Origin of the sequence: Dactylosporangium darangshiense (assembly GCF_039537565.1) — a bacterium.
Classification (GTDB): domain Bacteria; phylum Actinomycetota; class Actinomycetes; order Mycobacteriales; family Micromonosporaceae; genus Dactylosporangium; species Dactylosporangium darangshiense.
Map to the genome: position 1 here is coordinate 227,559 of NZ_BAABAT010000012.1, position 44,771 is coordinate 272,329.

A 44,771-nucleotide genomic window follows, 5' to 3' on the forward strand; every position below is an offset into this window, starting at 1 on the left:
CGTCACGGTGGTGGCATCGTCGATCGCGACCACGTACCGGTCGCCGTCGCGCGTCACCGGCCGATCCGCCAGCTTCGCCGCGCTGTCGTCGAGCTTCTTGCGCAGCCGGGCCGGCAGCGCGTCGACCGCGGCCACGAGTACCGGGGTCTCGATCGGCGGCAAGGAGTCGCTCACGCCGTCACCCCCGCCTCCGCGAGGCGCCGCCCGAGCACCGGCCCACGCCCCGCCGCTCCCGCCACGTCCGGTTCCCCCGCCGCCGCGCGGCGCCGCCCGAGCACAGCCGTGCCAACGCGTCCTGTTCCGCTCATGGCCGCACCTTCTCCGCGACCCACCGGCGCGCGGCGCCGCCCGAGCACGGCCGTGCGACGCCGTCCTGCTCCGCTGATGACCGCACCTTCTCCTCGACCCACTGGCGCGCGGCGCCGCCCGAGCGCGGCCGTGCCAACCCGTCCTCTTCGGCTCATGACCGCACCTTCTCCGCGACCCACCGGGCCAGCTCCAGCGGGCTCAGCGCGGCGACCGGCATCCCGGCCGCCACGAGCTGCGAGGCGATCGACACCGAGTACCGCGGCCGGCCCGCGTCGTCCAGGCTCGCGCATCCGAGCACGGTCACGCCCGACTCGACGAGCGCGCGGGTCTCGGCGAGGAGGCCGCCCAGTGGGTACCCCTCCTCGAAATCGCTGACGAGCACCACCAGGGTCCGCGACGGTACCGTGACCAGGCTCCGCGCGTGCCGAAGCCCCTTGGCGATGTGGGTGCCGCCGCCGACCTGCACCTCCAGCAGGAGCGTCAACGGGTCGCTGACCCGGTCGGTCAGGTCGACGACCTCCGTGGAGAACGCCACGAAGTGTGTCGTCAGCGCCGGTACCCCGGCCAGGATCGCGCCGGTCAGCGCCGACCAGATCACCGACGCCTCCATCGACCCGGACACGTCCACGACCAGCACCAGCCGCCAGTCGACGCCACGGCGCGCCCGGGTGCGGAACACCGGCCGCTCCGGGATCACCTGCACCCGCCCGTCCGCATCGCGCCGCGTGCTCGCCAGGTTGGCCCGCAGCGTCCGCGGCAGGTCCAGCGGCCCGCCCGGCCGGTACGTCGGCCGCGGCGTGGTGATCCCCGCCAGCGCCGGCCGCAGCCGGGTCGCCAGCCGCCGCGTGAGCTCGTCGACAATGCGGGCCACGAGCGGCCGCAGCCGGGCGACGGTGCTCTCGGGCATCCCGCCGGCCAGCGACAGTACGGTCTGCAGCAGCTCCACCGACGGGTTGACCCTGTCCGGGTCGAGCAGCATCACGGCGTCGCGCCGCCCGGCCTCGGCGGCCCGGGCCAGCACCTCCTCGCGGATCCCGGTCCCGAACAGCGCGGTCAGCTCCTCGGCCCACTCCCGCACCCCCGGGAACGGCGCCTCCCGCCCGGCCCGCCCACCGGCATCGGCGGCGGACCCTTCACCGCTCCCGGCCCCGTACAGTTCGTCGAGCGCCGTCGCGAACCGCCGCGCCGCCCCGCCGAGCTGCCGATCCTGCCGCCCGAGCAACAGCCGCCACCGATCGAGCACGGCGAGCGCCCGCGGCGACGGATCCGACATATCCGACTCGTCGGCAGTGGCCGCGCTCGGGTCGGTGGTGGCCGGGTCGAGCTCGGTGTCGGTCGTGTCCGGCCCCGAGAGGCTCACGTCGGGGTCGGCGGTGGCCGCAGGCGGGTCGGCCGCTGCTGCGGGGAGCAGGCCCAGGGCCTCGGCGGCGGCGCGGCCCGCGCGGTCGGCGAGCAGGTGGTGCAGCAGCGCCGCCGGATCGGTGTCGTTGAGGTCGCGGGACACGCCGTCGCCCAGGCGGTCCTCGACCACCGCGAGCAGGCGGTCCCGGCCCGCCGGGCTCACCGCCTGGAAGCCGCCGCGCAGGGCCGGCAGGCGCGACAGGAACGCGGCGTCGGACATCGAGGCGACGCGGTCCAGCAGGCCGTCCAGGGCATCGGGGCCAGACTGCAGCAGGGGTTCTGCGGCGGCGAGCAGGCCGCGCAGGTGGCCCAGCAGGCGGCGGCGGGACTCGTCGGAGCCGGCGGCGTCGATCCAGGATGCGACGCGGGTGCCGAGCACGGCGGGCGTCGACAGGCCGAGCAGGACCTGGACGGCGCCGGCGGCGGCGGCCATCGTCGGGGTGCCGGTCGCGGTCAGGCGGTCCAGGGCGTCGGCCAGGCGCAGGCCCACGCCGGCGGCGTCGGCCCGGCGGCCGAGCGCCACCAGCGCGTGCACGTCGGCGACGTCCTCGGAGCCGGCCAGGCCGTCGACCTGACGTACCGCGGCGGCCTCCAAAGCCTCGGCCAGCACCGGCAGGTCGGCCAGGGCGGCGGCTTCGGGGGCCGGCAGGCCGGGCACGTGGCCGTTGCCGAGGCGGTCGAGCAGGGCCAGGGCCCGCATGAGCTCCTCGAGCGTCGCGCTGGCCGGCACCTCGGCGGCAAGCTCCGCCAGGCGCTCGGCGGCGAGGCCCGGCAGGCCGCACTCGGCCGCGGCGGCGAGGCCGGCGATGATCTGCGCGGCGGTGGGCCCCTCGGCGCCCTCGTCCGCCCGGCGCCGCTCGCGCAGCGCGCCCTCGGCGGCCTGGGCCAGCGTCACGCCGCGTACGCCGGCGACGTCCAGCATCGCCTCCGTGCCGGGCGTCCACTCGATGCTCCAGCGCGTGGTCAGCGCGTCGACGCCCGCGGTGCCCTCGACAGCGGTGTGCTCGGCATACGGGATGCGGCACGCCGCGAGCCGGCGCAACGCGACGTCGCGGCGGCGGTCCAGGTCGGAGCGCAGCGGGTCGAGGCGCAGGTCCTTGGTTGCTTCGCCGGGCCCGGGCAGGCGCAGGCGCGCCAGCTCGGCCTCCGCGGCGGGGCGCAGCCCGGAGCGCGGCGCGCCGGGCGCGAGGGCGCCGCGGACGTCGCCGACGAGGACCGTCTCCATGGCCGCGGCGACGACGCGGCCGCGGCCGAGCACCTCGCCGTGGGCCAGGACGCTCTGCAGCGACTCGATCAGCTCGCCGCGGCCGGGCGCCGGTAGCCCTCGCAGCCGCGCGAGGTCGGTGGCGAGCCGGAACACCTCGCGCGCCTCGGCGGGGCCGGCCGGGTGGCCGCCGGCCCGGACCCGTGCGCACACCTCGACGACGCTGGCCAGCGCCGCCGCCTCGACCGCCTCGGGCCGCCCGCCGGCGGCGACGACCGCCTGCTGCCATCGCGGGTCGCGGATCCCGGCCGGGTAGCCGGAGCGGGCGTCGAGCAGCCCGAAGCTGTAGGGGACGAGCGAGGTCACGACGCCGCCCGCCTCGTCGCGTGCCGGTTCGGTGGACGAAGGAGAGCTGACAGCCGGGGTGGGTGAGGAGGAGGTGGCAGCCGGATCAAGGGGAGGGGCGAGCAGCGCGGCGGCGTGGAAGGAGCCGACCACGGCGGCGGCGCGGCGGGGGCCGGCCTCGGCCAGGCAGCGGCGCATCCAGGCCTCGCGGGCCAGGTCGAGCGCCGGGACGCCGGTCGCCTGGGCGGTGTCGCGGCGCATGGCCCAGCCGACGAGCAGCGCCGCCCGCCGGACCGCCTCGGCGGTAGCGCCCGGGGCGCGGGTCTCGACGACCCGGTCCCACATGTCCTCGTCGGGGCGGCCGGTTGCGGAGCGCTTGAGGGCGTCGCCGAGGAAGGAGACGGGGGCGCCGTCGTTGTCGCCCGCCGGGGTGGGGGTGGCCGCGGGCGTGCGCCAGGCTCGGGCCGACAGCGGGAGGTCGCACGGCACGACCTCGACGCCGTTGCGGGCCGCCCAGCGCACCGCGACCAGCTCCGGCGAGAAGTCGGCGAACGGGTAGAACGCGGGCGCGCCGTCGCCGCCCACCACGCCGGCGAGGGCGACCGGGGCCTTCGTGGCCGGGTCGGCCAGCCACGGCAGCCAGGAGGCGAACTCGGCGGGGAGCTCGAGCAGCAGTACCTCGGGCCGGAAGCCGTCCAGCAGCTCCTCGACAACCGCGGACAGCGCGGGGGAGTGATGGCGAACCCCGATGAGGAACGGCGTCGTGCTGCCGGCGAGGCCGGCGAGCGCGGCGTCCGGGCCGGAGGCCGCCAGCGCGGCATCCGTCCCGGCGAAGGCGAGCTCGGTGTCGGCCTCGGACACCGCGAGCGCGGCACCAGAGCCGGCCGAATTGAGCGCGGTGGCCCGTCCCACGGAACGCAGACCGGGCACCGCGGGCGCGGCATCCGGCGGCGCGGGGGCCGGGGTGGAGGGGGCGAGCGCGGCGTCCAGAGCGGACGCCGCGCCCACGACGTCAGGACTGGAGGACATCGCGCAGCTCCCACAGGCGGCGCCACAGCCGGGCGCCGTCCTCGGCGCGGCGGCGCACGGCGCCGTCCCAGTAGCCGAGCAGCTTCGCGCCGTCGGTCGGGTCGTCCTTGCAGACCACGCCCTGCAGGTGGGCGGGGAGCAGGGACAGGACGTCGCGGTCGCCGGGGAAGTAGGCGGCGGCCAGGGCCAGAGACGTGGCCACCGCGACGGCCTCGGCGGTGCTCATCACCGTGGAGGGGCGCTCCACCTCCCAGCCCTCGACCGAGCGCCCCGAGCGCAGGTCGCGGAAGGCGGTGACCAGGGCCTCGAGGACGGCCTCGTCGACCTCGAACGGGGTCTCGACCCGCACCAGGGCGGCGCGGGCCTGGCGGCCGACGAGCGCGGTCTCGGCGGCCAGGTCGGGGATCGGGCCGACGGTCTCGAAGTTGAAGCGGCGCTTGAGGGCGGCGGACATCTCCGACACGCCGCGGTCGCGCAGGTTGGCGGTGGCGATGAGGGTGAAGCCGGGCGCGGCGTGGACGGTCGCGCCCGCCGTGCCGGCCAGCTCCGGCACGGCGATGCGGCGGTCGGAGAGGATCGACACCATCGCGTCCTGCACCTCGGGCAGGCAGCGGGTGATCTCCTCGATGCGGGCGACCTGGCCGGCCCGCATCGCGGTGAGCACCGGTGAGGGCACGAGGGCCTCGGGGCTGGGGCCGTGCGCGAGCAGCAGCGCGTAGTTCCAGCCGTAGCGCAGCTGGTCCTCGGTCGTGCCCGCGGTGCCCTGCACGACCAGCTCGCTGGTGCCGCACACGGCGGCGGACAGCAGCTCCGACAGCATCGACTTGGCCGTGCCGGGCTCGCCGATGAGCAGCAGGCCGCGCTCGCCGGCGAGGGTCACGACGCACCGCTCCACGAGAGCCCGGTCGCCGACGAACTTGCGCGCGATCTCGAGCTTCGCCGGCACGCCGTCGGGGCGGGCGCCCTTGGGCAGCGACAGCGTCTCGCCGTCGCTGCCGACGATGAACGTGACCACGGCCCGCGGGGTGAGCCGCCAGCCGGGCGGGCGCGCCCCGCCGTCGAACGCGGCGAGGAACGCCAGCTCCGTCGCGTGGGCGTGCTCGGCGGGGTCGACCTGCCGCGGGCTGGTGACGGTGGCGGTCATCGGCGGCCTCTCGTGGTGAGCTCTTCGAATCGGGGGTGGTCGCCGGCGACGATGCGGTCCCAGGCGAGGTGGAACAGCCGCGGCGCGGGCGCGGCCGGGACGACGGCGCCGAGCTCGCAGCCGTCCTCGCCGGCGCCGATGAGCAGGGCCAGCTTCCACCGCTCCTGCGGCGGCAGCGGCGCCTTCCAGGCCAGCCACCCGCCGGGCAGGAACAGCGAGCGCCCGGCGCGGGGCCGCTTCGCCTCGACGACGAGGTCGGTGGCGGCCAGCTCGGCCCGCGCAGCCTTGAGCCGGGCCGGTTTCCACCCGGTCCAGGCCGCCACGTTGCGGTCGGTCGGGTCGGGCAGTGCCAGCAGCTGCAGGTAGACGGTGGCCGCGTCGGCGCCGAGGCCGTGCCGCTCGGACACCTGGGCGACCAGGTCGGGCGCGGAGCGCGACGGGTCGTGCGGCGAGTCGCACGCCGCCGGCTCCAGCCAGGTGTCGAGCTGGTCGCCGGCGACGGCGCGCAGCGCGACCATCGGCCGGGCGTGGCTGTCGATCGCGTCGAGCAGCGCGTCGACGCGCCGGTCGCCGAGGCCGTCGAGCCGGGCCGGGCGGACACTGACGCGCCGCCAGTAGCCGGTGGCGTTCGCGACGAACGGGCCGGCCTCGATCCGCTCGCCATCGGGCTTCGTCGTCAGGCCGAGGGCGCCGAGCGCCTTGTTGAAGTTCGTCTCGTCGGTGCCGCCCAGGGGCAGCTCGAACGCGGGCGACTTGATGAGCCGCCGGACGAGCTCGAGCAGGCGCGGCAGGTTGTGCCGCATCGGGTCGTCCGCGCCGAGCCGCCGCGCCAGCCACGGCACGCCGCGCGCGACGGTGACGAGCAGGTCGTCGCCGTTGATCCCGGCGCCGGGCTCGCGCAGCCAGCGGCAGGTCTCGATGTTGGCCAGCCCGTGCAGGAACTCCGACGCGGTCATGCCGGTCGCGACGTCGGCGCGGCGGCAGTCGGTGATCAGGTCGTCGCCGACGGGGGTGCGGGCGCCGACGCGCTCGGCCCGCCAGGCGCCGAACCGGGCCGCGTCGGGCCCGTCGGTCCACAGCAGCGCCGGGTCGGCCGGCAGCAGGGCAGCGTGCGCGCCGGTGCCGGGGCCCATCGCCCCGCGCCGGTTGAGGTGCTGCTGTGCCGTCTCGATCGCGTAGTCGGTGACCGACTCGCCGGCCGGCGTCCAGTCGGCGGGCCGGTGTGCCTTCCACTGCCGTTCGTCGGTCGCGCCGGACAGCAGCACGGTGGCCTCGGCGAGGCTGATGCCGGCGCCGGCGGAGACGGCGCGGACCGTGTCGGGGCGCAGCAGGACGGCCGGGCCGCCGTGCGCGTGGCCCGCGGCGACGAACCGGGTCACGGCGGCGGCGTCGATGCCGCGCCCGTCGAACAGCTTCTCGCTCGTCACGGCGTGGCCGGGCACCGGGCCGAAGCGGCCGCCCGCGGCGAACTCGATCCCGGTGACCGAGCCGTCGCCGGAGTCCACCCGGAAGGGCAGCAGCCACCGTCCCTCGCCCGTGGCCACCGGCTGACCGGCGGTCATCTGCGCCCGGCTGGTGTCGGAGTTCAGCGACAGGCGCCGGGCGGCGCCGTCGAGCAGGCCGGAGGCGGCGAGCACCTCGAGCACGTCGAACAGCGCGGCCCGGTGCTCGGCCGGCGTCACCGGTGCCGCGGCGCGGACCAGCAGCGAGGGCACGACGCCGAGCGCGTCATACCAGTCCAGGTCGGCGCCGGCCACCCACGGCTCGAGCGGCGTGCGGGGCTCGCGGCCGGTGAGCGCGGCGCCGGCGTCGAGGAAGACCTTCGCCCACTCCCGTCCGTGGTCGTAGCAACCCGGGATGAGGCCCTCGAGCACGTCGTCGAGGAACTCGTCGGTCGGCAGGTGCGCGTCGGGGTCGTCGACGGCGGTCACGGCCTGCGCGGCCACGGCCTCGGTGAGGGTGGTGAGGCCGGTCAGGCGCAGCGCGGCCCGGGCGGCGTGCTTGACCACGCCGGCGACGCCGGCGACGAGGTCGGCGTCGCCGATCTGCGGCAGCGCCTCGCGCACGGCGTCGCGGACCGGCGCGTCGTCGAAGACGAGCCTGCGCCCGTCGGCGGTGGCCATGGCCGACACCTTCGCGAGCAGGCGGCCGGCGAGGTCGTCGCCGAGCGCGCGCATCGCGGCCGAGCCGGCCTCGTCGCGGGGGCGCATCTGGTGCCAGTACTGCGGAGGCGGCAGCAGCTTCGTCCCCTCCGCGAACGGGTCGTCCTCGCCGACCGGGCTGACCAGCGACGCGAAGCGCAGCCCCGCGGCGGTGTGCAGGTGAATGGCGACCCGCCGCCAGTTGTGCTCGAGCACGACGCCGTGCACCTCGTCGGAGCCCGGGAAGCGGATCGCACCGCAGAGCTGGCCCATCCGGCCGCGGCGGACCGGGTCGGGCTCGTGCAGCGCGAACGAGCGGCCGTCGACCCCCTCGCCGGCCTGCCCGTCGGCGATCTGGCGCACGCGCCAGCCGACGAGGCCGTCGCGGTGGCCCAGCGGGCTGTGCGCCATGCGGGCGGTGGCGGGGCGCAGGCGGCAGCCGTGTGCGATCAGCGGCTGGCCGTCGACGGCGCCGTCCTCGTAGAACGCCGGCATCGACACCCGGCCCCGCTGCCCGGTCGCCGGGTCGAACTCCTGCCAGCGCGTGCTGTAGTCGGGCAGCTGGACCTGCACCCAGTAGTGCAGGCCGTCGGTGGCCACGGCGCCGACGTCCTGCGCGCCGCGGTCGCCGGCGAACAGGGGCCGGCCGCCGGCGCTGCGCCCGCCGCCGGGCAGGGCGACGGACGTGTCGCCGGGGTCGGAGAGCCCGTCCTCGCCGGCGATCGCGAACACGTCGTCCGGCGCGCCGCTCCAGTAGCCGACCCGGTCGCCGTCGCGGTTCCACACCACGAGCAGCTGCCCGTCGACGTAGCGCAGCGTCGTGCGCCACGAGTAGCGCCGCTCCTGCGGCGGGATGCGCAGCATGTGCTCGAGCTCGACGCCGTCGTCGCCGACGACCACGACCCGCTCGCCGCGCCACAGCACCAGCTGCGGCCACTGGGACAGCAGCTGCAGGTCCTCCTCCAGCGGGAGCCGGTCGTCGCCCTTGACGGCGGCGGTGCCGGCCTCCAGGGCGGGCCAGCCGAACTCGTCGATGACGCCGGCCCGCAGCGTCGCGCCGAGCACCGGGGCGAGGTCGATCGCGGTGATCCGGGCGATCGCCTCCGGGTTGACGGCGAGCCCCTCCGGGCAGGCGACGAGCGTGAGCCGGTCGATCTCGGCGCCGACAGTGGTCAGGCCCTGCTCGGCGAGGCGGTCGGCGAGCCGGTCGAGCCACCAGTGCAGCGCGGTGCGCAGGCCGGGGACGGCCACGGCGCGGGACACCCGCTCGGGCGCGACGGCCGCCTGCTCGGACCGATACCAGGTCTTGAGGTAGGACTCGGTGCTGTCGGCGATGAGCGGCAGCAGCCGCTCGTGCGCGGCCACGGCGGCGAGGTCGCGGCGCCCGTCGCCGGAGTCGTTCATCCAGTCGCCGACGTCGCAGCGGGCGTTGTCGTCGACCTCCGCCAGGGGCACGCCGAGGGCCAGGACGAGATCGACGAGGTCCAGGTCCATGCGGTGGTGGCTGGGTGCCAGGTCGGCGGGCACGGCGTCGGCGCGCAGCCGATCCGCCATCCGCTCGACCAGCGCGTAGAACTGGGCGTCGCGCGGGCGCCGCCAGCCGCCGCGGCTGCGGTCGGCGCGGGCCAGCCAGCCGGCCGGGCCGTCCGGCGCCTCCGCGCCCTCCTCGACCGCGCCCGCCGGGCCGGTCAGCGCGGCCGTCGCGCCGCTGTCGGCGAGGATGTCCAGCCAGGTGCCGAACGGGCAGTCCTTCGGGAACATGCCGAGCAGCTGGCCGCGCACCCGCGGGTCGCGCTTCGCGATGCGGATCAGGGCCGGGCGGTAGGCCTTCCAGAAGCCGCCGGGCGCCCGCAGGATCGACGGTGCGGCCAGGAGCTCGGCCAGCAGCCGGTCCTCCTCCTCGACGCCCAGCCCGGCGGCCTTCGCCAGCCGGCCGAGGTCGACGTGCATCTGCGCATAGGGCGGCATGCCGCCGAGGGTGCGCTCCAGGCACAGCCGCCGGAACCGCTCGTAGGCGACCGCGGGCGTGCACCGCCCGGCGAGGTCGCGGGAGTGCTGCGCGAGGGCCTTGGCGGTCAGGGCGCCGGCGAGCGCGAACTCGAGGAACACCGCGTGCTGGCGGTCCTCGTCGATGGCGAGGGCGTAGGCCCGCTCGGCGTCGCGGGCCTTGCCGAACATGCTCGCCGCGTAGGTCTGGCTGTCGGCGGCCAGGAACGCCCGGGCCGCCTCCTCGTAGAACGTGGGCAGGAAGTGCGGCACCGAGCGGGCGAGGCGGTCGCCGAGCTCGTTGAACCCGTCGCGGGCCGGCCCGATGCGGGACTTGGCCACCCGGACCAGCCGCTCGATGTCCTTGACCAGCGCCAGGGCGTGGTGGCCATTGGCGGGGTCGTGCACCAGGGCCCAGGCCGGGAAGCCCAGCGCCTGCTGGCGCACCACGCCGACCTCGGCGACCGTCTCCGGCGGCGCGAAGCCGAGGAACTCCATGGTGAGGTCCTCGGCCTGGCCCAGCGTGGCCGGCACGAGCCGGACCACCCGCCGGTCGCCGAGCACCGGGTGCACGTAGGCCCGGGTGGTGAGGGTGTCGATGGTGTCCTTGGCGGCGTCAACGCCGACGGGCAGCACAGCGCCGGCGTCCAGCCACGCCTCGGTCCGCTCGGTCATGCCGTCATCTCCGCTTCGCTCCGGCAGCGGCATGACCTGAACCAGTGCCCATGATGATCGGCCACTCCGCTTCGCTCCGTAGCGCTCATGCCTCCTCCTCCGTGCTCTCCTCGACGATGCGGCCGGCGTAGAGCGCCGCGGCCATGCGCATGCCCTCGGACCAGGCGACCGGGCCGACCTCGGCCAGCGGGATCGACTTGCCGTCCGGGTGGACGAAGACCAGGTCGCCGGTCTCGGCCTCCGAGTAGGGGTCGTCGGCGCCGACCCAGCTGCGCGCCTCCAGCCCGCGGCCGTCCTCGAAGACCCGGCAGACCGCGTAGCCGCCGCGCACCGGATAGCCCAGCGACGCGGCCCGCGCCATCAGGTGCCGCAGCTCGCCGAACCGGCCGCCGGCGTAGTCGCGCACGCTGCTCGCGCCCGGCTCCAGGTCGTCGGGGCGGGTCCAGGTCTGGCGGAACAGCTGGTCGACGGACTGGGTGACGCCCAGGTCGGCGGCGAACTCGCGCAGGTCGGCGAGGTCGGGCAGGCGCACCGGGTGTGGCACCGCGATCCGCTCGGCCGGCAGCCGCACCGTCTCGCCGTCGAGGTTGACCACGCCGATGCCCTCGGCGGTCGCGTCGCGCAGGAACCCGGCCTCATCGGGGTCGAACCCGCCCTCGTCGTCGAGGACCGCGACCACGAGGTCGGTCAGCGCCGCCCGCCAGGTCTCGTCGGCCCACACCCGGGCCAGCAGCGGCGCCGGAACCGGCAGCGATCGGATCATCCAGAGGTCGACCTGCTCGCGGACCTCGCTCTCGTGCCGCGCGAGCCACTCCGTCAGCTGCCGAAGCCCGGTCACCACCGGGTCGTCGCGCAGTGCCGGGGGCAACGACTTGAGCACCTTGCCCTTCTGGTTACGGGCTGCTATCCGCCCGTCCTCCAGAGTCACCTCATAGCCACCGGCCGCCGCCAGCCACGCCATGCGATACGCCTCCCGCCGAGTCGCGGTTCATCGGATGCCGGGCACACTAGCGAGAGGGTGCGACATTTTTCCGCGGGGCTGGCAAGGTTGGGTACATGTGCAGGAACATTCGCGTGCTGAACAACTTCGAGCCCCCCGCGACCGAGGACGAGATCGAGGCCGCCGCCCTGCAGTACGTGCGCAAGGTCGCGGGCATGACCCGCCCGGCCGCGGCCAACCAGGAGGCGTTCGACGCCGCCGTGCAGGCCGTGGCCGAGGCGACGAGGGTCCTGCTCGACAGCCTCGTGACCCGCACGCCGCCGCGCGACCGCGAGGTCGAGGCGGCCCGGGCCCGGGCCCGCGCGGCCGAACGCTACGGCACACGCAGCGCCACATAACAGCAAAGAACCTGACTGCCGGCTGGCGGACCGCGGCGCCGAGTACAGACTGGGCACATGGCGCTGCTCGAACGCGACTCCGCGCTCGCGTCCCTGGCCGAGTACGCCCAGCAGGCGCGCGCCGGCGAGGGCCGCCTGGTGCTCGTCGGCGGCGAGGCTGGGGTCGGCAAGTCCACGCTCGTCGAGACGTTCGCGCAGCGGCTGACCGGCGCGCGCTGGGCCTGGGGCATGTGCGACGGCCTGTTCACGCCCCGCCCGCTGGGCCCGCTGTTCGACATCGCCGACGAGCTCGGCGGCGAGCTGCTGGAGCTCTCCCGCGCCCGCGCGCCCCGCGACGAGCTCTTCGGCGCCGTGCTGCGCGCCCTCGACACGGTCGACGTGGTCGTCATCGAGGACCTGCACTGGGCCGACGAGGCGACGATCGACCTGGTGCGGTTCCTGGCCCGGCGGCTGCGCAACGTCCGGACCCTGCTGCTGGTGACGTACCGCGACGACAGCCTTGCACCTGGTGACCCGCTGCGGGTCGCCCTCGGCGAGATCGGCACGCAGCGTTCCACCCGCCGCATCGGCCTGGCCCCGCTGTCGGAGCAGGCGGTGCGGGTCCTCGCCGAGCGCCACGGCGTCGAGCCCGGTGAGCTGTTCCGGCTCACCGGCGGCAACCCGTACCTCGTCAGCGAGCTCATCCAGGCCGGCACCGACGGCGTGCCCGTGTCCGCCCGCGACGCGGTGCTGGCCCGGGCGGCGCGCCTGGACCCGCCGTCCCGCGCGGTGCTGGAGACCGCGGCCCTCATCGGCTCCCGCGTCGACCCGCGGTTGCTGGCCGACGCCGCCGGCGGGCCGCCGCAGGCGCTGGACGAGCTGGCCGCCTCCGGCCTGCTCGTCGGCGACGGCACCGGCCTGCGCTTCCGCCACGAGCTCGCCCGCCTGGCGATCGAGCAGGCGGTCCCCGTGCACCGGGTCGCGCCCACGCACGCCGCCATCCTCGCCGCACTGCAGCGCCGCGCCGCCCGCGACGGCGAGGAGGACGACGCGAGCCTCGCCTACCACGCCGAAGGTGCCGGCGACCGGGCGGCGGCGCTGCACCACGCGGTGCGTGCGGCGCGGCGGGCCGCCGAGCTCAAGTCGCACCGGGAGGCGGCGGCGCAGTACCGCCGGGCCGTCGGCGTCTCCAGGTACGATCCGGTGCTGCTGGACGCGCTCGCGTTCGAGCTGTCGATGTTCGACGCCTGGACCGGCGTGGTGGAGGCGGCCGACCGGGCCCTGGCGCTGTGGCGCGCCGCCGGCGACCGGCGCCGGGAGGGCGCGGCGCTGCGCCTGCGCTCCTCCGCCATGGTCAGCCTGTGCCGGGGCGAAGAGGCGCTCGCCGACGCCGAGGCGGCGATCGCGGTGCTGGAGCCGCTCGGCCCGACGCCGGAGCTGGCCCGCGCATACGGCCACCTCGCGGCGCAGCACATGCTCGCCGACCGCAACGACGAGGCGGTCGACCTCGCGGGAAGGGCACAGGCCCTTGCGGTACCGCTGAAACTCCACGACGTGCTGAGCGACACGCTGTGCACCGAGTCCGTGGCCCGGCTCATGCGCGGCGAGGAGGCGGAGTGGATCCCGACGATGCGCCGCGCGCTGGACGTCGCCGTCGAGCACCGCCTCGACGAGAAGGCCGGCCGCGCGTACACCAACCTCTACGGCATGCTCTGCCGCAACCGCCGCTACGCCGAGGCCGAACCGGTCTACCACGAGGCGATCGCCTACTGCGACGAGCACGACGTCGACACCTACGGCACCTGCCTGCGCGGCGAGCGGGCCACCTCCCTGGCCCGGATGGGCCGCTGGGACGAGGCGATCGCGCTGTGCCGGCAGGTGCTGACCCGGGTGGAGGAGGCGTCCCCGATCAACCGGATCTATCCGTTGTACTGCTACGCCACGATCCGCGCCCGGCGCGACGAGGACGGCGTGTGGGAGGCCCTGGACGAGGCGGCGGCGTCGGCCGACGGCTGCGGCGAACCGCAGTGGGTCATCAAGGCGCGCATCGGCCGGGCCGAGGCCTACTGGCTGGCAGGCAAGCTCTCCGACGCCCGGGCCGAGGCCGAGCTCGCCGACGACGTCGTGGCCGGCGCCGACGGCTGGATGCGCGGCCTCGTCGGCACCTGGCTGCGCCGCACCGGCTCGGCCCGCCCGCCGCGCGGCGTCGCCGCCGAGCCGTTCCAGTTGGAGCTCGACGGCGACCTCGACGGCGCCGCTCGTGCCTGGGAGGAGCTCGGCTGCCCGTACGACGCCGCCCTGGCGCTGCTCGGCGCCGACGACGAGGACACGCTGCGCCGCGCGCTGGGCGTGCTGGGCGACCTCGGCGCCGCCGCGGCCGTGCGGGTCGTCCGGCAGCGGCTGCGCGACGCCGGCGCCCGCTCGATCCCGGCCGGGCCGCGCACCGCGACCCGGGCCAACCCGCACGGGCTGACCCGCCGCGAGCAGCAGGTCCTCGACCTGATGGGCGAGGGGCTGACCAACGGGGCGATCGCGGGGCGGCTCGTGCTGTCGGTGAAGACCGTCGACCACCACGTGTCGGCGATCCTGTCCAAGCTGTGCGTAGCCAGCCGGGCCGAGGCGGTCGCCAAATCTCGGTAGGAATCTAGGTAGGTTTCGCGGCAAACCTAGGGATCCGCTCCCGATCCGGGAACCACCCCCTCCTCCGTACGGTCGTAGACGTCCGCAACGAACCGTAGGAGGCACGGCAATGCCGCTGTACATGGACATCCACAGCATTGAGGGCGGCGTGTCCGTCGACGACGTCGTCAAGGCGCACATGGCCGACCTGCGCACGCAGGGCAAGTACGACGTCAGCTACCTGCGGTACTGGGTCGACGAGGCCCGCGGCAAGATCTTCTGTCTCGCCGAGGCCCCTTCGGCCGAGGCGGCGGCGGCGGTACATCGCGAGGCGCACGGCCTCGTCGCCGGGGAGATCTACCAGGTGCAGGAAGGCTCGTGATCGTCATGCCGACGTTCATGGACGTGCACGGCGGCTTCGCGGGCGCAACGCCGCAGGAGCTGGCCGCGGCGCACGAGGCGGACCTTGCGTTCGCCGCCGAGGAGGGGGTGCACCTGGAACGCGGGTGGCTCGACCCGGCGTCCGGACTGGTGTTCCGGCTCGCTCGCGGCCCCAGCAGGGAAGCGGTCCTGCGGGTGCACGAGCGGGCCGGGCACCCGGCCACGGAAGTCTATGAACTTCCGATCGACCTGTTGCAAGACGCTCCGGCCGCGATAATGGCTTAGCACCTACCCCGCCTGTGCCGACTGGGGGCACGCCGAGGGGGCGGGGGGTGACCGGCCGTGCCTCCACCTGGGCCCGAAACCTTGGAGGCACGGCCGGACACAGAACCGCGGCGCGATCAACGACCCGCTACACTCCGCGTGATGACCGAGGTCGGAGAGCTGCTGCGGCTGCACGACGAGCAGGTGCGCGGCACAGTCGCCGAACGGCTGCCGAAGAACTGGGTGCCCTCCCGCGACGGACCTGTGCTGCGGGTCACCACGCCGGCGCGCGGGATCGTGTTCGGGCAGGGGCTCGGCGACATGCCCGGCGACGAGCTCGACGCGCTCATCGCGCGGACCGTCGAGTTCTACGCGGCCAAGGGGCTCGCGTTCGAGTGGAAGACCTACGGGCACGACCGGGCCGACCTGACCGAGCGGCTCGCCGCGGCCGGCCTCGTCGCCGACCCGACCGAGACGGTCCTCGTCGGGCTCGCGGCCGACCTCGTCGACGCCGGCGTGGCGCCCGACGGGATCGACATCCGGGCCACCACGGCGCCGGATGACCTGCGGCGCATCGCCGACCTGCAGTCCGAGGTGTGGGGCAGCGACTGGTCGTGGCTGGCCGGCGACCTCGCCGACCGGATCGAGTCCGGGCCCGACAACATCGTGGTCCTGGTCGCCGAGGCCGGCTCGACCGTGGTGTCGACCGCGTGGCTGGTGGTGCTGCCCGGCACAGAGTTCGCCTCGCTGTGGGGCGGCTCGACGCTGTTCGGGCTGCGCGGGCGGGGCATCTACCGTGCGCTCGTCGCGCGGCGGGCGCGCATCGCCGTCGAGCGCGGCATCCGGTACCTGTGGGTCGACGCCTCCGACGACAGCAGCCCCATCCTGCAGCGGCTCGGGCTGCGCGCGGTCACGACGACGACGCCATGGGTCTGGACACCGTAACCCGCGGGCGGCGGGCCGACGTCCTCGCGTGCGGAAGCTACCTGCTCGGCGCGCTCGTGCTGTGCGGGCGGCTCCTGGCGCACCCCGGCGAGCGGCTGCCCTACACGCCCGGCGACCGGATCCAGGCCGAGTACTTCCTCACGTACTCCGCCCGGGTCCTGCACCACCTCGGCAACCCGCTGCTCATCGAGCAGATGAACGCGCCCGTCGGCGTCAACGCGATGGCGAACACGTCGATGTTCGGCCTCGGTATCCCGATGGCGCCGGTGACCTGGCTGTTCGGGCCCGGCGTCGCGTTCGACGTGCTGATCGTGGCGGCTCTTTGCGGTACCGCTGCCGCCTGGTATTGGCTCTTGTCGAGACACGTCGTGGACTCCCGCGCCGCGGCGTGGGTCGGCGGGCTCGTCGGCGGCTTCGCGCCCAGCGTCGTCAGTCACGCCTCCTTCCACCCCAACCTCGCCGCCCAGTTCCTCGTCCCGCTGATCTGCTGGCGGGTCGTGCGGCTGTTCGACTCCACCCGGCCGGTCCGCGACGGGCTCGTCCTGGCCGCGCTCATCGTCTGGCAGGTCTTCGTCAACGAGGAGACCCTGTTCGTCGCCGCCCTCGCCATCGGGGTGTTCCTGCTGCTGTGGCGCGGCTGGCGGTGGCGGCCGATCCTGCCGGGCCTGGCGGTGGCGGCGGGCGCGTCGCTCGTCGTGCTCGCCTACCCGCTGTGGTTCCAGTTCTTCGGCCCGGTCGCCTACAGCGGCGGCGAAGAGCAAATGACCGCCTTCCACACCGATCTGCTCGGCGTCGCGTCGTTCTCGCGCAACTCGGTGGCGGTGCGCCTCAGCGAGACCCCGCCGGCGCCGGGGTTCTCGGCCGAGCAGCACGTGCACTACGGCTGGCCGCTGCTGATCGCCGCGGCCGCGTTCGTCGCGTGGCGGTGGCGTGACCGGCTGGTGCGCTCCCTGGCCGTGACCGGCGCCGTGTTCGTGCTGCTGTCGCTGGGCACCGAGCTCACCGTGCGCGGCCACGGCACCGGCATCCCCGGCCCGTATGCGCTGCTGTCGCACCTGCCGCTGTTCGACACGCTGCTGCCGACCCGGCTCGGGCAGGCGGGGACGTGGGCGCTCGCCCCGATCGCCGCCCTCGCCGTCGCCGCGGCCCGCTTCCCGTCGCGGGTGCTCACCGCCGGGCTGGTCGCCGCCGTCCTGGTGCCGGTGGCGCCGGTACCGACGCTGGTGTTCGACCGGCCTGCCGTGCCGGCGTTCGTCGCCGGCGGCGCGTGGCGCTCCTACGTCGGGCCGGGCGACTCGGTGCTCGTCGTGCCGCTCGCCGACTTCGAGCACTGGACGGCCGAGACCTGGACGATCGCGACCGGGCTCGACATGCGCATCTCGCACGGGTACTTCCTGGCACCGGAGGGCGGCGTCGAGGGGCGGCACGCCGTTGTCGGTGCGCCGCCGCGCTACCTCGACGGGCTGATCCGCAACCCGCCGGCGACCGTCACCGACGCCGACCGGGAGCGTTCGCGGGAGGACCTGCGGTACTGGCGCACCGGCCTGATCCTCGTCCCGGCCGATCCCGCGTATGCGCCGCAGCGGGCCTTGTTCGACGCGCTCGTCGGGCCGGGCCGGCTCACCGGCGGCGTGTGGGTCTGGGACGTCTGACGATCAGATCGGCAGCGCCACGTCGCAGACCAGGTCCTGCGGTGCGGCGTTGGCGAAGTCGGCGAAGTACACCTCCCGCGGCGACCCGCTCGCCACGATCTCCTCGCGCTCGGTCCACGCCCGCACCGCGTCGAACGCGGAGAGGATCTGCGGGAAGGCGACCTGCGCCTTCGTGATGCGGGTGTACGCCTCCCGGTGCGCCGGCTCCACCCGCACCGCCGCCTCGAGGGCCCGGTGCGGGTCCGGCTCGACGGGCAGGCAGATCTCGACCGGGCCGTCGCTCTCCTCGTTGACCTCGCCGTGGTAGATGATGAAGCACGGCCCGACCATGCCGTCGCCGTGCCCGGCCGCGGCCTTGAGCAGCCGGGCGATCGACGCGTCGATCCACGCCGGCAGGTCCTGCACCCGCACGTGCCGGTGCTGCGTGAGCACGGTCTGCTGCGGCACCTCGCGCACCTGCACGCTGTGCATGTCGAGGCTGCCGTCCTCGCCGAGCATCCGGATCCGCAGGTGCCCCACCAGCTCACGGCGGGCCGCGACCCGGTACTCCTCGTCCGTCCAGTACGCATCCAGCAGCGTGACGGCCCGCTGCGGGTCCTCCTCGTTCGCGGCGACGACCTCCGCGATGCGGGCCAGCGGCATGTCGAGGCGCCGCAGCCGGGCCACGAGCCGCGCGGTCTCCAGCTGCGCGGGCCGGTACCAGCGGTACCCGGTCCGCTCGTCCACGACCGCGGGGACGAGCAGGCCCTGCTGCTCGTACAGCCGCAGCGCGCGCGGCGACAGCCACGAGCGCCGGGCGAACACGCCGATCGTCAGCAACCCGGTGTTGTCCACACAGAGACCATGCCGCATCACCCCGGCTGAGGGTCAACCCGCAGGTCCGCCTCGACGCCGAAATGGTCCGAGAGGTACACCTCGCGGCCGTCGTCGAGCGTGACCGTGTCGTCCTCGAGCGTCAGCCGGCATTCGGCGCGCAGCCCGCGCAGCAGCACGTGGTCGAAGGCGGGCGGGTCGGGCCAGCCGGGCGTCGGGCGGTAGGTCGGGCGGGTGTCGCCGGCCATCGCGTCGCGCAGCCCCGCCTCGGCGCAGAAGCCGGCCAGCAGCGCCGAGTCGCGCGGCAGGTTGAGGTCGCCGGTGACCACGGCGGGCAGCCGCGCGGGCAGGGCGGCCAGGGCCGCGCCCAGACTGGCCAGCTCCGCGCGCGCGACCGCCGAGTAGCGGTTCTGCGGCGACCAGTCGTCGTCGCGGTTGGCCGACAGGTGGGTGTTGAGCACGGCGACCCGGCCGGCCGGGGTGGCCAGCACCGTGACCTGGGCGCCCTTGCGCATCAGCAGCTCGGGGCGGACCGGGCGGGTGAACGGGTACCGCACGAAACGGCCCCGCTCGATCGGCCACCGCGACAGCAGCACCAGGCCGCCCTTGACCAGGGCGGCGCCGGAGTACAGCCGGTGCGGGTACGCCTCCGCGAGCCGCGCCAGCAGCCGGGCGCTGCCGGGCGACATCACCTCCTGCAGGCACACCACGTCGTAGGGCCGTTGCCGCAGCATCTCCCCGATGGCCGCCATCCGCGGGCGCACGTCGCCTTTGAAGAGCGCGTTGAGGGTCAGCAGCCGCAGTACGCCGTCATCCGCCACCGCGCCATTGTCACCGGAAACTGCGCTGAACCCCGCCCCGGGCGGCGTGCGTCTACTGCGCGGAGGCGCCGCCGGCGGCGTTCTGTTTCCACGATCATGAAAAAGTGCGTGGGACAAATCGGACAATGCTCTGATCGTGGAGACAAAATGTGGCTGTGGCCGTGGTGTGGAGTCCGCGGCGGCGGCCCGCGAGCGCGGCGTCGAACCGCTTACCCCGGCTGGCGCCCGCGCAGTTGCGAGCGGTTTGCCGCGATTTAAGGCCCGTCAGGGTATAAATCCGACAAGTCGTGGCGCGTCAGCGCCCGACTTGTCGCAAAAGCCCCGCCCGCCGAATGAGCTGCGGAACTCACCCGCGCAAAGCTTGACGCAACCCGGAGGTTGCAATAGTTTGAGTAGCAACCGAGTGGTTGCTACTTCTGGAGGTTGTCATGGCGTTTCCCGATCGCATCGAGCGGACCGTTGAGCTCGCGCACCCGCCGGCGCGCGTGTGGAAGGCGCTGACCACGGCCGAAGGGCTCGGCACGTGGTTCGGCAACGGGGCGACCGTCGACCTGCGCGAAGGCGGCTCCGCCCAGCTCACCTGGGACAGCGGCGACAAGGCCAGCCTGCACATCGAGCGCGTCGAGGAGCCGGCCGTGTTCGGCTTCACCTGGGGGATCTACGGGCTGGCCGAGGACGACCCGCGCCGCACCTACGTCGAGTTCACCCTCGAGCCGGCGGGGACCGGCACCCGGCTCACCATGGTCGAGAGCGGCTTCGCGCAGCTGCCCGACGACCAGTACCGTAAGGCGTTCCAGAGCAACACCGACGGCTGGACGCACGAGCTGGGTGAGTTGGTCGAATACCTCAATGCCGCCTGATATCGAGGCGATCGCCGAGCAGGTCTTCGTCGCCCTCGCCGACCCTACCCGGCGCGGCATTCTCGCCGCGCTGGCGCAGGGCGGGCCGGCCACGGCCACCGACCTTGCCGACCGCCTGCCCATCACCCGGCAGGCGATCGCCAAGCACCTGGCCCTGTTGACGGAGGCCGGCCTGGTGACGGCCGAGCCGGGGGAGCGCCGACGCGTGCGCTACCGGCTCCGCTCCGCCCCGATGCAGGTGGCCCAGCAGTTCCTGGCCGCGCTGGCGCGCGACTGGGACGGGCGCCTCGACGCGCTCAAGGACCACCTCGACCGCTGATCGCATCAACCGACTCTGGACAAAGGCAGGAACACAGCCATGAGCGAGAACGACTTCACCGCCGTCATCACCGTCGACAGTTCCCGGCACGAGGCCTTCGACGCCGCCGTCAACCTGCGGGCCTGGTGGTCCGAGGAGATCGTGGGCGACACCGACAAGCTCGGCGCCGAGTTCGACTACCACTACCAGGAGACGCACAGCTGCCGCATGCGGGTGACGGAGTACGTCCCCGGGCGCCGCGTCGCCTGGCTCGTGCTCGACAACCACTTCTCGTTCACCAGCGACGAGGAGTGGGTCGGCACGACCGTCGAGATCGACCTCGCCGAGCAGGACGGGCGGACCGAGGTGTGCTTCACGCACCGCGGGCTCGTCCCGTCGCACGAGTGCTACGAGGTCTGCCAGCAGTCGTGGGACTTCTTCGTCGGCACGAGCCTGCTCGAGCTCATCACCACCGGCAAGGGCCGGCCCATCTCCGACGCGGAGGCCAACGCGCCGGTCGACGTGTCGCACCTCACCCCCAGTACCAACTAGGAAACCACGACCCCGCGAGCGGCCAGGGCCTTCACGATCAGCGCCGTCTCGTCGTAGCCGAGGATGAGCACGCCTTCGGGAGCGTTGTCGCGGACCCGGGCCGCGACGCCGCCGAAGTCCTCGGTGTTGGTCGGGTACGAGATGAGGTCCACCGTCGCGTCGGTCATGCCGGCGGCGAGCAGGTCGGCCTTGACGTTCTTCTGCAGCCCCAGGCCGTAGGCGTCCTCGCGGGCCATGATCGTCACCCGGCGGGACCCGCCGCGCATGATGACGTCGGCGAGAGCGCGGGCCTGCAGCGTGTCCGGCGGCGCGGTACGGAAGAACAGGCCGTTGTCGGCGACCGTGGTCAGCTCGTCCGATGTGGACGACGGCGAGACGAGGATGCGCCCGGCCGCGGCGATCTTCGGGATGACCGCCTTCGTCACGCTCGACGAGGACGCGCCGATGATGACCTGCACGCCGAGGCCCACGAAGCGGTCGACCGTCGCCGCGGCGACCGTCGCGTCGGTGCCGTCGTCGCCGTCGACCCACTCGACCGGCTGGTCGAGCACGCCGCCGGCGGCGTTGAGGTCCTGCACGGCCAGGCGCGCGCCGGCGAAGCGGGGGGCGCTGCGATACGCCAGCCGCCCCGTGTGCGGCATCAGCCCGCCGACCTTGAGCGCCGGCAGCTTCTTGCGCGACGAGCCCGGCATCGGCGGAAACGGGGGCGCCGGGCTCGTCGAGGCGAGCGACTCGTCGCCGGCGCCGACGTACTCGGTCAGGTTGTCGTTGATGATGTTCGTGCGGTCGAAGTGCAGCGTGCCGTAGGAGGCCGAGGAGGGTTCGCCGGCGTCGGTGAGGCCGCTGCGGCGCATCGACACCCCGCGGTACGCGAAGTCCTTGCCCGCCTCGGCCAGCGCCAGGCAGGCGGCCGCGCTGTCGCAGAGGGTGCCGGAGTTCGTGGCGCCGACCATGAACTTCGCTACCGTCGCCGGCTCGGTCGTGCGCGCCGACTCGGCGGCCAGGCCGGCGATGAGGACGGCGTCGTAGGCCTCGGCGGCGTAGCCGTAGTCGGCCAGCGTGGGATCGACGCCGCGCAGCCGCTCCTTGAAGGACTCCGGCAGCCGCAGCAGCGGCGCGGTGCCGGTCATGCCGGACAGCAGGCCGGGTGCGTCGGCGAGCTTGTCCTTGAGCGAGTTCGTCATGTTCGCGTCGGACCCGTAGAGCCGCACGACGACCGGCTCGGACGGCTGCGAACCGGAGCTCGGCGTCGTCCCGCACCCGCCGGCGACGACCGCCACCCCGATGAGCGCAACGATCGTCGATGACCTGCGTCCCACGAAACCCGCCTTCCCCGCGAATCGGCCCGAACCGGGCCCCGGAGGACCCTAAGCGGCGCTCGGCGCGCGGCCCAGGACGCGAAATGGACCTTGAGGAAACCTTGCGACGAAAGCGACGCTGCGTCACTGGCATGAATCGGGGAGTCCCTGCCGGGCCGGGCGGGCCACGCTGTGGATATGGCGTACGCATACCAACCGCAGCAGGCGTGGAACTCCTACCCGATGCGCTCGACCGCACCGATCTCCCTGCACATCGTGGCGATCTTCCAGTACCTCATGGGCCTGCTCGTGCTGGGCACGGCCGCCCTGATGGCCCTCGCGCTGGCCCGCATCGCACCCGAGTGGCACGTGAGCGCCGGCAGCGACGTCTTCACCACCCGCCCGGCGGCGATCACCACCGCCACCTACGCCGTCATCGGCATGGTCGCCGCGGTCGGCCTGATCGCCATCGTCCTGGGCCGCAAGGTCCAGAGCGGGCGCAAGTGGGCCCGGATCGTGCTCACCGGCCTCAACGGCCTGAGCGTCGCCGGCGGCGTGTGGCAGGGCTACACGGCCGGCGCCCCGTACGGCGCGACGCTGCTGTCGATCGCGTTCCCGCTGCTGTTCGTCATCCTCCTGAACACCCGCGCGGCCCGTAACTGGTGCCACTACCGCACCTACTGAGCCGTAGACTGCAACGAGTGACGCCTTCTCACCAGGAGCTCTTCGAGCGCTACGTCTACGCCGGTGCGATCATGCGTGACCCGGCCGCGGTCGCCGACCTCTTCGCCGAGGACGGCGTGTTCGAGGCGCCCCTCGTCCCCGAGGGGCACGGCCTGCCGCGGCGCCTCGAGGGGCGCGACGCCATCGAGGCCGGCATCACCGCCTTCCACGCCGAGCCCGCGTTCGAGGGGCCGGTGGACACCGAACGGTCCCGGTACGTGCTGCACGACACCGTCGACCCGGACGTGTTCATCGCCGAGATCGACACCGTCTTCGCCGCCGGGACGATGTCCCTCGTGCAGATCTTCCGCATCCGCGACGACAAGATCGTCCTGGTCCGCGACTACTTCAGGGCCCCCTAGGTTGACCGGCCCGGCGATGCTGGAGTGCATGACATCGCAGGGGCAGGTCTCGAATCCGTTGTTCGCCAGGATGTACCCGAGAATGTCCGCCGCCTGCGACCGCGCCGGCGGCGCCGAGCAGCGCCGCGCGGTCCTGGCCGGTCTCGCCGGCCGGGTGATCGAGGTCGGCGCCGGCAACGGGGGCATGTTCGCCCACTACCCGCCGGCCGTCACCGAGGTGCTCGCCGTTGAGCCCGAGCCGCGGATGCGGGCCGCCGCCGTGGCCGCCGCGGCCGGGGCGCCCGTGCCGGTCCGGGTCGTCGACGGGCTCGCCGACGCGCTGCCGGCCGGCGACGGGGAGTTCGACGCCGCCGTCGCCGCGCTCGTGCTGTGCACCGTGCCCGACCAGGCCACCGCCCTCGCCGAGATCCGCCGCGTGCTGCGCCCGGGCGGCGGGCTGCGCTTCTTCGAGCACGTCGCCGCGGAGCCCGGCGCGCTGCGCCGCGTGCAGCGCATCGTCGATGCCACGGTGTGGCCGCGGCTGCTCGGCGGCTGCCACACCGGGCGCGACACGGCGGCCGCGATCGCCGCCGCCGGATTCGACATCGACGAGATCGAGCGCTTCCGCTTCCCGGACGCGGGCCTGCCGGGCCCGGCCGCGCCGCACATCCGCGGCCGCGCGACGCGGCCGGCGTGAGCCCCGCGTAGAAAGGACTCGGGCCCGCCGGGCCCGGCCGCGCCGCACATCCGCGGCCGCGCGACGCGCCCGGCGTGAGCCCCGATTAGAAGAGCAGTTCGATCGGGCCGCGCAGGAAGTACACGAGGAACAGCACCGCGACGCCGTACAGCAGCGGGTGCACCTGCCGGGCCTTGCCGCTGACCAGCTTGATGACCGCGTAGGAGATGACGCCGGCGCCGATGCCGTTGGAGATCGAGTACGTGAACGGCATCAGCACGATGGTCAGGAACGCCGGCAGCGCGATGTCGTAGTCCGACCAGTCGATCGAGCGTACCGCGGTCATCATGAGGAACCCGACCACGACCAGGGCCACCGACGCCGCCTCGAAGGGCACCACGTCGACCAGCGGCGCGAAGAACATCGCCAGCAGGAACAGCGCGCCGGTGACCAGGCTCGCCACGCCGGTGCGGGCGCCCTCGGCCACGCCGGAGGCGCTCTCGATGTAGGTGGTGTTGCTCGACGTGCTGGCCGCGCCGCCGGCCGCCGCCGCGATCGAGTCCACGAGCAGGATCTCGCGGGTGCGCGGCGGCATGTTCTCCTTGTCGAGCAGGCCGCCCTCCTGCGCCACCGCGACCATGGTGCCCATCGTGTCGAAGAAGTCCGTGATGAGCAGCGTGAACACGAACATCAGCGTGACCAGCACGCCCGCGCTCTGCCACGAGTGCAGGACGTTGAAGTGCCCGAGCAGCGAGAGGTCGGGCTTGTCGATGACCTTGCTGGGCAGGGTGGGTACGTTGAGGCTCCAGCCCTTGGGGTTGGGCTTGCCGTCCACGAACGACGGTCCGGCCTTCACGATCGCCTCGATGACGATGGCCAGCACGGTCGAGGCGACGATGCCGATGAGGATCGCGCCGCGCACCCGGCGGACCACCAGCACGACGGTCAGCAGCAACCCGACGGCGAACGCGAGCGCCGGCCAGCTGATGAGCTTACCGTCGATGCCGAGCCCGACGGGGACCGTGGTGTTCGCCGCGTCGGGCACCCGGCGCACGAAGCCGGCGTCGACGAAGCCGATGAGGGCCAGGAACAGCCCGATCCCGACGCCGATCGCCGTCTTGAGCTGGGTCGGCACGGCCCGGAACACCGCCGTGCGCAGCCCGGTGAGCACCAGGATCGCGATGAGCACGCCCTCGATGACCACGAGGCCCATCGCGTCGGCCCAGGTCATCTGGGGCGCGATCTCGAAGGCGACGAGCGCGTTGACGCCGAGGCCGGCCGCGAGGGCCAGGGGGAAGCGGGCCGCGACGCCCATGAGGATCGTCATCACGCCCGCGACCAGGGCGGTGCCGGAGGCGACGGCGGTCAGGGCGAGCTTCGCGCCGGCGCCGTCGACGCCGCTGCCCAGGATCAGCGGGTTGAGGACCACGATGTACGCCATCGTGAAGAACGTGGCGAGGCCGCCCCGGACCTCGCGGCTCAGCGTCGAGCCTCGCGCGCTGATCTCGAAGTACCGGTCGAACCGGCTCCGCGTGGCGGTGTCCGCGCTCATGCACCCTCCCCGGAAGACGCTACGCGCGCATGATCCCACTCCGGATCAGGGCAGCGCCAGCAGGAGCCCGTCCCCGCCCGAGCGCCAGGTCGCATCGAGGACCGCGAGTGCGTCGGCGGCCGCGGCGGCGCGCAGCCCGGCCGGCCGGGCGCCGGGCACGACCACCGCCCGGCCGCCGGCCAGCGCGACCGGCACGATCCGCGTGCCCGCCGGGAAGGGCTTCGCCTCGCCGTGCACCGGCGCGGTGCGGGCCGGCGCCGCCGGGCGCCCGGCGAGGCGGGCCAGCAGCGGCTCGAGCAGGGTCAGCGCGGCGACCAGGCCCGCAAACGGGTTGCCGGGCAGGCTGACCACCCAGCGCCCGTCCGGCAGCGCCGCGAGGCCCTGCGGGTGGCCGGGCCGGCAGGCGACGCCGTCGACGAGCCATCGTGCGCCGAGCCAGTCCAGGACCGCGCGCAGGTGGTCGGCGGCGCCGCGCGACGATGCGCCGGTGACCGCGACGACGTCGCCGCCGGCCGCGCCGATCGCCGCGGCGAGCGCGCCCGGGTCGTCGCGGACGTGCCGGTGCGCGGGCGGGGCGGCGCCGGCCCGGGCGGCGAGCGCGGCGATGACGCCGCTGAACGCGTCGCGGACCTGGCCCGGCCCCAGTGGCCCGGGCGCGTCGCGGTGCACCACCTCGTCGCCGGTCACCAGCGTCGTGAGCGCCGGCGCCGGGTGCGCGAGCACCTCGCCGACCCCGGCCTGGGCGAGCGCGGCGACGGCGACGGCGGTGAGCGCCCGGCCGCCCGGCAGCAGTGGGTCGCCGGGCCGCACGTCCTCGCCGGCCCGCCGGATGTGGTCGCGGGCCGGCGGCGGCGCGCTCACCGTGTCGCCGTGGCGCTCGCAGTCCTCGTAGGGCAGGACCGCGTCGCAGCCGGCCGGGAGCAGCGCGCCGGTGGCGATCTCCACCGCGGTACCGCCGGCAAGGGAGCAACCGGCGGCGGACCCGGCCAGGCGGCGGCCCGTCACCGCCCACGGCCCGGGGCCCGCGACGGCGTAGCCGTCCATCGCGGCGCTGTCGAACGCCGGCACGGGCAGCACGGCGCGCACCTCGGCCGCCGTCACCAGGCCGCCCGCGGCGCACAGCGGCACGAGCCGCGCCGGCCGCGGCCGCGGCTCGGACGAGGCGAGCGCGTGCGCGGCGGCCCAGGTGGTCACGGACAACGAGCTTACGGACGATGCGGCATGATTCCGGACATGGCCTTGGACACAACCGACGGTATCGAGCCGGCAGCCCTCGCCGCCGACGCGTGGGTGCGCCCCGAGTGGGACCGCGCGGCGCTGCTCACCATCGACACCCAGCTCGACTTCATCGAGGGCGGCGTCAGCCCGATTCCCGGCACGGCGGCCGTGCTGCCGGCCATCGCCGGGCTCGCCGCCGCGTTCCGGGCCGCCGGCCGCCCGATCGTGCACGTCGTGCGCCTCTACGACGGGCCCGACGTCGACCTGGTGCGCCGGACGCTGGTGGACGGCGGCGCCCCGATCGCGCGCCCCGGCAGCGCCGGGTCGCAGCCGGCGCCGCAGATCCTGCCCGACGGCGCGCCGCGGCTGGACCCGGACGCGCTGCTCGGCGGGGCGTTCCAGCCGCTCGGGCCGGGGGAGTGGGCGATGTGGAAGCCGCGATGGGGCGCGTTTCACCGCACCGGGCTCGAGGACTTCCTGCGCGAGCTGGGCGTGAGCACCGTCGTCGTCGCCGGATGCAACTTCCCCAACTGCCCGCGCGCGGCGATCCTCGGCGCCAGCGAGCGCGACTTCCGGGTCGTCGCCGCCGCCGACGCGATCTCCGGCGTCGACGGGCGCCACCTGGAGGAGGCGGCCCGCATCGGCGCGCTGCACGCGCCGGCGCAGGCGATCGTCGCGGCGGTCGCCGGTTCACCGCACCCGGTGTCGACCTGACGACATCGCCGCAGGTGAACGGGCCTGCGGCGACTCCCGTGATTCGAGGTGTCCGGCGGCGGCAAGCGCCGCGGAAGCCCCGAAAGGAAGGGAGAAACTGATGGGTATCGTCAAGGGCCTCGCGACCCTGGCCGTCGGCGCGCTCGCCGGCGCGGCCGTCTTCGCCGGCGTCAACATGTACCGGGAGGCCACCTCCGGCGCCCCCGACTTCGACAAGGTCGGCGACTACACGTCCACGGCGAAGAACGTCGTGCGCTTCAAGCTCGCGCCGAGCAACGACAAGCTCGCCAAGTGCATGCCGAAGGTCAAGGTCGACGTGGCCGTGGCCCTGGAGACCGACGCGAAGGGCTTCGACGTCCTCGACGTGAAGATGTCCGGCGCGCCGGCCAGCACGTCGTTCACGGTGTTCCTGCTCGAGGTGCCGGGCGCGCCGTTCGGCGCCGCGGAGTACATCGGCGACGTCAACACCGACAAGTACGGCAACGGCAAGACCGAGCTGCGCCTCATCGTCGAGGAGGCGTTCTCCTCGACGATCGTGGGCAAGGAGCGGGTCCGCAAGGAGCTCAACCACATGGGCATGTGGTTCGCCGACCCGAAGGACGACGACTTCTGCCTCGGCGCCGACAGCCCGGTGACCCCGTTCGACGGCGACAACGAGGCCGGCGTGCAGGCCTTCAACTCGGCGCCTTCGCTGCCCAAGGCGCCCCTGCCGTAAGCCGGCGCGACCTCGAGGGGCCCGTCCGCCCGCGCCTGACATGATGGCGCGCATGGCAGACGGGCCCCACGACGAGCACGCCGAAGCGTTGGACGAACTCTGGGCGCGGCTGAGCGCCGCCGGCGTGCCGGACGCGGCCACGGCGACCCGGCACGAGCTACGCCTCGCGGTCGCCGTCGCCGACGGCCGGCTGCACGCCACCACCACCCTCGCCGGCGTCGTGCTGTGCGAGCGCGACGAGCCGCTGCCGTTCGGCCGCGACGAGGTGTGGACGCTGATCGACCTCCCCGACGCCGACGCCCGCCTGGCCCGCCTCGGTGCCCGGCTCTCCGCGGCGCTGTTCGACGCCGACACCCTCGAGCAGCTCACCGCCCTGCTCGCCGCCGCCGTCCCCGGCACCGTCCTCGAGGTCGTCGTCGGCGGCGACGGGCCGGTGCACGAGCTGCCGTACGAGCTGACCCGCCTCGCCGACCAGCGCGTCCTGGCCACCGTCGACGGCGTGCGCCTCACCCGGGCCGTCGACGGCGTCCCCGCCGCGAACCACCCGCCGGCGGCCGGGCCGCTGAAGATCCTCGTCGCCGTCGGCGCCCCCGAGCAGACGTCCAACCCGCCGCTGGACGTCGAGGCCGAGATGCAGGCCATCGTCTCCGTCGTCAGCCGCGTCGGCACCGCCGAGATCACGATCCTCGAGGTCGCCGGGGCCGCGGAGATCGCCGAGGCCCTGCGCCGCGACGCCTACCACGTGCTGCACCTGTCGGCGCACGGCTCGCCCTACGGCGTCGAGCTCGAGGACCGCGACGGCAACGCGGTCGACGTGCGCGCCGAGGACCTCGTGCGCGCCCTGCGCCGCGGCGGCCGCCCGCTGCCGCTCATCGTCCTGTCCAGCTGCGGCGGCGCCGCCGACGCCGACGCCGGCCTCGCCGTCACCCTGCTGCGCCACGGCGCCGACCGGGTCATCGCCATGCAGACCTCCGTCACCGACCGCTACGCCACCGGCCTGCTCACCGCCGTCTACCGGGGCCTGGCCGAGCCGGGGGTCCCGGTCGCGGCGGCACTCGCGGTCGCGCGTGCGGCGATGTTCGATGCCGCAGCGGTACCCGCGCAGGTCGCCCGCCGCCCCGAGTACGCGATCCCGGCGCTCTTCGCCGCCTCCGACGGCCCGCTGTGGGACGCGGCCGCGCCGCCGGCCCCGCTGTCCAACCCGACCGAGCTGCCCACCGGCGACGGCGTGCGCGAGCTGCTGCTCGGCGACCTCGTCGGGCGCCGCGCCCTGCTGCGCACCGTCGCGCAGACCCTGCGCGACGAGCTCGCCGGCGCCCCGCTCGTCGGCGGCGTCGCGCTCACCGGCCCGGCCGGCATCGGCAAGACCGCGATCGCCGGGCGGGTCGTCACCCGCCTGCGCGACGACGTCGACGACCCGTGGACGATCGTCCTGCACGCCGGCGCCTGGAACCCGCCCGCCCTGCTCGCCGAGCTCGCCGCCGCCGGCATCGACCTCGACGACGACGCACCGGCCGCGATCGCCGGCGCGCTGCGGACCCGGCGCCTGCTGCTCGTCTTCGACGACTTCGAGCAGAACCTCGAAGTCGGCGGCGGCGCCTTTCTCGACCCGGGCTTCGGCGAGGTGTTCGCCACCCTGGCGGCCGCCGCCGAGCGCGGCAAGGTCCTGGTGACCAGCCGCTACCCGGTGCCCGGCGACCCGCCGCTGTCCCGCGTCGAGGTGCCGCCCCTGTCCGACGCCGAGCTGGGCCGCCTGCTGCTGCGCATGCCGGGCCTGCGCGACCTGCCCGGGGAGGACGCCGGTGCGGTCGTGCAGGCCGTCGGCGGCCACCCGCGGCTGCTCGAGTTCGTCGACGTCCTGCTGCACGGCGGCGCGCGGCTGCCCGAGGTGACCGCCCGCCTGCGCGCGCTCACCGGCCCGTCCGGCCTTTCGTCCGCCGGCCGGTCCGCCGCGGACGCCGCGCGGGAGGCGATCGCGCTCGGCGCCCGCGACTTCCTGCTCGCCGAGCTGCTCGACCTGCTCGCGCCGGACGAGCGGGCGGCGCTGCTGCAGCTGGCCGTCTCGCGCATCCCGGTCGCCGCGGAGGATCTGGCGTTCGCGGTACACGACCGGGAACCCACCGCCGAGGACACCGCCGCGATGGCCGGGCACCTGGGCCGGCTGCGCGACCTCACGCTCGCCGGCGCCGCCGAGGACGGCTCCGGCGTCGAGCCGTGGCTGCGCGAGGCCCTCGCGGACCGCTTCGCCGGCGACATCGCCGAACGCCACGTCCGCGCCGCCGCCGCGTGCCGGCGGATCATCGACGCCGGCCGGGCCGGGTTCTCCACCGCGACCGAGGCCGTGTACCACCTGCGCGCCGCCGGAAGCCCCGACGAGCTCGCCGACCTCGCCGTCGCCGTCGCGCCCAAGTTCGCCGGCGAGCTGTCCGTCGCCGCGTTCCTCGGCGAGGTCCTGCCCGGCCTGCCCGACGACCATCCCGCGTACGCCGGGCTGCTCGCCCGCGAGCGCGACGCCCTCGAGACCACCGGCAGCACCGCCGCGGCCGCCGAGACGGGCGAGGAGGTGCTCGCCCGCGCCGAGCGCGCGGCGCAGGCGGCGCCCGGCGACGCCGACGCCCAGCTCGAGCTCAGCTCCGCGCTGGACAGCCAGGGCCGGCTGCTGCACCGCCTCGGCCGCCTCGCCGCCGCCCGCCGTTGCTACGAGCGGGCCCTCGCCGTCGACCTGCGCCTCGCCGAGGCCGACCCGGGCGTGCAGTACCGGCGCAACGTCGCCACCAGCCACCTGAAGATCGCCGAGACCGCGCTCGACGACGCCGAGATCGCGCTGGCCCGCGAGGCCGCCGGCGAGTCGCTGCGCATCCGCCGGGAGCTCGCCGACGCCGACCCCGCCAACCCCACCCTGCAGTGGGACCTGGCCGCCGGCCTGGGCGTCCTGGCCGCGGTACACCGGGAGGCCGGCGAACCCGCCGAGGCCCGGACCCTGCACGAACAGGCCCTCGACATCTGGCGGAAGCTGTCCGCCGACGACGCCGAGCACCAGGGCCTGCTCGCCCGCCTCTTCGACTGCGTCAGCGCCATCGCGGACCTCACCGGCCCCGCCGACCTCGAGGCCTTCCGGGCCCTGGCCACCGAGGCCGCCACCATCGCCGACACGCTCACCACCGCCGACTCCGGCAACGTCGACCACCAGCGCAAGTCGATCGCCGCGCAGTGGCGCCTCGCCGACATGGACCTCGCCGCCGGCGACCCCGACTGCGCCGGCCAGCACGTCGCCGCGGCCCTGGAGACGGCACAGCGCCTCGCCGGCGCCGACCCCGACGACCTCGACGTCCAGCGCGACCTCGGCACCGCCCTGCGCCGCGCCGCCGACCACGCCGACGCGACCGGCCGGCCCGAGGAGGTGCGCGGCCAACTCGAACGCGCCGAGGAGGTCGCCGAGCTGCTCGCGCACCGCTTCCCGAGCAACGGCGCCCTGCACCGCGACCTCGCCGAGGCCCGCGAGCGCCTCGCCGCCTGGTTCGCCGCCGACGGCGACCCGGCGCAGGCCCGCGCGTTCTACCGGCAGGCCCTCGTGAACCGGCGCCGCCGCGCGGCCCTCGACCCCGAGGACACCGCCGCGGTCGCCGCGCAGGCGGCCGTGCTGGAGCGCATCGCCGAGCTCGACGACGCCGCCGGCCAGCCCGCTCGCGCTCGCCGCCGTCGCGAGGCCGCCCGGGCGCTGGTCGACGGGGACCGGGCGGGCTGATCGGGCTGATCGGGTGCGGCCCTGGCCGCCGCGGTAGCGGCCGCGGCGGCCAGGGGACCGTCAGGTCAGGGAACAGCTGACGCCGGTGACCGGCTGGCTCACGCCGCCCGCGATGAAGCCGAAGCCTGTGGTGCCGCCGGCCGGTATGGCGCCGTTGTAGGACACGTTGGTCGCCGTCACCTGGGCGCCCGCCTGGGTGACGGTGGCGTTCCAGGATTGCGTGACGGTCTGCGAACCTGCGAAGGAGAACTTGAGCGTCCAGCCGGTCGACGCGGCCGTGCCGTTGTTGCGCACGGTCACGTCGGCCTGGTAGCCGGTGCCCCACGAGCTGGTCGTCGTCACCGTGGCCGTGCACCCGCCCGTGCCCGTCGACCGGCTCGGCGACGCGGACGCGGACGGCGACTTCGAGACGCTGGGCGAGACGGAGACGCTCGGGGACGCCGAGGTGCTGGTTCCGCCGTTGGTGGTGTAGGTGGCCGCGGTGTAGGCCGCGCTGCACTGCGAGGAGCAGGCCGAGGGCAGCGAGAAGGTGTACTCGCGGCCGTTGAACAGCAGGGCGTCGGCGGCGTCGCGGACCCGGATGCGGAAGTCGGTGCCGCCCGAGGTGGTGCCGCCGATGATGAACGACTGGCCCATGTCGCCGTTCATCGTGGCGGCCTTCCACGCGCCGTCGGCGAAGTACTCGACGCCGTGCACGCCGTTGGGCAGCCGCGACACCGCGATCGCCGGCCACCACCGCTGCGCGCCGGACAGGAAGCCGATGCGGATGTCGCCGGTGTACGACGGCGCGGCGATGAACTGCCAGGAGACGTGCCGGTTGTTCCAGTGCGACGGGTAGAGGTCCGTCATCGCCGCGCCGTTCTTCACGAACCGGTTCAGCGAGTCCTTCGACAGGTCCAGGTGGTACTTGTCGTCGCGGCACCACGCGTTGGAGTCGCCGCAGCTGTCGGCGACCAGCATGTCGAGGGTGCCGTCGTTGTACGCGTCGGTCGTCCACGCCCCGTTGCGGCAGAACGGCTGTCCGAGCGCGCCGTCGTTCGTGCCGGTGCAGTAGTCGCCGATCTTCACCCGCACCCAGCGGCCGCAGTTGTGGCCGTTGTTCCAGATCCCCATCTTGTCGGCCTGCGCCGCGGACAGCGGCCGCGGGTAGAAGGTGCCGTCGCCGGGGGTGTCGAAGACGTTGAGTGCGACGAAGTTCTGGGTCTCCAGCTCCGCCTGGGGCAGCCCGCAGCCGCCGTAGGGGGAGCCGAGCCCGTCGAAGTACGTCGCGTTGCCGGTCACCGGCGCCGACGGCTCCGGCACGGTGGCCTGCGCCTGGGGCTGCAGGGCCAGCACGATGAGGGCGGCGCCGGCCGCGGCGATCGCCGGAACGGCCAGGCGGGGCCACAGGGCTCCACGAAGGCGAGCGGTCATGCCCGGACCTTCGGGGCCGGGCCGCCCGCGCGTCAATCGCGGGCGGCCCGGTGCGGCATCGACCAGCGGTCGGGCCGCGAAAGTTCCACGAAACAGTTCGGTCCTACTGCGGCAGCGTGAACTTCTGGGCGCCGCTGCCGTTGCAGTCCCAGATCTGCACCTGGGTGCCCGGCGTCACGGAGCCCGACGGGTCGTCCAGGCACTTGTTGGCCTGCGGGTTGAAGTACGTGTTGTCGGCCCGGTGGATGAACACCTGTGCCGCGGTGTTGTTGCAGTCCCACAGCTGCAGCTTCGCGCCGTTGGCGGTCGAGCCGCCCGGGATGTCCAGGCACTTGCCCAGCGCGTGCAGCGTGGTGCCGGCCTCGACGTAGGTCCACTGCTGGGCGCCGGTGCCGTTGCAGGTGTAGATCTGCACCGGGGTGCCGTTGGCGGTGCCGGACGAGCGCACGTCGAGACAGAGGCCGCCGGGGCCCTTGATGGCCTTGCCGCCGGACGGGGGCGGGGTGGTTGGGCCGCCGCCGCCACCACCGCTGGTGTACGCCGCGACATAGTCCACGATCATCGGCACGCCGGACACGGTGGAGGCGAAGGGGCCGCCGCCGAACGCGCCCGGGAACCCGCCGCCGATGGCGACGTTGAGAATGATGAAGAACCCGTGGTGCGTCGCGTTGTTCCAGGTGGTCGCGTCGACCTGGTTGGCGTTGACCGTGAAGAAGTTGTTGCCGTCGAGGTACCACCGGATCTGCTCCGGCGACGTGCTGCGGTCGAACTCCATCGCGTAGGTGTGGAAGCCGGTCTGGCACCCGCCGCAGGCGCGCTCACCACTGCCGAGGCCCGTGGTCTCGTTGCACGGCCCGCCCGGCGATACGCCGCAGTGCAGGGTGGCGAACTCGGAGCTGCGGCCGTTGATGTCCTCCATGATGTCGATCTCGCCGATGCCGGGCCAGCCGGTCGCGCCCGTGCCGCGCGCTGCCGCGCCCAGCGTCCAGAACGCCGGCCAGTACCCGGCGCCGTTGGAGGTGTTGACGTTCGGCTGCTGCAACCGGCCCTCGATGCGCAGCTTGCCGCCCGCCGGTGCGGCGAGGTCGGTCCGCTGCGTCTCGATGCGGCCGCTGGTCCAGTTGCCGGCGCCGTCGCGGATCGGCTTGATGACCAGGTTGCCGGCGCCGTCCAGGTAGACGTTCTGGGTGCTGTTGGTCATGTTCTCGATCTCGCCGGTGCCCCAGTTGCCGGCACCGCCCGGGTAGCCGTGGCCGAGGTCGTACAGCCAGTTGCCGGTGTTGACTCCAGTGTTGGCGGGCCCGTTGAAGTCGTCGGCGAACACCTGCGTCCACCCGGAGGGCGTGGGAGGCACGGAGGCCCCGGCGTCGGGCAGCACCGCGACCGAGGCCGCGACCACCACGACACCCCCGGCCGCAGCAAGCAGCGCTTTGCGCGCGCGCCCCTGCAGCCATGTGCGTTTGTGTTGACTTTCCACAGTGATCTGTGCCCCTTCTCGTACGTGGGCGGGGGAGTGGGACATGCCAGTTCAGCCCCCACGTGGCGGACGTGAGAGCGCTCTCAGCATCGTCGCCGAATGAAAAGATAGTTGTCAATAGTGCCGAAACTCTGTGCGCCCATGTCGGTTTCGGGCGCTCCCTGCGCTGGGGGCCGGCTTTGCGACAAGTCGGGCGCTCCGCGCCACGACTTGTCGGATTTATCGCCTGTCAGGGGAAATTCCGCCTTTCTCGTGATTCAGAGGGGAAGCGCGCCTGACACGCCGCGCGGCCTACCGGAGTGAGCACTCACTCCGGTCTTGACGGAGTGAGTGCTCACTCCGTAGCGTGGTGGCATGACCGAAACACCACGCCGGCGCCGAGCGCCGGGGATGAGCCCTGAACAGCGCCGCGCGATGATCGTGCAGGCCGCGTTGCCGCTGGTCGCGGAGTACGGCGCGGGCGTGACCACCCAGCAGATCGCCAACGCGGCCGGCATCGGCGAGGCGACGATCTTCCGCGCGTTCGCCGACAAGGAGGCCGTGCTCGCCGCGTGCATGGCCGAGGCCGCCAACCCCGCGGGCCTGCTGCGCGAGCTCGACAGCATCGACGTCGAGCAGCCGCTGGCCGAGCGGCTGACCGAGGCCCTCGACGCGATGCAGGCACACATGCGGCGCATGGGCGCGGTGGCCGGCGCGCTGATGGCCTCCGGGCACCGGCCCGAACGGGGACCGCACCGCGGCGAGGGCCCGCCGAGCCGCGACGCGTCGATGGCCGTCATGCGAGACGCGCTCGCCGAGCTGTTCCGGCCCGATCAGGACACGCTGCGCCTGCCCGTCGAGACGGTGGCCGAGGCGTTCATGTTCATCAGCATGGCCGCGGGCCGCGCCGGCCAGCACGTCGGCCACGCCGGGCTTGTCGACCTGTTCCTGCACGGTGCGGTGGCGGGCGGGGCAGACACATGACGTACGACACCTTGCCCGAAACGCGCCGTCGCACCATTGCGCTCGCCGTGCTGAGCTGCACGTTCCTGGGCATCCTGGACGGCACCGTCACGGGCACCGCCATGCCGCGCATCGTCGCCCAGCTCGGCGGCTCCGGGAACTGGTACGTCTGGGTCGTCACCGCCTACCTGCTGACCTCGACGGTGACCGTCCCGCTGTACGGCCGATTCTCCGATCTCTACGGGCGCCGCCCGCCGATGCTGATCGGGCTCGGCCTGTTCCTGGCCGGATCGCTGGCCAGCGGCCTCGCCCCGTCGATGGGCGCGCTGATCGCCTTCCGCGCCCTGCAGGGCGTCGGCGCCGGTGCCCTGCTGACGGTGAGCATGTCGGTGGTCCGCGACCTGTACCCGCCCGGCCGCATGCTCGGCATGGTCCGCATGCAGACGCTGATGGCCGGCATGTTCATCGTCGGCATGCTGGGCGGCCCGATCGTCGGCGGCGTGCTCGCCGACTACGCGAGCTGGCGGTGGGCGTTCCTGATCAACCTCCCCATCGGCCTGACCGCCGCCGCCGTGCTGGCCACCCTGCTGCCCCGCGCCCGCCCCGAGGCGGCGCCGGCCGGCCGGCTCGACCTGGCCGGCATCGCCCTGCTGACCGCGGGCCTTTCCTCGGTACTGCTGGGACTGAGCCTCAAGGGCCTGGGCGAGCGCGCCTGGACCGACCCGTCCGTCGGCGGCACCCTGCTGCTCGGCGCGGCCCTGCTCGCCGCGCTCATCGCCGTGGAGCGCCGGGCGGCCGTGCCGATCCTGCCGTTGCGCCTGTTCGGGCATCGCGCGTACGCCGCGATCGCCGCCGCGGGCTTCTTCTTCCAGGCCGCCAACCTGCCCGCCGCCGTCTTCCTGACGCTGTACCTGCAGCAGGTGCGCGGCTACTCCGCGACGACCTCCGGACTGCTCCTGCTCCCGATGCTGGCCGGCATGGTCCTCAGCAACCGGCTCACCGCCGTCACGATCCTGCGCACCACCCGCCCCAAGCCCGCGCTGCTGACCGGCGCCGCGCTGCTGGTCGCCGGCAGCGCCCCGTTCGTCACCCTCGACACCACCACGCCGACGCCGTTGATCGGCGCCTGCCTGCTGCTCATCGGCCTCGGCAGCGGTCCGGCGATGGGCGGCGCCAGCATCGTCGCCCAGAACAGCGTCCCCCGCACGGACATCGGCACCGCCACGGCCGGCTCCATGCTGACCAAGCAGATCGGCGGCGCCACCAGCCTCGCCTGCGCCCAGTGGCTGCTCTCACACCACCTGGCGGTGTCCGCCGGCGCCGCGGCCGTCACGGCGGGCATCGCCACGAGCCTGGGGTGGATCGGCGGCCTGAGCGGCCTGCTGGCCCTGACCGCCGTCGCCGTCATGCCCGACGTGCGCATCACCCGGCCGGCCGCGCCGGCCCCGGCGCCCGCTCAGCCCCCGGCCGGGTCCAGGCGATAACCGGCACCGCGGACGGTGCGGATAGCGGTCCGCCCGTACGGATGGTCGATCTTCTTCCGCAAATACCCGACGTACACCTCGACGATGTTCGGGTCCCCGTCGAAATGGGCGTCCCACACGTTCTCGATGATCGCGGTCCGGCTGAGCACATCGCCGGGATGGCGCAACATGAACTCGAGCAACGCAAACTCCCTCGCCGTCACCGAGATTTCGTCGGTACCCCGAGTGACACGCCGCTGCACCGGGTCGAGCCGCAGATCCCCGGCGCTCAGCACGACCGGCCTTTGCGGCGCACCGCGGCGAATGAGCGCACGGAGGCGGGCCACGAGTACCACAAAGGAAAACGGCTTGGTGAGATAGTCATCGGCGCCGAGGTCGAACGCGTCCGCCTGGTCGTATTCCCCGTCCTTGGCGGTGAGCATGAGCACCGGAGTCCACACTTCGCGCTCCCGCAGCTGCCGGCACACTTCGTATCCGGACAACCCCGGCAGCATGATGTCCAGAATCAGCGCGTCATAGGCCCCGTAAGGCGTCTCGGTGGCGGCCCACAACCCGTCGACGCCGGTGTGTACCAGATCGACGGTGAACCCTTCGACACCCAGCCCATCCCGAATCGTCTCGGCGAGATTCACCTCGTCCTCGACCACCAGCACCCGCACGGCAGACCGCCCCCCATCGCGTGATCACAGCGTCACATCGGGATCCTGAATCAATCCTGAGGATGACGGGTTGTTCAGCCCGTTTTCAGCCACGCCGAGTCACCATGATGTGTGCCGTCGCCCGAAACCCTGCAGCGCCGCGCCACGTGGCTCGCCGGCGCGGCGGCGCTCGCGCTGGCCGTCCTGTCCATCTTGGCCGCAACCAGGTCCGCCGTGCTCATGCACCCCGACGCGGTCATGAGCGCGGCAGCCGGCCGATTCACCGGATCGCACGGCGCCGTGCGATCCGCGACCGCCGCGGTGACACACAGCGCCGACCCTCTCGTCCTGTGGGTCCTGCTGGCCGCCGGCCTGATCGCACTGACGGCCCTGCGCCGCTGGCGGGCGGCGCTGTACGTTGCGGCCGTGGCCTTGACCGGCACTGCCGTGCGCCTCACGCTGCTGCATCTGATCGCCCGCCCGCGCCCGGTCGACCGCCTCATCGAGTCGACCGGCTACTCGTTCCCGTCCGGCCACACCACGTCATCGGCCCTCGCCGCCGGCGCCGCGATCGTCGTAGTCTTCCCGTTGCTGCCCCCGGCGTGGCCTCGCCGCGCCTTCGCCGCCGTCGCCGCCACCTGGGCAGCGCTGGTCGGCCTGAGCCGGATCCTGCTCCTGGCCCACTGGCCGTCGGACGTCCTGGCCGGTTGGTTCCTGGCCACGGCGGTGGTGCTGGCCCTGCTGCCTTTCATGTACGGCAGCCCCGCCTTCCTTCGTAGCACGCGGGACACTGCGGTGAGTGACGGAATGTTACGCTGAGCACTCGGCCTGGGCCTCCATTTGGTGGGATGGTCTACGGTTAGGGAGACCGGTCAGCCGCACCGCAGGGTCCGTTCGGGGCGGCTGAGCGATCGCATCGGGACCAGCCCGGAAGCGCCACAACGAAGCGTCGCCGACGCCCGCGAAACCGTCGCGGGACGCCGCGACGACCCAGGTCGTGGCGGGTGCGCGTCGCAGGGACGGCGCCGCGCGCTCTGCTGCGGATGCGCCCGCGGCAGGTTGCCTCGGTGCTGCTTGGTGCTGGTCGGTGTTGGTCGCCCACGGCCGCGGCAGGTCTACGGCCGCGACGCCGGCCGTGAGCGGTGGTCGGTTTCGGACCGTGCGCGGCGGACGGTCTCGAAGATGTCCCCGCAGGGTTTCGGGCCCGGCGCGCGGCCGACCTCGACGAACCACTCGCGCCCCGCAACGGCCCGGAACAGCGGGCCGGGCAGCCGCGACAGCAGCGCCAGGGTGCGCACGCCGCCGCCCTCGCCCTGGCTGGCGTGGGCGCGCATGGCCGCACGCTTCTGCGGCCCGTACGCGCGGACGTCCACGACGTGCGTGATGTCGGCGCGTGCGGTGAACGCCGTCGCCGCCCCGCCCAGCGGGAGCGACGGCAGCAGGCGGCCGGCCAGGCGCAGGGCCGCGAGCGCCGGGCGCAGTGCGGCGCGGTCGACAGTGGCCTCGAGCAGGACCGGCGTGCCGGCCAGGCGGGCGGCCGCGGCGGCGACGCGGTGGACCTGGACGTGGTCGGGGTGGCCGTAGCCGCCGCGCGGGTCGTAGCCCGTGAGCACGTCGGCCCGCTCCTCGCGCAAGATCGCCGCCAGTCTCGCCGCCGCCTCGTCCACCGGGGCGTCCGCGAAGCGCGTGCCATCCGCCGGCCCGTCGCCCGGGGCGTCCGCGAAGCGCATGCCGTCCGGCGGCCGGTCGCCCGCGGCGTCAGTGGAGCGCGTGCCGTCCGGCGGCCGGTCGCCCGCGGCGTCAGTGGAGCGCGTGCCGTCCGCCGGCCCGTCGCCCGGCGTGTCGGTGGGCCGGGAGTCCGCTGACCAGCCGCCGGGACCCGCAGAATGGGATATTTCCCCGTAAACTGGTGCAACCAAGCCCGAGTCGAGGTAGCCGAGGGTTTCCACGCGGGCGCAGCCCAGGGCCGTCGCGGCGGCCAACAGCTCGCGGTGGCGGCGCTCGCCAAGAAGGGCGCCCGTCGGGCCTGCCGAAAGGCCCGATTCGCCCAAAGTCGCGGTCACCAGCACGACGCGATGGCCCTCCGCAGCCGCGCGCGCCAGAGTGCCGCCCGTCAGCAACGTCTCGTCGTCCGGGTGCGCGTGGAAAGCCACCAGAGTGAAGGTCACGCCGGGGTCCGGCGGCCCAGGAACGCGGCGGACCGCGCGTACAAGGCATCGGCGGCGTCCAGCACGGTCTCCCAGCGTACGCACGGGGCCACCGACCGGTTGTACAGCGCCACCGCCGCGGCCCTCGACGGGTCGTCCAGCAACGCGGCCAGAGTCGAGCGGAGCTCCTCGTCCGAGTTGACCAGCCAGCCCTCGACACCGTGGCTGATGAAGTCGGCGACGCCGCTGCCGGCCCGCGCCACCACCGGCAAGCCGGCGCTGCGGGCCTCCAGGGCGGCGATGCCGAAGGACTCGCGCGGGGCGGGAGCCACGTACACGGAGGAAGCCGAGAGCAGCGCACGGATCGCGGTGCGGTCCAGGGCGCCGGTCAGGTGGATGTCGTCGCCGGCGCCGGCCGCCGCGATCTCGCGGCGCAGGCCCGGCAGCAGAGGACCGTCGCCGACCAGCACGGCGCGGAAGCGACCCGGATGCGTGGCGCGCAAACCGAGCAGCGTCCGCAGCAGGGCGCGGGGGCGCTTGCGGCGGACCATCCGCATCACGCTGATGAGGGTCGGCACGGGGTCGGTGGGAGGCGCCGGCGGCAGGAGCCACGCGGCGGGGTCGATGCCGTTGGGCAGCACCGCGACCGGAGTCCCGTCCAGGGCCGCACGGACCGCGGACGCCGCCGCGCTGCTCACCGCCGCCCACTGCACGGGCCAGGCCGCCGCGTCCTGCCAGCGGGCGAATCGGCGTACCAGCGGGATGATGTCGTGCCACATCGAGTGCACGGAGACGACCGTCGGCGGGCCGCCCGCGGCCGCCAGGCGGGCGGCGGTCCAGGCCAGCGGGGAGAACGCGGAGACGTGGGCGTGCACCGCCTCGACGCCGTGCGCCTGCAGGGTCTCGGCCAGGTTCCGGGCGCCTACCTTCCGGTACGGACCGGCGCCCACGAGGCCGACGCGGAGGACCGGAACGTCGTCCGGACCGCGACCACCGGCGGTGGTGGTGAGGACCAGGGTTTCGTGTCCGGCCGTCTGCTGCCTCGTGGCCAGGTCGTGTACCTGCAGTTCGACGCCGCCGAGGCGGGGCAGGTATACGTCGGTGACGTGAGCGATCCGCAAGGCAGGACTCCTACCGGGCCAGGAGCCACAGGGCGGTGGCCAGGCCGCCGACGGGGATCTCGGCGACGAAGACGAAGGCGCGGTACAGCAGGACGCCGGCCAGCGCCGCCGTCGGGTCGGTGCCCAGGGCGATGAAGACCGCGATCGTGCCCGCCTCGACCAGGCCCGCGCCGCCGGGCGTGATGGCGGCCAGCGTGAGCAGGCGCTCGACGACGAGGCCCGCCAGGAGGACCGGGAACGGCAGGTGCACGTGGATCGCCTCGAGGCACAGCCAGAGCAGGGCGCCCTGCAGCAGCCAGTACCCGGCCATGCCCCAGCTCAGCTCCGCCCACCGGCGCCGCACGAGCCGGTCGGTGCCGTCGAGCAGGGCGGCCGTCGCCGCCGTCCAGCCGCGGCGGCGCAAGAGGCGTTCCGCCAGGGTGACCAGGCGCAGCAGCAGCAACGACCGGCCGAGCAGGGCGGCGACGACCAGGGCGCCCACGACGGCGCTCGCGGTCGCGCAGACCAGCCACAGAGAACCGGGGTCGGCGTCGGCCAGGAGCAGTACCGCAACGGCCACCAGTGGCATCACGAGCTTCGCGACGAGGTCCCAGGCCTTCGAGACGACCACGAAGCGGGCGAACTCCAGGCCGGTGTGGCCCCAGCCGCGGACCATGCCGAGGTTGAGGGCGGTGCCGGCGACGCCACCGAGGGGCAGGACGTTCGACACGGCGCTGCCCGACAGGTTCAGGGTCAGCGCGCGGCGGTGCGTGAGGCCCGGCAGCGACGCGGTGAGCACGAACGTGTGCACGACCAGGCCCAGCAGCCACACCGCGCCGAGCAGCAGCGGCCAGCGCCAGCCCAGGTGGGCGATCATCCGCCAGGCCTGCGACCAGGACGCGCCCAGCGCGGACAGGTGCATCGCCGACCACACCACGAGGCCCACCGCAACCAGCAGCAGCGCCGTGCGGCGGCCCCGCGCGCTCACTGTCCCGTCCAAATCCGTCCTCCCCTACGGCCCCGGTCTGGAGTCGCTCAAGGTCGCAGACGGATCCTGAAAAGACACTGAAGACGGTCAGCGCTGCGGCGGGGCGGTGCTCTCCCGGACGACGAGCTCGGTGGCCAGCTCGATGCGGGGGGACTCGATCCGCTCGCCGTTGACGATGCGCAGCAGGGTGCGGGCCGCGGCGACGCCCATCTCGTGCAGCGGCTGGCGGACCGTGGTCAGCGGCGGCGCGGTCCACTGGGCGAAGTTGAGGTCGTCGAAGCCGACGACGCTGACGTCGCCGGGGATGGTCAGCCCGGCGCGGCGCACCGCCTCGTAGACGCCGGTGGCCTGCTGGTCGCTGCCGGCGAAGACCGCGGTCGGCGGGTCGGGCAGGGCGAGGAGCGCCTCGGCCGCGCGCAGGCCGCCGTCGTGGTGAAAGTTTCCGTACCGCACGAGCTGCCGATCCACCGGGAGCCCCGCCGACTCCAGGGCCGCCCGGTAGCCGGCGATGCGCGCCCGGGTGCACTGGAACTGCTCGTGCCCGCCGATCGCGGCGATGCGCCGATGCCCGAGCGAAGCCAGGTGCTCGGCCGCTGCGTAGCCGCCGGCGAAGTTCGTCGCGCCGATCGACGGCGTGCCCGGTGGCGGCTGATTGACCGCGTCGATGATGACGAACGGCAGGTTGCGCCGGCGCAGGTCCTCGTGCTGGCGCTCGGCGAGCTCGGACAGCACCAGGATCGCGCCCTCCGAGCCGCGGGCCAGCAGCGACTCGACCCAGCGCCGGGTCAGCGACTGGCGGTTGTGCACGGCGGAGACGACCAGGCCCAGGCCCGCCTCCTCGACGACCTCCTCGACGCCGGTGAGGATCGACAGGCCCCAGACGCTGTCGAGATCATTGATGACCAGGTCGATCAGGTCGGTGCGGCGGCGCCGGCCGTTCTTGGCCGCCCGCGGGCGCTGGTAGCCGCGCTCGGCCAGCAGCCGCTCGACGGTCTGGCGCGTCCTCGCCGAAACGTCCGTGTGGCCGTTGAGGACCTTCGAAACCGTCGACACCGCGACCCGCGCCTCCCGCGCGATCTCGGCCATTGTCGGCCTGCCGTTCAGGGTCATGACGTCACCTGTGTTTTTCGAAAACGGTTGCCTGTTCCCCGTGGGGTGGCTTGTGATCGGCACCGTACACCCCACACGCCCTCCCTCCGAAATGTTTCCCGAAACCGCGGGGCGACTTTCGGAATCCTCGGCAAGTAGATGGGAGCGCAATTGAACATCGTCAACCCGGTCCTGCCCGGTTTCCACCCGGACCCGTCGATCCTCCGGGTCGGAGAGGACTACTACCTCGCCACCTCGACCTTCGAGTGGTACCCGGGCGTGCGCCTGCACCACTCGCGCGACCTCGTGCACTGGCGGGCCATCGGCGGCGCCCTGGACAGCCTGCGGCTGCTGGACATGACCGGCAACCGGGACTCCGGCGGCATCTGGGCGCCGTGCCTGTCCTACGCCGACGGGCTGTTCCACCTCGTGTACACCGACGTGAAGTCCTACTCCGGCTTCTGGGACACGCCGAACTACCTGGTGACCGCCCCGTCGATCGAGGGTCCGTGGTCCGACCCGGTGCCGCTGCACGCGCAGGGCTTCGACGCGTCGCTGTTCCACGACGGCGCGCGCAGCTGGCTGCTGTCCAACCGCACGGACTGGCGCCCCGGCAACCCGTGGGCCAACGGCATCATCGCGCAGGAGTACGACCGCGCCGCCCGCCGGCTCCTCGGCGAGCCCGTCACCATCTACACCGGCACCGCGGCCGGCATGACCGAGGGCCCGCACCTGTACCGCCGCGACGGCTGGTACTACCTCGTCACCGCCGAGGGCGGCACCGACTGGTTCCACCAGGCGACCGTCGCGCGCTCCCGGGATGTGCTCGGCCCCTACGAGACCGACCCGGGCACGCCGCTGATCACCTCCGTGCACCGGCCCGACCTGACGCTGCAGAAGGCCGGGCACGGCAGCCTCGTGGCCACCCCGGCCGGAGAGTGGTTCTTCGCCCACCTCACCGGCCGGCCGCTGAGCCCTCGTGGGCGCTGCGTGCTCGGCCGCGAGACGGCGATCCAGCGCGTCACGTGGACGGAGGCGGGATGGCCGCGCATTGACGGTGGTGTACCCCATGACGAGGTCCCCGCCCCCGCGCTGCCCAGCCACCCGTGGCCGGACGAGCCGGAGACCGACGACTTCGCCGCGCCCGGCCTCGGCCCGCACTGGAGCACCCTGCGCCGCCCGGCGCACCGCGACTGGCTGTCCACCCAGGCCCGCCCGGGGCACCTGCGCATACACGGCGGCCGGTCCGCCGGTGCGCCGGCGGGGGAGAGCCTCGTCGCGCGGCGCGTCCAGCACGCCCGCGCCACGTTCGAGGCGACCGTCGAGTTCCGCCCGGCGCATTTCCAGCACATGGCGGGCGTCACCGCGTACTACAACAGCCGCAACTGGTACTTCCTGCGGGTCGGCTTCGACGAGCGGGCCGGCGCGATCGTCGACGTGCTGTCCAGCGACGACGGGCGGCTGCGGCTGCACAGCCCAGCGGTGCCCGTCGCGGGGCCGGTGCGGCTGCGGCTGGACCTCGACGGGGGCGCGCTGCGTGCCTCCTGCGGCGAGACGCAGTGGGGCCCGTTCGACGCGAGCATTCTCTCCGACGAGTACGCCCGCGAGTGCAACGGCGGGGGCTTCACCGGCGCCTTCTTCGGCCTGTGGGTGCAGGACATGACCGGCGGCGGCCTCCCGGCCGACTTCTCCGCGGCGACGTACAAGCCGCAGCCCTGAGCGGGGCACACGAACTCGGGGTCCCGTCGCGGGGGG

The 44,771-nt window shown here is 74.3% G+C and carries 36 protein-coding genes (1 of these 36 only partly in view); 19 read left to right on the forward strand and 17 right to left on the reverse strand.

The window, feature by feature from the left end:
* From ABD901_RS23710 to ABD901_RS23730, 5 genes are all read right to left on the reverse strand, one after another.
* Positions 1 to 174, reverse strand: partial view of a hypothetical protein gene (locus ABD901_RS23710; RefSeq protein WP_345129316.1) — the 5' portion only. The gene continues 1,875 nt to the left of window position 1, outside the view; only the first 174 of its 2,049 coding nucleotides appear in the window; it begins with the start codon at positions 172 to 174; its stop codon lies off the left edge, out of view.
* A 286-nt stretch (positions 175 to 460) separates the two neighbouring features.
* On the reverse strand, positions 461 to 4,288 hold the full coding sequence (locus ABD901_RS23715) for a vWA domain-containing protein (RefSeq protein WP_345129317.1): 3,828 nt from the start codon (positions 4,286 to 4,288) through the stop codon (positions 461 to 463).
* Positions 4,272 to 5,432 (reverse strand): ATP-binding protein, encoded by a 1,161-nt coding sequence (locus ABD901_RS23720; protein WP_345129318.1) that lies wholly within the window; start codon positions 5,430 to 5,432, stop codon positions 4,272 to 4,274. Before ABD901_RS23720 ends, ABD901_RS23715 begins: the two co-directional genes overlap by 17 nt.
* Positions 5,429 to 10,234, reverse strand: coding sequence for a hypothetical protein (locus ABD901_RS23725; protein ID WP_345129319.1), 4,806 nt, complete (start codon positions 10,232 to 10,234; stop codon positions 5,429 to 5,431). Before ABD901_RS23725 ends, ABD901_RS23720 begins: the two co-directional genes overlap by 4 nt.
* An 85-nt stretch (positions 10,235 to 10,319) precedes the next feature.
* Entirely contained in the window at positions 10,320 to 11,195 is an 876-nt protein-coding gene (locus ABD901_RS23730; RefSeq protein ID WP_345129320.1) for a DUF4132 domain-containing protein, read from the reverse strand.
* 95 nt (positions 11,196 to 11,290) lie between these two features.
* Between ABD901_RS23730 and ABD901_RS23735 the strand changes: the two genes are divergently transcribed.
* The 6 genes from ABD901_RS23735 to ABD901_RS23760 all read left to right on the forward strand — a co-directional run bounded on the left by ABD901_RS23735 (position 11,291) and on the right by ABD901_RS23760 (position 17,412).
* The gene (locus ABD901_RS23735) at positions 11,291 to 11,572 is read left to right on the forward strand and encodes a DUF2277 domain-containing protein (RefSeq protein WP_345129321.1); all 282 of its coding nucleotides are present in this window, start codon (positions 11,291 to 11,293) and stop codon (positions 11,570 to 11,572) included.
* A 57-nt stretch (positions 11,573 to 11,629) separates the two neighbouring features.
* Positions 11,630 to 14,191, forward strand: a complete 2,562-nt coding sequence (locus ABD901_RS23740; RefSeq protein WP_345129322.1) for a helix-turn-helix transcriptional regulator — start codon at positions 11,630 to 11,632, stop codon at positions 14,189 to 14,191.
* 109 nt (positions 14,192 to 14,300) lie between these two features.
* Positions 14,301 to 14,552 carry a DUF4242 domain-containing protein gene (locus tag ABD901_RS23745; RefSeq protein ID WP_345129323.1) on the forward strand — a complete coding sequence of 84 codons (252 nt, stop codon included), beginning with the start codon at positions 14,301 to 14,303 and terminating at the stop codon, positions 14,550 to 14,552.
* Between the two features lie 5 nt (positions 14,553 to 14,557).
* Positions 14,558 to 14,836 (forward strand): nickel-binding protein, encoded by a 279-nt coding sequence (locus tag ABD901_RS23750; RefSeq protein WP_345129359.1) that lies wholly within the window; start codon positions 14,558 to 14,560, stop codon positions 14,834 to 14,836.
* A gap of 141 nt (positions 14,837 to 14,977) precedes the next feature.
* Entirely contained in the window at positions 14,978 to 15,760 is a 783-nt protein-coding gene (locus ABD901_RS23755) for a GNAT family N-acetyltransferase (RefSeq protein ID WP_345129324.1), read from the forward strand.
* A complete protein-coding gene (locus ABD901_RS23760; protein WP_345129325.1) occupies positions 15,742 to 17,412 on the forward strand; it encodes a hypothetical protein in 1,671 nt (556 codons plus the stop codon). Before ABD901_RS23755 ends, ABD901_RS23760 begins: the two co-directional genes overlap by 19 nt.
* A 3-nt stretch (positions 17,413 to 17,415) precedes the next feature.
* Here ABD901_RS23760 and ABD901_RS23765 read toward each other — a convergent pair whose 3' ends face one another.
* Together ABD901_RS23765 and ABD901_RS23770 are read right to left on the reverse strand one after the other, a co-directional pair.
* Positions 17,416 to 18,246, reverse strand: a complete 831-nt coding sequence (locus ABD901_RS23765) for a MerR family transcriptional regulator (protein ID WP_345129326.1) — start codon at positions 18,244 to 18,246, stop codon at positions 17,416 to 17,418.
* Between the two features lie 17 nt (positions 18,247 to 18,263).
* Positions 18,264 to 19,046 (reverse strand): endonuclease/exonuclease/phosphatase family protein, encoded by a 783-nt coding sequence (locus ABD901_RS23770; RefSeq protein WP_345129327.1) that lies wholly within the window; start codon positions 19,044 to 19,046, stop codon positions 18,264 to 18,266.
* A 428-nt stretch (positions 19,047 to 19,474) separates the two neighbouring features.
* Here ABD901_RS23770 and ABD901_RS23775 point away from each other — a divergent pair, with 428 nt between their 5' ends.
* Genes ABD901_RS23775 through ABD901_RS23785 form a run of 3 tightly spaced genes read left to right on the forward strand, consistent with a single transcriptional unit; the run spans position 19,475 to position 20,756 of the window.
* The gene (locus ABD901_RS23775) at positions 19,475 to 19,906 is read left to right on the forward strand and encodes an SRPBCC domain-containing protein (protein WP_345129328.1); all 432 of its coding nucleotides are present in this window, start codon (positions 19,475 to 19,477) and stop codon (positions 19,904 to 19,906) included.
* Positions 19,896 to 20,225 (forward strand): ArsR/SmtB family transcription factor, encoded by a 330-nt coding sequence (locus ABD901_RS23780; protein WP_345129329.1) that lies wholly within the window; start codon positions 19,896 to 19,898, stop codon positions 20,223 to 20,225. Before ABD901_RS23775 ends, ABD901_RS23780 begins: the two co-directional genes overlap by 11 nt.
* A 39-nt stretch (positions 20,226 to 20,264) precedes the next feature.
* Positions 20,265 to 20,756, forward strand: coding sequence for an SRPBCC family protein (locus ABD901_RS23785; protein WP_345129330.1), 492 nt, complete (start codon positions 20,265 to 20,267; stop codon positions 20,754 to 20,756).
* Here ABD901_RS23785 and ABD901_RS23790 read toward each other — a convergent pair.
* Positions 20,753 to 22,075 (reverse strand): ABC transporter substrate-binding protein, encoded by a 1,323-nt coding sequence (locus ABD901_RS23790; RefSeq protein ID WP_345129331.1) that lies wholly within the window; start codon positions 22,073 to 22,075, stop codon positions 20,753 to 20,755. The two genes, ABD901_RS23785 and ABD901_RS23790, sit on opposite strands and share 4 nt — an antisense overlap.
* A gap of 177 nt (positions 22,076 to 22,252) precedes the next feature.
* Here ABD901_RS23790 and ABD901_RS23795 point away from each other — a divergent pair, with 177 nt between their 5' ends.
* Genes ABD901_RS23795 through ABD901_RS23805 form a run of 3 tightly spaced genes read left to right on the forward strand, consistent with a single transcriptional unit; the run spans position 22,253 to position 23,815 of the window.
* The gene (locus tag ABD901_RS23795; protein ID WP_345129332.1) at positions 22,253 to 22,738 is read left to right on the forward strand and encodes a hypothetical protein; all 486 of its coding nucleotides are present in this window, start codon (positions 22,253 to 22,255) and stop codon (positions 22,736 to 22,738) included.
* A 17-nt stretch (positions 22,739 to 22,755) separates the two neighbouring features.
* On the forward strand, positions 22,756 to 23,139 hold the full coding sequence (locus tag ABD901_RS23800) for a nuclear transport factor 2 family protein (RefSeq protein WP_345129333.1): 384 nt from the start codon (positions 22,756 to 22,758) through the stop codon (positions 23,137 to 23,139).
* Between the two features lie 28 nt (positions 23,140 to 23,167).
* Entirely contained in the window at positions 23,168 to 23,815 is a 648-nt protein-coding gene (locus tag ABD901_RS23805) for a class I SAM-dependent methyltransferase (RefSeq protein WP_345129334.1), read from the forward strand.
* Between the two features lie 85 nt (positions 23,816 to 23,900).
* On the opposite strand, the gene ABD901_RS23810 is transcribed toward ABD901_RS23805, so the two are convergent.
* Positions 23,901 to 25,346 carry an NCS2 family permease gene (locus tag ABD901_RS23810; protein ID WP_345129335.1) on the reverse strand — a complete coding sequence of 482 codons (1,446 nt, stop codon included), beginning with the start codon at positions 25,344 to 25,346 and terminating at the stop codon, positions 23,901 to 23,903.
* A gap of 45 nt (positions 25,347 to 25,391) precedes the next feature.
* Positions 25,392 to 26,540, reverse strand: a complete 1,149-nt coding sequence (locus tag ABD901_RS23815; protein WP_345129336.1) for a molybdopterin molybdotransferase MoeA — start codon at positions 26,538 to 26,540, stop codon at positions 25,392 to 25,394.
* A 39-nt stretch (positions 26,541 to 26,579) separates the two neighbouring features.
* Here ABD901_RS23815 and ABD901_RS23820 point away from each other — a divergent pair, with 39 nt between their 5' ends.
* The 3 genes from ABD901_RS23820 to ABD901_RS23830 all read left to right on the forward strand — a co-directional run bounded on the left by ABD901_RS23820 (position 26,580) and on the right by ABD901_RS23830 (position 31,738).
* On the forward strand, positions 26,580 to 27,278 hold the full coding sequence (locus tag ABD901_RS23820) for a cysteine hydrolase family protein (RefSeq protein ID WP_345129337.1): 699 nt from the start codon (positions 26,580 to 26,582) through the stop codon (positions 27,276 to 27,278).
* A 100-nt stretch (positions 27,279 to 27,378) separates the two neighbouring features.
* On the forward strand, positions 27,379 to 27,993 hold the full coding sequence (locus ABD901_RS23825) for a hypothetical protein (RefSeq protein WP_345129338.1): 615 nt from the start codon (positions 27,379 to 27,381) through the stop codon (positions 27,991 to 27,993).
* A 52-nt stretch (positions 27,994 to 28,045) separates the two neighbouring features.
* Complete coding sequence (locus ABD901_RS23830; protein ID WP_345129339.1) at positions 28,046 to 31,738, forward strand: CHAT domain-containing protein; 3,693 nt, start codon at positions 28,046 to 28,048, stop codon at positions 31,736 to 31,738.
* A gap of 60 nt (positions 31,739 to 31,798) precedes the next feature.
* Here the strand turns inward: ABD901_RS23830 and ABD901_RS23835 are convergent, their stop codons facing one another.
* Together ABD901_RS23835 and ABD901_RS23840 are read right to left on the reverse strand one after the other, a co-directional pair.
* Positions 31,799 to 33,151 (reverse strand): cellulose binding domain-containing protein, encoded by a 1,353-nt coding sequence (locus ABD901_RS23835; RefSeq protein ID WP_345129340.1) that lies wholly within the window; start codon positions 33,149 to 33,151, stop codon positions 31,799 to 31,801.
* A 103-nt stretch (positions 33,152 to 33,254) separates the two neighbouring features.
* Positions 33,255 to 34,550: a ricin-type beta-trefoil lectin domain protein gene (locus ABD901_RS23840; RefSeq protein ID WP_345129341.1), complete on the reverse strand. Its 1,296-nt coding sequence runs from the start codon at positions 34,548 to 34,550 to the stop codon at positions 33,255 to 33,257.
* A gap of 432 nt (positions 34,551 to 34,982) precedes the next feature.
* Between ABD901_RS23840 and ABD901_RS23845 the strand changes: the two genes are divergently transcribed.
* A complete protein-coding gene (locus ABD901_RS23845; RefSeq protein WP_345129342.1) occupies positions 34,983 to 35,591 on the forward strand; it encodes a TetR/AcrR family transcriptional regulator in 609 nt (202 codons plus the stop codon).
* Positions 35,588 to 37,054 (forward strand): MFS transporter, encoded by a 1,467-nt coding sequence (locus tag ABD901_RS23850; protein ID WP_345129343.1) that lies wholly within the window; start codon positions 35,588 to 35,590, stop codon positions 37,052 to 37,054. Before ABD901_RS23845 ends, ABD901_RS23850 begins: the two co-directional genes overlap by 4 nt.
* Here ABD901_RS23850 and ABD901_RS23855 read toward each other — a convergent pair.
* A complete protein-coding gene (locus tag ABD901_RS23855) occupies positions 37,027 to 37,713 on the reverse strand; it encodes a response regulator transcription factor (protein WP_345129344.1) in 687 nt (228 codons plus the stop codon). The genes ABD901_RS23850 and ABD901_RS23855 overlap by 28 nt on opposite strands.
* 111 nt (positions 37,714 to 37,824) lie before the next feature.
* On the opposite strand from ABD901_RS23855, the gene ABD901_RS23860 reads away from it, so the two are divergent.
* On the forward strand, positions 37,825 to 38,511 hold the full coding sequence (locus tag ABD901_RS23860) for a phosphatase PAP2 family protein (RefSeq protein WP_345129345.1): 687 nt from the start codon (positions 37,825 to 37,827) through the stop codon (positions 38,509 to 38,511).
* A gap of 296 nt (positions 38,512 to 38,807) precedes the next feature.
* Here the strand turns inward: ABD901_RS23860 and ABD901_RS23865 are convergent, their stop codons facing one another.
* The 4 genes from ABD901_RS23865 to ABD901_RS23880 all read right to left on the reverse strand — a co-directional run bounded on the left by ABD901_RS23865 (position 38,808) and on the right by ABD901_RS23880 (position 43,037).
* Positions 38,808 to 39,860, reverse strand: coding sequence for a PIG-L family deacetylase (locus ABD901_RS23865; protein ID WP_345129346.1), 1,053 nt, complete (start codon positions 39,858 to 39,860; stop codon positions 38,808 to 38,810).
* On the reverse strand, positions 39,857 to 40,960 hold the full coding sequence (locus tag ABD901_RS23870; RefSeq protein ID WP_345129347.1) for a glycosyltransferase family 4 protein: 1,104 nt from the start codon (positions 40,958 to 40,960) through the stop codon (positions 39,857 to 39,859). Before ABD901_RS23870 ends, ABD901_RS23865 begins: the two co-directional genes overlap by 4 nt.
* Before the next feature lie 10 nt (positions 40,961 to 40,970).
* Positions 40,971 to 41,927, reverse strand: a complete 957-nt coding sequence (locus ABD901_RS23875) for a lysylphosphatidylglycerol synthase transmembrane domain-containing protein (RefSeq protein WP_345129348.1) — start codon at positions 41,925 to 41,927, stop codon at positions 40,971 to 40,973.
* An 87-nt stretch (positions 41,928 to 42,014) separates the two neighbouring features.
* Positions 42,015 to 43,037, reverse strand: a complete 1,023-nt coding sequence (locus ABD901_RS23880) for a LacI family DNA-binding transcriptional regulator (protein WP_345129349.1) — start codon at positions 43,035 to 43,037, stop codon at positions 42,015 to 42,017.
* Between the two features lie 138 nt (positions 43,038 to 43,175).
* On the opposite strand from ABD901_RS23880, the gene ABD901_RS23885 reads away from it, so the two are divergent.
* Complete coding sequence (locus ABD901_RS23885) at positions 43,176 to 44,735, forward strand: glycoside hydrolase family 43 protein (protein WP_345129350.1); 1,560 nt, start codon at positions 43,176 to 43,178, stop codon at positions 44,733 to 44,735.
* The last annotated feature ends 36 nt before the right edge of the window (positions 44,736 to 44,771 follow it).

Excerpts from the sequence above, each read along its gene's own strand:
- ABD901_RS23715 (WP_345129317.1), bottom strand. The coding sequence starts at position 4,288 with ATGTCCTCCAGTCCTGACGTCGTGGGCGCGGCGTCCGCTCTGGACGCC.
- ABD901_RS23720 (WP_345129318.1), bottom strand. The coding sequence starts at position 5,432 with ATGACCGCCACCGTCACCAGCCCGCGGCAGGTCGACCCCGCCGAGCAC.
- ABD901_RS23725 (WP_345129319.1), bottom strand. The coding sequence starts at position 10,234 with ATGACCGAGCGGACCGAGGCGTGGCTGGACGCCGGCGCTGTGCTGCCC.
- ABD901_RS23730 (WP_345129320.1), bottom strand. The coding sequence starts at position 11,195 with ATGGCGTGGCTGGCGGCGGCCGGTGGCTATGAGGTGACTCTGGAGGAC.
- ABD901_RS23735 (WP_345129321.1), top strand. The coding sequence starts at position 11,291 with ATGTGCAGGAACATTCGCGTGCTGAACAACTTCGAGCCCCCCGCGACC.
- ABD901_RS23740 (WP_345129322.1), top strand. The coding sequence starts at position 11,630 with ATGGCGCTGCTCGAACGCGACTCCGCGCTCGCGTCCCTGGCCGAGTAC.
- ABD901_RS23745 (WP_345129323.1), top strand. The coding sequence starts at position 14,301 with ATGCCGCTGTACATGGACATCCACAGCATTGAGGGCGGCGTGTCCGTC.
- ABD901_RS23750 (WP_345129359.1), top strand. The coding sequence starts at position 14,558 with ATGCCGACGTTCATGGACGTGCACGGCGGCTTCGCGGGCGCAACGCCG.
- ABD901_RS23755 (WP_345129324.1), top strand. The coding sequence starts at position 14,978 with ATGACCGAGGTCGGAGAGCTGCTGCGGCTGCACGACGAGCAGGTGCGC.
- ABD901_RS23760 (WP_345129325.1), top strand. The coding sequence starts at position 15,742 with ATGGGTCTGGACACCGTAACCCGCGGGCGGCGGGCCGACGTCCTCGCG.
- ABD901_RS23775 (WP_345129328.1), top strand. The coding sequence starts at position 19,475 with ATGGCGTTTCCCGATCGCATCGAGCGGACCGTTGAGCTCGCGCACCCG.
- ABD901_RS23780 (WP_345129329.1), top strand. The coding sequence starts at position 19,896 with ATGCCGCCTGATATCGAGGCGATCGCCGAGCAGGTCTTCGTCGCCCTC.
- ABD901_RS23785 (WP_345129330.1), top strand. The coding sequence starts at position 20,265 with ATGAGCGAGAACGACTTCACCGCCGTCATCACCGTCGACAGTTCCCGG.
- ABD901_RS23795 (WP_345129332.1), top strand. The coding sequence starts at position 22,253 with ATGGCGTACGCATACCAACCGCAGCAGGCGTGGAACTCCTACCCGATG.
- ABD901_RS23805 (WP_345129334.1), top strand. The coding sequence starts at position 23,168 with ATGACATCGCAGGGGCAGGTCTCGAATCCGTTGTTCGCCAGGATGTAC.
- ABD901_RS23810 (WP_345129335.1), bottom strand. The coding sequence starts at position 25,346 with ATGAGCGCGGACACCGCCACGCGGAGCCGGTTCGACCGGTACTTCGAG.
- ABD901_RS23820 (WP_345129337.1), top strand. The coding sequence starts at position 26,580 with ATGGCCTTGGACACAACCGACGGTATCGAGCCGGCAGCCCTCGCCGCC.
- ABD901_RS23825 (WP_345129338.1), top strand. The coding sequence starts at position 27,379 with ATGGGTATCGTCAAGGGCCTCGCGACCCTGGCCGTCGGCGCGCTCGCC.
- ABD901_RS23830 (WP_345129339.1), top strand. The coding sequence starts at position 28,046 with ATGGCAGACGGGCCCCACGACGAGCACGCCGAAGCGTTGGACGAACTC.
- ABD901_RS23835 (WP_345129340.1), bottom strand. The coding sequence starts at position 33,151 with ATGACCGCTCGCCTTCGTGGAGCCCTGTGGCCCCGCCTGGCCGTTCCG.
- ABD901_RS23845 (WP_345129342.1), top strand. The coding sequence starts at position 34,983 with ATGACCGAAACACCACGCCGGCGCCGAGCGCCGGGGATGAGCCCTGAA.
- ABD901_RS23850 (WP_345129343.1), top strand. The coding sequence starts at position 35,588 with ATGACGTACGACACCTTGCCCGAAACGCGCCGTCGCACCATTGCGCTC.
- ABD901_RS23880 (WP_345129349.1), bottom strand. The coding sequence starts at position 43,037 with ATGACCCTGAACGGCAGGCCGACAATGGCCGAGATCGCGCGGGAGGCG.
- ABD901_RS23885 (WP_345129350.1), top strand. The coding sequence starts at position 43,176 with ATGGGAGCGCAATTGAACATCGTCAACCCGGTCCTGCCCGGTTTCCAC.